The sequence below is a fragment of the Rhizobium sp. LARHSG275 genome (assembly GCF_052871115.1).
The window spans coordinates 168,332-224,512 of the sequence record NZ_JBIXJN010000007.1 but is presented as its reverse complement, the minus strand read 5'-3'; the positions used below and the strand labels follow the sequence as shown (position 1 = coordinate 224,512).

Here is a 56,181-nt window from a genome sequence, read left to right as displayed (position 1 = left end):
AGCTGGGCGGAGAAGGCCTATCCGAAGCTCATCCACTACAACCGGCTGCCGAAGGGCGGTCACTTCGCCGCCTGGGAACAGCCGATGGCTCTCACTGCCGAGCTGAGGGCGGCGTTCCGGCCGCTGCGGCAGTAGAGCCAAGCGGGCTCAGGCGACTGATGCCGCGATCACGATTTCTGCGCTTCGCCCTGCGTTGACCGCAGCAGGTTGTCGCGCAGCGTCGTCACCGATTTCTGCACGACGGGAAAGTCGTCGCCGAGGCCGATGGCACCAAGCAACGCGTTGCCGGGATCGGTTTCAACGAGTTGGCGCCCTGCCGGCGTCAGGCTGACCCGCACCTGCCGTTCGTCGGCGGGATCGCGGTGGCGGGTGATATAGCCATTCGACTCCAGCTTCTTGAGGATGGGCGTCAGCGTGTTGGATTCAAGGAACATCTTTTCCCCCAACGCCCCGACCGTCTGGTCATCCTCTTCGGAGAGAGCCACCATGGTGATATATTGGGTATAGGTCAGGCCAAGCTCGTCCAGGATCGGCTTATAGGCGCGGCCGAAGGCGAGATTTGCCGAATAAACCGCGAAGCACAGAAAAGTGGAAAGTTTGCGACCTTCCTTGCCCGCTGGCGGGGAGGCAGGCGCGGGGCTGCCAGTCTGTCTTGCGGTTTTAGATGCGGGCATGGGTTCATCCTATTAGCCTATGAATGGTAGGACTTATATATATCGTATCCGATTAAATCGCAATTGACTCGACAGGTATTTTTGGACAGCCTATTCGGCCGTCGCCCCCCAACTTCCGGAGCGGCGGCCAGTGTGGGCGCCTTGCCGCCTAGCCGAATTTCTCGGTCGTATCGGCCTTGCCGAACACCCAGTAGCCGGATGCCTTGATCCAGCCGAGCGGGCAACCTCGTTCCAACAGGTAGCCGCGGATATCGCGTGTCACCGAGGCTTCCGCCGCGACCCAGATGAAGGTTTCCGGTTGGATATCGACCCTACTCAACAGCTTCAGCAGCGCTGCGGCATCGGTTGCCTGAGAAAGCGGCCGGTGCGCCCAGCGGACGTGCAGTTCGGCTGATGTCTCGAAGGTCTGCTCTTCCAGCGAGCCGGTGACGGCCGCGATTGTGGTGATGACGGTTCCGGCGCCGCTCTCCTCGATCCGGCGGCCGATCGCCGGCAGCGCGGTTTCGTCGCCGATCAGCAGCCACCGTTTGACTGTCTTCGACACTACGGCAGAGCCCCTTGGTCCGCCGATATCGAGCTTGTCGCCGGCGCGCGCGTCGATCGCCCATTGGGTTACCGGGCCTGCCTCATGCAAGGCGAAGTCGATGGTCAGTTTTCGTTCGGTGTTATCGTAACGGCGCGGCGTGTAGTCACGGCGTTCTTCGCCGCCATCGGCGGCCGGTACGAAAATCTTGATGTGGTCGTCGGGCGCAAGGCTGATGAAATCGGCAAGATCATCGCCGGTCAATGTGATGCGGCGCATGCCGGGGGTGATGTCGACAATGCTTTGGACCGCCAGGGTGCGCCGTCGCGTGTCGTGGCGGACCCGTTCGATGCCGGGAGCCGGTGAAGTCTGATCTTTGAGTTGATTGTTGTCCATGTGTCCTCAGGAGCTCTTAGAACTCGATCCGCAGGACATAGTCGCGCAGATCGAAGCCGCAAAGCCGTTCGATCATACGCGTTGAGTGACGTTAACGCTTACGTGGCCGGGTGACCCGACCATTGAGGGCTGATGTAGCCGACGGCGGCGGCATGTGCAACCGCAAGGGGCCTAGCAATGGCGATGATTGCCAAAGTTTAACTTTCCGGCGGTGTTCCGGTCGGGCAATGATCGGCCGACTAGCGGTTATGGAGAAGACAATGGACAGCAGGATCCAGGACGTGCTCGATAACTATCACACGATGATCGAGACGGAGCATAACAGCCCGCGCGAACTGCCTCCCGGCGGCCGCGACGGAGGACAAGATCAGCGGCTGCGCGCGGTCGGACCTGCGACCGGACATTTCATCAATATCCTCGCCAAGAGCCTCAAGAGCCCGACCATTCTCGAACTCGGCACCTCCTTCGGCTATTCCGGGATCTGGCTGGCAGAGGCTGCGCGCGCTTCCGGCGGGCGGCTGATCACCATGGAATTGCACGATTACAAATCGGCCTACGCGCGCGACATGGCCGTCAAGGCGGGGCTCGCAGACCATATGGAATTCAAGGTCGGCGACGCCGTCCAGATGATCGGCGAGCTTTCCCAGGGCATCGACTTCGTGCTGGTGGATCTCTGGAAGGATCTCTACGTTCCCTGCCTCGAAGCCTTCTACCCCAAGCTCAATCCGGGCGCGATCATCGTTGCCGACAACATGCTGCGCCCGGGAGGCGACGATCTCAAACGCTACGGCGAGGCTGTCCGTGCCAAGCCCGGAATATCAAGCGTGCTGCTGCCGGTCGGCAGCGGGCTTGAGGTCAGCCGCTTCGATCGAGAATGAGGCAAGGGCGGGCGGCGAACTGGTTTTTGGTTGCAGCAAAAAGAGATGACGCGTTTGGAGCTAATTTCCGATACTTTCCCGATCAAAGCTCGGCCATCGCGAGCTTTGGAGATTTGATGTCGGGCCTTCTTATCGCCACCCTGTCGGCAACGGTTTCAGCAACCACCGGACGCACAAGGAACCAGATCATGATGATGAACAGACGGACCTTCTCGGCTGCCCTAGTTGCCGGCGCCGCCGCTTCTCTGCTTGCTACCCGCGGTATGGCCGCGACATCCGCTCCCGTTAAGGCGCGCAACGTCGTGCTGGCGCACGGGTTGTTTGCCGACGGCTCGTGCTGGACCGAGGTGATCGCGCGCCTGCAGGCGTCCGGGCTCAATGCCACGGCGGTGCAGAACCCGCTGACGACGCTGCCCGAGGCCGTCGCTGCCGTGAAGCGGGTGCTCGACCGGCAGGATGGGCCGACGGTTCTGGTCGGGCATTCGTTTTCCGGCATGATGGTCACCGAGGCCGGTGTGCACCCTGATGTTTCGGCGCTCGTCTATGTCGCGGCGCGGGCGCCGGATGCAGGTGAGGATTATACCGCTCTCGCCAAGACCTTTCCGACGCCGCCGGCTTCGGCCGGCATCGTCTTCGACGGCGACGAAGGTCGGCTGAGCGAGGAAGCCTTCTTGCGCGATTTCGCAGGCGACTTGCCGGAGGCGAAGGCGAAAATTCTCTATGCCGTGCAGCAGCCATTCCAAAAGGCGCTGCTGACCGGCAAGACGACACAGGCGGCCTGGCGTTCGAAGCCGAGTTGGTATGCCGTTTCGACCGAGGATCGGACGATAAATCCCGATCTCGAACGCTTCATGGCCAAGCGCATGGGGGCGAAGACGATAGAGGTGAAGGCCAGCCATTTGTCGCTGATCTCCCACCCTGACGAGATCGCCCGGCTGATCATCGAGGCGGCGGGGTAGAACACGAACTGATCTCAGCGGCCGGTGAAGCGGCGATGCCGATCGCCGGCTTGCTTGGCGATGGCCATGATGCCGCGAGGGTCGTATCTCGACCCGTTTCCGTCATTCGGGTTTCAGCAGGTCGACGCTTCTTCGTCTCGCTATAGCCACCGCCTGATGCGAGCCCCGTAGGCGAGATAGCCGTCACCGAATTTCCGCTCGAGATAGGCCTCCTCGCGAGCAACCACGCCATAGCGGATGACAAGGTAGAACGGCACCAGCAGGAGGATGAGCCACAGGCTGTCGAAGGCGACGGCGAGGCCGATGAGGCCGAGGAACATACCGATGTAGATCGGGTTGCGCGTGAAGCGATAGGGGCCTTCGTCGACGATCGTCGTCGTCGGCCGGCTGAGCTGGACCTGTGTCCCCGCCGGGCGGAAGGTTGCTGCCGCCCAGATCAGTAGCGCTAGGCCGGCAAGGAACACGATGCCGCCGAGCACGCCAGCCGGCACGGCCGCCGGCATGAACGGCAGCGCATAGAGCCAGTTAAGCGCGAGCCCGGCGATGACCGTCAGCGCCCAAGCGATCGGCGGCCGCACCGCGGCGCCTGAAGTGTCGCGCAAATTGCCGTTCGCCTCGTTCATGCCGCCACCCATCCGATCTCGTGGTCCCCGGAATTCCAGCGCATGGGGAGCGTGTTTCGTGCCATTTGTCGCGGCTCCTCCACCGATGGAGTTTACCTCGTTTCGAAAGAGATTTGAAGGCGGAGAGGCGCGGTCGAAGTTCGGAACAAGAGGCGGCCGCGGGTGTTAACCGGCAAAGCTTCCATCGAGTTTGCAGCTCCTCATTTGCGAGAAACCACTATGGCCATCCACTTCAATCATACCATCCTGTCGGCTCACGACAGCAAGGCCTCGGCAGATTTCCTGGCCGATATGTTAGGGTTGCCGGCGCCGCGGCGCTGGGGGCCGTTCCACATGGTCACAACCGACAACGACGCCAATCTCGACTACATGGAAACGGAAGGTCAGATCGCTCGCCAACACTACGCTTTCCTCGTCGGCGACGCTGAATTCGAGGCGATATTCAACCGAATTCGCGAGCGGAACCTGCGCTACTGGGCCGACCCCGGCCAGCGGAAGCCTGATGAGATCAATGACCATGACGGTGGGCGCGGTGTCTATTTCGAAGATCCGAACGGCCATCTGCTTGAAATCATCACGCGTCCCTATGGCAGCGGCGGCTGGAATCCGTGAGCGTGTCGCCAAGGGAGCCGCCGCCGATGGGTCTGCTCGCCGCAAGTGCTGCGTCCATCGGTGCCCTTACGCGCGCTAAGGAATCAGGTATTCTTCGGCGACATGGCGGGCCTGCGCTCGCCTTGCTGCCATCCGTGGGCAATGAAACCTGGTATATATCATCGCTTGCTTGTAATGCCGCAACTGGAATAGAGACGTTCCTTGCCCTCTCTCATCAGGAAATCCAAGCTTCTTCGCCGCTCCCGTGTTTTCTGGGGCTCGTTTTCCCTTTGGCGACCGCGGCTGGTGTTCTGGTGCGGGGCGTTGGCGATCGGGGTGATCAGCGTCGGTTTCGCAAAACTCGCCGATCTCGCGCAGAAGGCCTTCGGCAGCCTGACTGCCTCGGGGGAATGGGCATTCGTTCTGCCGCTGATGCTGACGCCGCTCGGCTTCGTTGTGGCGGCCTATCTTGCGGCAACCCTCTTTCCCAATTCGCAAGGCAGCGGCATTCCGCAGGCGATCGCCGCCAGGCACCTGAGGGATGAGGCCGACCGCACGCGGCTGCTGTCGCTGCGGATCGCCTTCGGCAAGATCGTGCTCACAGTGCTTGGGCTGTTTTCCGGCGCCTCGATCGGCCGCGAGGGGCCGACCGTGCAGGTGGGTGCATCGATCATGCTCGCCGTCGCCCGCTTCGGTGGCGTGGCGCAGGCGCGTGGGCTGATCCTTGCCGGATCGGCCGCCGGCATCGCGGCGGCGTTCAACACGCCGCTTGCCGGTATCGTCTTTGCGATCGAGGAGATGAGCCGCACCTATGAATCGCGCGCCAACGGGCTGGTGCTGACGGCCGTCATCCTTTCCGGGCTCGCGGCTCTCGGGCTCTCCGGCAGCTACAATTATTTCGGCTTTGCTTCGGCCGCGCCGACCGTCGCGCGAGATTGGGGACTGGTTCTCGTCTGCGGCGTCGGCGGCGGCGCGCTGGGTGCTGCCTTCAGCGGTTTCGCGCTGCATTTTGGTCAGCGTATCCGGCGCTGGGCGCAGCCGCAGCCGCTGAGACGCATGCTGGCGCTTGCCGGGCTCTGTGGTCTTGCCGTTGCGGTGATTGGCGTTGCATCCGGCGGCGCGACGTTTGGCACCGGTTATGAGGAGGCGAGGGGCGCCGTCGAGGGTCACGCCCTGCCATTGCTTTTCTTTGTCGAGAAACTCGCCGCCAGTTTCCTGTCGATGATTTCAGGCATTCCGGGCGGGATCTTTGCACCCTCGCTTGCGGTCGGCGCCGGTTTCGGCAGCACGGTCGGATCGCTGCTCGGCACGAGCATTGCGCTGGCGGCGATATTGGGGATGGCTGGATATTTCGCCGGCGTGGTGCAGGCGCCGATGACCGCCTTCGTGATCATTCTGGAGATGACCGGCGACCATGAGGCCGTCATTCCGATCATGGCCGTCTCGATGATCGGCTATATCACCTCGCGCGTGCTGTCCCGCGAGCCCCTCTATCACGGCCTCTCGCGCGTCTTCATCGCCGCCGCCATCCGGGCGCGGCGCGCGGCCGACAGAGGCGAGGAGACAATGGTTCTGCGGGGCGAGTGACGGCGTCGGGCGATGGTACGCTTTTGCCGGCTGGCAGAGGCAGAGTCTTGCGCCGCCCGGCTTACTGGTCATGGCCAACGCAGCGCCGCCGTCGCCACCGGCGCGTCCCAGAGTGCGATCTCCTCGTCGGTCAACAAAGCAAGGGTGACGGACAGTCCCTGCATATCGAGCGAAGTGACATAGGTTCCCACAAGCGAGCGCTCGATCGGGATGCCTCGTTCCTCGATGAAGCGGCGGGCGCCGGCATAGGCGAGGTAGAGTTCGGCCGGCGGCGTGCCGCCGAGGCCGTTGACGAAGAGCAGTGCTTTCGCGCCCGGCGTCACTGCGATGTCGCCGGCGATGGTCTCGCAGAGATGGCCGATGATCGCGTCGGCGGCGGCGAAGAGCTGCCTGGCATGGCCGGGTTCCCCATGGATGCCGACGCCCATTTCCATCTCGCCGGGCCCCAGCGAAAATGTCGTGCGCTCGGTCTGCGGCACCGTCACGCCGTTCAGCGCGACACCCATCGAGCGGATGCGTGTGTTCAATCCCTCGCCAAGCTGCTTCAATTCGGCCAGCGACATGCCGCGTTCGGCCGCAGCACCCAGGAGTTTTTCGACGATCAGCGTTCCGGCAACACCGCGCCGGCCATTACCTTCGCCGGACCTTGATGTCTCGATATCGTCGCTGACGACGACCATGTCGAGGTTGTGGCGGTCGCCGGCCATCTCGATCGCCATTTCGAAATTCATCAGATCGCCGTCATAGTTCTTGACGACGAGCAGGCAGCCGGCGCCGGTATCGGCCTCTTCGATCGCGGCGATGATCTGGCTCGGTGTCGGAGAGGTGAAGATATGGCCGACGCAGGCGGCATCCAGCATGCCTTGGCCGACGAAGCCGATATGCATCGGCTCATGGCCGGCACCGCCGCCTGATATAAGCGCCACCTTGCCAGCGGTGAGATGGCGGCGGCGGATGCATCTGCGCTCAGGCCCGAACACCACCAAGGCCTCATGGGCACGCACGAAGCCTTCGATGCTTTCGGCGACCATGGTTTCCGCAGTGTTCATGAACTTCTTCATCAAGCCCCTCCCAAGGCCAAAAGTATTACGCGACGTCAACCTGCGCACTCGTCATTCAGCACCCGATATCGCGACGATCTTCTGCACCAGATCGGAGATCGCCTCTTCCAATAGGCGGTTTTTCCTGTCGTCGCCGAAGTCGGGCACCATTAGCGAAAGGTGCCGCAATTTCTCGGAATGGCCGAGGTCCGGCAGCTTGCCGGGATGGGCGGCCTGATAGGCTTCGAGGAAACGTTCCTCCTCAGTGGCACTGAAATGGCAGACCCGGACGATGGTCGCGAGATGGCGCGCCGGCAGCGGTGTCGCATAGGTCGGGCTGGTGATCTGGGTGACGAAGCTGCGATGTTTTCCAAGCGCCGTCGCCAGGCGCTGGCGCGTGCCGGATGGCCTGTTGTCGATAATCTGCGCCAGAATGGACTTGTAGGCGATAATGGCGTCTTCGGTGTCTTCGCGCGCCATTCTACTCTCCGGCTGCCCTTGTGCCATCGGCGTTGAGCCCGATGATCGCCGATCTTATCGCGGGACGCCGGGCCGGCGCCACGGAAAAATGCCGGAGGCCGGCGGCGAGCAGCCCGGGCAGATGGTGCGGATTGCCGGCCATGTCGCCGCAGATGCTGAGTGGCTTGCCGGAAGTCAGCTTCACCGCCTGGGTAAGCAGCCGGAGCACGGCGGGTGCGGCCTTGCCGGTATCGGCATCGATATCGTCGCGAGAGGAGGCGGCGAGATACTGGGTAAGATCATTGGTGCCGAACGAAAAGAATGCTGCTGACCCGAAAGTATCGAGCATCAACGCTGCGGCCGGCACCTCCACCATCATGCCGATCGGCGGCATCCGGTGGAGCAGGGATCGGCGGCCGAGCTTTTCGGCTTCCTCGCGGAACAATTCGCGCATCCTGTCGATCTCGTCGGGAAAGGTCACCATCGGCAGCATCACCGAAAGCTTGCCGAAGATGGCGGCGCGCAGCAGGGCGCGGGCCTGCACGCGGGCGATTTCCGGCCGGGCAAGCAGCAGTCGGATGCCGCGCAGGCCAGAGGCCGAGAGACTAGGCAGGTCTTCGAACCCGGCGAGCGGCTTGTCGCCCCCGATATCCAGCATTCTTATGGTCACCGGCCTGTCGCCCGCCTGTTCCAGCACGCGGCGATAGATCGCCAGCTGCCGTTCCTCATTGGCGGCCTCGGCGATCGAGGCGACTGAAAATTCAGAGCGCATCAGGCCGACGCCTGCCGTCGCCGGATCGAGCGCGTCGATCTCTGCGGGGTCGTTGATGTTGATGGAGAGCAGGATCGGCACGCCGTCCGCCGTGCGCAGTTCGCCGTATTCGGTTTGCGCGTCGGCGGCAGAAGTTCGTGCGGGCATCGGCGATGGGATCAGTATGCCGCCGGCCTTGAGGACGACCGCGCCGGCATCGCCATCCACTCTGACCGGATCTCCGTCCGCTGCCGAAAAGCGGCCGGTGCCGATCACCATCGGTACCGATTTGGCCCGGGCGAGCAGGGCGACATGGCCGGCGGTGCTGCCTGAAAACAGCGCGATGCCGCCGCCTTTCGACCAGTCATGGGCGAGAAAGCGGCTCGGCTCCATATCCTTACCAACGAAGATCGAACCGGGCGGAAAATCGGCGATCGGGGTGCCGGCGAGCGCCCCAAGCACACGGTTCTTGATGTCGAGAATATCGACGGCGCGTGCCCGCATCTGCTCTTCGTCGGCCGCTTCGAGTTCGCCGATATAGGCGTCGAGGGTGGCGACCCAGGCAAAGACGACGTTCTCGTCGGCTTCCATGCGCGCGCCGGTCGCTTCCGCGATGGTCGGATCGCGCAGCACCTCGATCTGGAAATCGATGATATCCCGGCTTTCGGCATCGGCTCCGTCGGCAAGGCGCTCGAGTTCGCCGATCGAGATGTCGATTGCCTTCTCGAGCGCGCCGTATCCGCCGGCCGTGCTGGGCGCGGGGGCGTCCGGCCGCTCGGCCAGAAAGGCCGGGCCGGATGCGATGCCCGGGGATGCACTCTTTGCTGTCAGCCTAAGCGGTGCGGCCATGTTTCTTTTCCTCATCGAAGTTGCGCTCGATGAGTTCCTTCAGCGCGCGGATCGCCTCTTCGGCGAGAATGCCGTCGGCGCGGATCCGGAGAATCGATCCTTTTCGGATTTTCGCGCCCATGATCTTGATGATGCTCTTGCCGTTCAGCCAGACGTCGCTGCCGTTGACGGCGATCTCGATCGAACAGGGGAAGGACTTGGCAAGCCGCGTGAAGGTAACGGAGGGGCGGGCATGCAGCCCCACGCCGTGCTTGACTTCTATCTCCGTCTGGCAATTCACCTTGAATGGCTCGGGCAATGGCTCGGGCTCCTGTTTTTCACTACGCAATCCGCTGGTCATCAGGGGGACAGTTCCTCGGCTGTGGCGACGACCTTGGCCAGCGACGCGCCCCCCGACGCCTCGGCGGCGGCGATGACGGCGCCTTCGACCAGCGGCGCGTTGCAGATGGAGACGAGGGCCGCGCGGGGAAAGCCCAGCATTTCGATCGCCATCTCGCTGTTGGTTTCGGCGCCGCCGAGATCGACGAAGACGGCGACGCCGGCATCGGACCAAGCGGCTTCGATTGCCCTCAGGATGCCGCCGGCATCGGTGCCGAGTTCACCATGGACATTGCCGCCCGACCAGGCGAGCGGCACGCTGTCGCCCACCATTTGCCGCACCATATCGGCGATCCCCTGTGCCACCAGCGGCGAGTGGGAGACGATCACGATGCCCACATTTGCGGTCTTTCCATTCATTGCGGACGATGCTCCCCGAGATAGCGGCAGATCGCCGTGGTCAGCAGCGCGCAGCTCGACGCGCCGGGATCGACATGACCGATCGAGCGGTCGCCGAGATAGGCGGCGCGCCCGCGCATCGCCTTCATGTCAGCGGTGCGGTTGGCGGAACGCTCGGCCCTGCGGGCGATTGCGCCGAGCGGCGAGCGGCTGGCGAGTGCCGCATGCACGGGATAGAGCACGTCGAGCAGGGTTTTGTCGCCGGCATGCGACCGACCGCGTCTTGCGACGGCATCGATCGCCTGTTTCAGCACCTGCGAGAAATCGGCCTTCTCGTCGTTTTTGCGAAGCTCGCGGCCGATCTCCATCAGCAGCGTGCCGTAGAGCGGCCCGGCCGCACCGCCGACATTCATTACTAGGGTCAGGCCGATCTTTTCCATGGCGTCGGGCAAGGGCAGGCCGGACAGGGTTTCGCCTTCGGCGCTCACCGCCTCGCAGCCGCGCCGCATATTGGTTCCGTGATCGCCATCGCCGATGGCGCGATCGAGCGCACAGAGGTGATCGCTGTTTGCCGCGATCGTCGCGCGGCATACCTCGATCAACCCTGCCACAAGCACCGGTTCCGCCTGCACTGTCATCCTCCCTGTCGCCGCGCCCCCCGCAGGCTCTCAAACTTTACTCCGGTCAGGCGAGGCTTGCCACCACGCCGAACGCGCCGGCAACCGCGACGGCGCCGGGATCTGCAACGCCCGCCAGATCCCTTTCGCCGACATAGGAGGCGCGTCCGGCTCTCGCCTTCATCATCGTCTTCGTCGACTCGGCACCGGCTGCCGCTGCCTTTGCCGCTGCGACGACATCGCCGGATGCAAGCGCCTGCAGGGCAGGTGACAGCGCGTCGACCATCGTCCGGTCGCCGACCGCGGCTCCGCCATAGAACGTCATCCTGTCGAGCCCGGCAAGAAGAGCGGCTGATATATCGGCCTTGTCAGCCATCGCCTTTGCTGCGGCGGTGAAGAAGATCGACAGCAGCACGCCGCTCGATCCGCCCATGCTGGTGCCGAGGATATCGCCGAGCGAGGCAAGCGTTGCCGCCGGCCGGTCGAGTGGCAGCGTGTCGAGGCGGGCCAGCACGCTGCGGGCGCCCGTCGCCACCGTCGAGCCGGTATCGCCATCGCCGACGCGGCCGTCCAGCCAGTTGAGTTCGCTTTCCTGCAAGATCAGATGCTCGCAGAGCGCCGTGATCAGGCGCCGGTTGCGATCATTTTCTCCGGCCGTGCCGTTGGCGCTGTCCAGTCCGCCTGATGTTTTCGGTGCGGCGATGACCTCGATCTCGTGGCGTTCGACGGCCGGCGTCCAGGCATGCGGCTCGACCGCTGCCGTCAGCGCGGCCTCGCGCACGGCGTCCAGCTGGATCAGCGACAGCGAGAAGCCGTTCATGTTGAGCGCGGTCATCATCGGCGAAGGCCCGATGATCAGCCGGATGCGATCGGCAAGTGCGGAGGACAGAACGGCCTTGGCAATGATGGTCATTTCGAGCGGCGGCACTGCGCCGAGATTGTTGATGAGGAGCGCATAATTTGCCCCTTTGTGCAGCGCAGGCGACAGGCGTGCCACCATGGTGGAGACGATATCGACGACCGGCTGCAGCGTGATGCGTTCGACGCCGGGCTCGCCATGGATGCCGAGGCCGAGTTCGCCTTCGTTTTCGCCCAGGCGATCCTCATGTGCCTGGCCGGGCACGCTGCAGGTGGAGAGCGACATGCCGAGCGAGACGATGTCACCGGCGGCTGCCGCGGCATGGCTTGCCACCGTCTTCAGGTCCTCTCCCTTTTCGGCGTGATAGCCCGATATCTTGTGAACGAACAGCGTGCCGGCGACGCCGCGCGGCTGGTTGATGCCGGGAATGGCGATATCGTCGGCGACGATGACCATCTCGACGTCGAAGCCCTCGGCGCGCGCTTTTTCGGCGGCAAGGCCGAAATTCAGCCGGTCGCCGGTGTAGTTCTTGACGATCAGCAGGGCGCCCTTTTCGCCGGTCACGGCGCGGATCGCCGTCAGCACGGCATCGACGCTCGGCGAGGCGAAGATTTCGCCGGATACGGCAGCCGTCAGCATGCCCTTCCCGACGAAGCCGGCATGGGAGGGCTCATGGCCGGCGCCGCCGCCTGAGATGATCGCCACCTTCGACTTGTCCCAGTCCGCACGCAGGATCACCTTGATGTCGGGAAAGCTGTCGAGGCGGGCAAGACGACCCTTGCTGCTCGTCAGAAGCAGACCGTCCAAGGCTTCGGTGACGATGCTTTCCCTGCGGTTGAAGAAGTGTTTCATCGATTGAGACCCGTCTGTTTGTTTTTCATGCCATCATCAAGTCTGTTTGCCGGTCAGGACAGGCGCTGTCCAGCCGCATCGAAATAAAGCGGATCGCGCAGCGTCAGGCTGATCCGGTCGCCCGGCGCGATCGCCAGATATGGATCTGCAAGTGTGACGAGCTTGTGATTGCCGACTCTGATGTGCAGATGGTTCTGGTCACCGAGATGCTCGATCCAGTCGATCTCGGCATTGGCGTCCTTGCCGACAATGATATCGAGATGCTCCGTGCGGGCGCCCACGGTCTTCGTGCCGGGCGGCGGCCCGCCGCCCGGCAAGAGGTCCGCCGGCAGAAGATTGATGTGCGGCTGGCCGAGACGGGCCGCGACATGCAGGTTGGCCGGATTGCCGTAGATCTCGCGCGGCGTTCCCACCTGCATCAGCCGTCCCTCGGCAACGATGCCGATGCGGTCGGCCATGGTCATGGCTTCAACCTGGTCGTGAGTGACATAGAGCAGCGTCGAGCCGAGTTCCTTCTGGATGCGTTTCAGCTCCAGGCGCAGTTCGGCGCGCAGCTTGGCGTCGAGCGAGGAGAGCGGCTCGTCCATCAGGTAGATCGCCGGCTTGCGCACCAACGCCCGGCCGATCGCGACACGCTGCATCTCGCCGCCGGAAAGCCTGGTTGAGCGGTTTTCCAGCTTGTGGTCGATCCGGACCATGCGCGCCACTTCGCGCACGCGCCGGTCGATCTCCTGCGCACTCAGCTTGCGGACCGGCGCCTTCAGCGGGAAGGCGAGATTTTCGTAAACCGTCATGTGCGGATAGAGCGAATATTGCTGGAACACGAAGGCGACGTCGCGCTCGGCGGGTGCCTCAGTGGCGACATTGCGGCCGCCGATCTCGATGCGGCCGCTATCGGGCTTTTCGAGGCCGGCGATCAACCGCAGCGTCGTGGTCTTGCCAGCGCCTGTCGGACCGAGCAGCACGACGAACTCGCCGTCGCGGATCGAAAGATCGAGGTCGGCCAAAGCCTGGGTGTCGCCGAAGCGCTTGGCGAGGTTCCTGAGGACGACATCAGCCATGCCGGGTCTCCTGATAAAGCTGGGATGGGACCGCGCGGCCCGAGGTGCAGTCGAAGAGCGCGAGTTTCGCCGGGTTGAATTCGAGGCCGACCCTTTCGCCAATCTGGAAGCTGCGATTGGCGGGAACGCGGGCCTTGATCATGCCGCCCGGGGTTTCCACAGCCACGACCTGATTGGTGCCGAGATATTCGCTGCCATAGACGGCGCCGCGTAGCGCCGAGGCGTCGCTGAAGCGGATATGCTCCGGCCGCACGCCGAGCGCCAGCTGGCTTTGGGCCATGTCCTGGTGGATCTCGGGAACGGCGACATCGACGCCGTCGAGCAGGATGGAGCGGTCGCCGCTTTTCAGACCGGAGGTGAAGCGCATGAAGTTCATCGGTGGCGAGCCGATAAAATCGGCGACATACATGGTCGCAGGTTTGGCATAAATCTCCTGCGGCGTGCCGAACTGCTCGATGACACCATGGTTCATGACGGCGATCTTGTCGGCCATCGCCATCGCCTCATGCTGGTCATGGGTGACGTAGACGGTGGTCGCGTGGATGCGGTTGTGCAATTCGCGCAGCTCGTGAACCATGATCTCGCGGAATTCGGCGTCGAGCGTGCCGAGCGGCTCGTCCATCAGGAAGCATTTCGGGCGCCGGACGATGGCGCGGCCGAGCGCCACGCGCTGCCGGTCGCCGCCGGCAAGACCGGAGACCGAGCGGTTGAGAATATGGTCGATCTGCAGCAGACGCGCGGTCTCCTCGACACGCTGACGGATTTCGGGCTTGGGCATGCCCTGCGACAGCAGCGGGAAGCCGATATTCCTACGCACGTTCATATGCGGGTAGAGCGCGAAGAGCTGAAAGACGAAGGCGATGTCGCGGGCGCTGGCGCGGTTGAAAGTGACGTCCTCGCCGTCGAGATAGATCTTGCCGCTCGACGGCAGCTCGAGGCCGGCGATCATGCGAAGCGTCGTCGTCTTGCCGCAGCCGGAAGGCCCGAGCAGCGCCAGGAACTCGCCGTCATGGACGGTGAAGCTCGAATCCTGAACGGCGACGAAGCTGCCGAATTCCTTGCGGAGATTTTCGATCCGGATGTCCGCCATGGTTTACTCCGGGAATTTCGAGACGATGATGAACATGACGGTGCCTGCGAGCAGTGTCACCAGCGAATAGGTGTAGAGCACCAGCAGGAAGGGCTGGAACAGCATCAGGAAGCCGAGTCCGATCAGCACGGTGGCAATAGTCTCCATCGGGCCGCGTCGCAGAAAGAACGGCCGTTTCGGGCGAGCAGGAGTGCGTGTTTCGATCAGGTGGGTCATTTGCGGACGGCTCCGAAGGTGATGCCGCGCAGCAGCTGCTTGCGCAATAGAATGGTGAAGACCAGGATCGGGATCAGGAAAATTGTCGTGCCGGCGGCGACGGCCGGCCAGTCCTGCCCGCCTTCGCCGATGATCGTCGGGATGAAGGGCGGCGCGGTCTGGGCCTCGCCTGAGGTCAGAAGGGCGGCGAAGGCATATTCGTTCCAGGCGAAGATCAGGCAGAAGATCGCGGTGGCGGCGATGCCGGTCGTTGCCTGCGGCAGCACGACCTTGCGGAAGGCCTGCAGCCTTGTATAGCCGTCGATCATTGCCGCTTCCTCGTATTCGCGCGGGATTTCGTCGATGAAGCCCTTGAGCAGCCAGACGGCGAGCGAGACATTGACGGCGGTGTAGAGCAGGATCATGCCAAAGGCCGTGTCCGACAGGCCTAGTTCGCGATACATCAGGTAGATCGGGATGGCGACGGCGATCGGCGGCATCATCCGCGTCGACAGGATGAAGAATAGCAAGTCGTCGGCGAGCGGTATCTTGAAGCGGGAAAAACCATAGGCGGCGAGCGTGCCGAGGAAGACCGCGAGGAAGGTGGAGCCGAAGGCGATCACCAGCGAATTGACGAAGCGCGGCAGGAAGTTCGACGGGCCGGCGATCACCATGTTGCGCTTGCGCGTCACTTCATCGCAGGTGCCGACTGGCGCCGGCAGCGAGGCGATATAATCAGGCGCCTGGCGCGTGCGCGTGGTGAACAGGTTGCAATAGCCCTCGAGCGACGGCGTGAAGACGATCTTCGGGGGATAGCTGATCGAATCCGGCGGCGACTTGATGCTGGTCAGGAAGATCCAGACGAGCGGGATGAGGGTGATCAGCGCATAGAGGACGACGATGGTGCCGGCGATGCGCTTGCTGGACAGGCTTGGTTCGACGACCGAATGGGCTGAGTTGGCGGCGCTCATCGTTGCTTCACCTTGTTCAATGCCTTGACGTAGATGTTGGCGAGGCCGAACACCGCGACGAAGAGGATGATGGCGAAGGCCGAGGCCCGGCCGGTCGCCCAGCTTTCGAAGGCGGCGCGTTTCAGCGTGATCGAGGCGACCTCGGTAATCGAGCCCGGCCCGCCGCCGGTGAGCAGCGTCACCATGTCGAACATCTTGAAATTCTCGATGCCGCGGAAAAGCACGGCAAGCATGATGAAAGGCAGGGCCATCGGCACGGTGATCGACCAGAACTGCCGCCAGGGCGAGGCACGGTCGACCTCGGCCGCCTCATAGATATAATCGGGGATCGAGCGCAGGCCAGCGAGGCAGATCAGCATCACATAAGGCGTCCACATCCAGGTATCGACGATGATGATCGCCCAGGGCGCCAGCGTAACGTTGCCGAGCATCTGGATATCCGATGTCGGAATGCCTGTGACCAGCGACACGGCATAGGCGAAGAGGCCGATCTGCGGCTCGTAGAGAAAGCGCCAGAAATTGCCGACGACGGCGGGCGACAGCATCATCGGGATCAGGATGATCGTCGTCCAGAAGGCGTGGCCGCGAAACTTGCGGTCGATCAGATAGGCGAGCGTAAAGCCGATCACCGTCTGCAGTACAATCGTCCAGAAGACGAAATGCGCGGTGGTCTGCATCGCCTGCCAGATATCGGGATCGTTGAGAACGCGCTGGTAGTTTCCGAAGCCGACGCCTACGACCGGCGCATTCGGCCGATTGGCGCGGTAATTAGTGAAGGAGAGATAGACCGCCCAAAGCAGCGGGAAGATGTTGATCGCGAGCAGCAGGGTGATGGCAGGGGCAATGAATAGCCAGGCGATCGCCCTGTCGGAAAGGCCGCGGACGCGCCGGGCGACCGACGAAGGCGTTGCCCTCGCGGTTGCATCGGCCGCCTTCTCGACGATGGAGGAATGGGAAATGGTCAAGTCTTCACCTGGTCTTTTTGGGGTACGGGGTCTTTTGGGGTATGAGAGATCTGGCGGCCCGGCTCGTCTGCCGATCCGGGCCGCCATCCTGTCGAGGATGGCGCGCATCAGGGATGCCACGCGTCAGATCTTGCCGTCGTCCTTGAAGACGTCGCTCCAGTCTTTCACCAGACCGTCGAGCGCTTCCTTGGCGGTGCCGTTGCCGGCGACCACGTAGTTGTGAACGCGCTTCTGCATGGCCTGCAGCAGCGAGGCGTAGCTCGGCTCTGCCCAGAAGTCCTTGACGATCGCCATCGAGTCCAGGAAGGCCTGGGCATAGGGCTGGCTCTTGGCAAAGCCTGGCGCGTTGACGACGGAATTCAAGCAGGAAAAGCCGCCGAGTTCCCACCATTTGGCCTGCACGTCCGGCTGTGCGAACCACTTGATGTATTGCAGGGCGGCATCGCGCTTGTCGGAGTAGGAGACCACCGAGATGCCTTGGCCGCCAAGCTGGGCGAAGTGGGCCTTTTCAGCCGGATTGGGGAAGAAGCCGATCTTCTTGCCGCCGACCTTCTCGTCCTTGTAGAGGCCGGGCCAGGTGAAGGCGAAGTTCATCTGCATGGCGACCTGGCCGGATTTGAAGGCGTCTGCGGATTCGACCATGTAGACGTTGGAGCTGCCGGGCGGGGTGCAGCAATCATAGAGCGACTTGTAGAATTCGAGGCCCTTCACAGCATCGGCCGAGTTGACGAAACCTTCCATGTCATAGGGCTTCTTCGGGTTCTCGTACTGGAAGCCCCAATCGTAGAGCACGTTGGTCACGCCCATGGTGATGCCTTCGGAGCCGCGCTCGGTATAGATCGAGGCGCCGTAGACGGTCTTGCCGTCGATCTGACGCTTCTGGAAGAATTCGGCGACCTGCTTCAGCTCGTCGTAGGTCTTCGGCGCTGCGAGATCGTGGCCGTATTTCTCCTTGAATTCTTTCTGCAGTTCCGGCTTCTCGAACCAGTCCTTGCGGTAGGTCCAGCCGACGACGTCGCCCATGGCGGGCAGCGCCCAGTAGTTCGGGGTGTTTTTCGGCCATTCCGAGTAGCCGACGACCGTCGCCGGCACGAAGTCATCCATCTTGATGCCTTCCTTGTCGAAGAAGTCGTTGAGCTTGACGTAGTGGCCATTCTCGGCCGAGCCGCCGATCCACTGGCTGTCGCCGATGATGAGATCGCAGAGCTTGCCGTGGGAATTCAGCTCGTTGAGGAAGCGATCGGCATAATTCGTCCAGGGAACGAATTCGAACTTCATCTGCGTGCCGGTCTTGGCGGTGAAATCCTTCGACAGCTCGACGAGCGCATTGGCGGGGTCCCATGCGGCCCAGCACAGCGTCAGTTCATCGGCTTTGGCGAGATTGGGCAATGCCGACGACATGACGAATGCCGTGGCCAGCCCGAAAAGGGCTTTCGATGTTTTCTGCATAAGTTCCTCCCAGAACCAAGGGCCGGCTCCCCGCCGGCGTCGCATGTTCACCCACTTCAGAGAATGCTCACATGAACTCCTCAATCATCATGTTTAGCAATATGTTTAGTGATATCTATTTTTATAAACATTGCAAGTGCCAATCGTTGCTGCAATGCGACACGTGTCGCGCCACATGGGCAGGTAGTTTTGGGGCCGATCTTTTTCGGCATGATTGCGAAAAATTCTTTGACGAGCGTACCGATGCAGCGACATCTGGCCTCGCTGCGACATCGATCGCACGGTATGGACTGCACGCCGCTCCTGTTTTTCCCCGGAGCGGTTCAAGCTTGGCCTCGCTTCGGTGGGGCCTTTTTCTTGTATCCTGTCTTGGGTCGATAGCGGTCAGCTATCCAGCCGCATCGGGAATATTCCTGCGCAGTGCGAGATTTAGCCTTTCCGGCCGGATGCAACGGGCGTATTCAGCCAGTGCGCGGCTTTCCATGTCCGCGCTCCCCCGCGCGGCAGATCTCCGATCGGCTTCCTTCCTGTTTCCCTGCCGCGTCATCCGGAATTTTTATTGGCAGATCGATGACCACGGCAGAGACGAGCGAGAATGGGCAAGAGGCCGCGAGCGGCCGCCAGGCGAAGATCGTGGCGCTGGTTGTTGCCGTTTCCTTCTTCATGCAGATCCTCGACGGCACGATCGTCACCACCTCGCTGCCGCAGATGGCGGCAAGCTTTAACGTGCAGCCGGTGTCGATGAGCATCGGCATCACCGTCTACATGCTGACGATGGCCGCCTTCATTCCACTGTCCGGCTGGCTCGGCGATCGGTTCGGCGCGCGCCGCATCTTTCTGATGTCGATCGCCGTCTTCACCGGCGCCTCGCTGTTTTGCGGGCTGTCCGGCAGCCTTGCGGAATTCGTGCTGTGGCGCGCCATCCAGGGCGCAGGCAGTGCACTGATGACGCCGGTCGGGCGCATCATCGTGCTCAAGAACGCCCGCAAGTCGGAACTCGTCCAGGCGATCGCGCTGATCACCTGGCCGGCACTGACGGCGCCGGTGCTCGGCCCGGTGCTCGGCGGCTTCATCACCACCTATGCCAGCTGGCACTGGAACTTCCTGATCAACATCCCGATCGGCATTGTCGGCATGGCGCTGGTGCTGCGCTTCGTGCCGGAGCAGCGCGAGACCAATCCCGGCCGGCTGGATCTCGTGGGCTTTGTGCTGAGCGCTGCGGGGCTGACCTTCCTGCTCGCCGCCCTCGAACTCTCGGTCAAATGGGACGGCGGGCTTTTGCCCGTGATATCAATGCTGGCGGCGGGCATCGTGCTGTCGGTCATGGCGACGCGGCATTTCCTCGCCGTCGACAATCCGCTGCTCGACCTTTCGGCCTTCCGCATCCAGACCTTCTCGATGTCGACATTGTCGGCGGGCACGGCCTGCCGGATGGCGATCAATGCGACGCCGTTTTTGCTGCCTCTGCTCTTCCAACTCGGCTTCGGCCTGAGCTCGATTGCCGCCGGCACCTATCTGCTCGTCTATTTCCTCGGCAATTTCAGCATGAAGGCGGTGACGACGCCGCTGCTGCGCTTCTACGGCTTTCGTACCGTGCTTGGGGTCAACGGGCTGATCGCCGCGCTTTCGATCGTCTCCTGCGGTTTCCTGTCGCCGACGACGCCGCCGTTTTTCATCCATGCGCTGCTTTTTCTCGCCGGTCTCTCACGGTCGATGGAATTCACCGCGCTGAACACACTCGCCTTCGCCGATATCGGCCCCGCGCAGCGAAGCTCGGCCTCGACGCTGTCGAGCATGCTGCAGCAGGTATCGATGCTGCTCGGCGTGGCAGTGGCGGCGGCCGTGCTCAACATCGCCTCTGCTCTCAGGGGCGCCGGCAATCCCGTCCTTGCCGATTTCCGCTGGGCTTTCATCGTAGTCGGCGTGATCGGCGTCGTCTCATCGCTGCGCTTCCTGCATTTGCCGGCGGAGGCTGGAGCCGAAGTATCGGGTCATCGGAAATTCCAGAAAAATTAGCTTATCCACGGAACCAAACGGGTCGCTTGGCGTTGATGCATCTCATTTCAGGTTTTCGTTTTCCCATCTCCTTCAACGGCTTCCATAGGGATGCTCGCCAGCCCAGGGTCATGTTCTGAAAATGCCGGATTCCCGACATCCTCCTTCCGCGCCGCCTGCGACAAGAGCGAGGGACAACCGCTGTTTACCCCAGGCGGCCAATGCAATACGACATTGCTATGCGGACGACTCGGACGCTTGCGGGCGGTCGTCGCTGCGAGAGAACGCCGGGAGACGGAATGAACAATTCTAGCGGCGATGCGGATGCCCTGATCCACATCCTCTATATCGACGACGACGAGGGGCTTGCTCTACTGATGCAGAAAAACCTCCGTCGGCGCGGCTTTTCGGTCGAGTGGGCCGAGAGCGGCGCTGCAGGCCTTGCGAGACTGGGCGAAGGCGGTATCGACGCCGTCGTGCTTGATCATGTCCTGGCTGGCGAGACCGGCCTCGATATCTTGCCCAGCATCGCGGCGATGCCGGATCACCCGCCGGTCATCTATGCGACGGGTTCGGACGATATCAGCATCGCGGTCGCGGCGCTGAAGGCCGGCGCCGACGATTACATGCTCAAAGGGATCTCGGCCGACTATTTCGACCTGCTGGCCGCCGCCCTCGAACAGGCGCTGGAGCGGACGCGTTTTCGCCGCGAGACGGCGCAGGCGCAGGAGATGATCCGACAGCAGCGCGACCTTGCCGAAATGCTGCTCGCCGAAGTCAATCACCGTATCGCCAATAGCCTTGGCCTCGTCGGCGCGCTGATCCGCATGCAATCCTCGATGACCACCGACCAAGTGGCGATCGACGCGCTGCACGAAACCCAGATGCGCATCAACGCCATCGCCAGCGTGCACCGCCGGCTCTATACCAACCGCCAGGTCGGCTCGGTGCAGGTCGACGAATATCTGGACAGCCTGCTCACCGAACTCGAAACCTCGATGCGCGACGACAAGCGGCCGCACCGCATCGTACTTACCGCGCAGCCGGTCAATCTGGCGACCGACAAGGTGATTACGCTCGGGCTGATCGTGAGCGAGCTCGTCACCAATGCCTTCAAATATGCCTATCCGGAGAGCGTGCCGGGCGAGATCCGCGTCATGGTCGACCAGACAGATGGCGCATTACGCGTCATCGTCGAGGATGACGGCGCGGGTTTCGACCCGTCGAGCCCGGCGAAAGGAACGGGCCTCGGCACACGCATTCTGACGGCAATGGCCGCCAGCCTGAAATCGGATTTCGCCTATGACCCCGGCCACGACGGAACCAAGGCGACGCTGGTGTTTTCGTTGGATGAGGGGAAGTAGGGGATTTTCCCCGTCCGGCGCTGAGTTTGCAGCCCCCTCATCCGCCTGCCGGCACCTTCTCCCCGCTGGGTAGAAGGGGGAACGAGGCGCTGCCGCAAGTCTCTTCTCCCCTCGGGGAGAAGGTGGCGGCAGCCGGATGAGGGGGCCTCACGCCACGCCGTTTACCCTATATTTACAACAGCTTGCAGACGGGGAGAGAAAGCATGACGACTATCCGTACGCCACGCGAAGTCTATGATTTCTGGTTCGTCAGATGCGGCCGGGAGCTGTGGTTCCGCGCGACGCCGGACCTCGACGCGGAGATCAGCACGGTCTTTCGCGATACCCATCTGGCCCTTGCAGCGGATGTTGGCGCCGAATGGCGGGCGGATGCGGAGAGCCGGCTGGCGGCTGTGATCGTGCTCGACCAGTTTCCCCGCAATATCTATCGCGGCACGGCGCTTGCCGTTGCAACCGACGGGTTGGCGCTTCGCGAAGCCAAACTCGCACTGGCATCCGGCGCCGATCTGTTGGTAGAAGCCGCGTGCCGCACCTTTTTCTACATGCCTTTCGAACATGCCGAAGACCTTGGCGAACAGGAGCGATCGGTAGCGTTGTTCGCCGCGCTTGGCGATGAAGAATATCTCGATTATGCGATCCGCCACCGCGACGTGATCGCTGCCTTTGGCCGCTTTCCGCACCGCAATGCCATGCTCGGGCGGGAGTCGACGGCGAGGGAACGCGACTATCTCTCCAAGCCCGGCGCCGGTTTCTAAGTCTTTCCAGGGAGCTTCCGCCTTTCTGTCGCCTTTCTTTACTAAGACAAGCTGGCATTCTATTCCGATGACAACCTTTCCCGGAGGCGCTTTTGCGGCTGAGACCGATCCTGCTTCGCACCATTCTTCTGCTGATGCTGGCGGTTGCCGGCGCGCATTTCAACGGTGCTGCGGCTTTCGCGCAGGAGCCGCAGGCACCGGCGTCCGCGCAGGCGCCGCTTGCAGATAGCCCGCTCGACCAGGCGACAAAGGAGATCGACAAGGCGAAGGTCCAACTGACGGCGCTTCAGGACGGCGTCAAGCAGAATGCCGACAATGACGACGCCCTCGTCGGGCTTGCGACCAAGGCCGATGAACTCAGCCGCGCCGTTATCACCATATCGGTCAATCTCAGGCCGCGTTTCGACCAGATCAAGAATCGGCTTGCCGAGATCGGCGATCCGCCGAAGGACGGGCAGCCGCCGGAAGCCGAGATCGTCACCCAGGAGCGCAACGCGCTCGCCGCCGAACGCGCGCAGATCAACGCGCTGACGGGCGATGCCGAAAACCTGTCGATCACGGTGACGAAGCTCGTCAACGAGATCACCGAGATGCGGCGGCGGCTGTTTGCCGATACGCTGCTCAGGCGGACCGAGATTTCGGTCTCGGTGCTCGACGATGCCGCCAGCGCCTTCGTGCACGAGGCCAGAGAATTCTCGCAGGCCCTGTCCAGTTGGGCCACCTTCGTCTGGAAATTCAAGCGTTTCCCGATGTTTGCCGCGATCTTCCTGTCGCTTGCCGCGGCCCTGATCCTTCTCTCCGGCAGCTACCGGCTATTCGGCTCCGACCTGCAGCGCGACGAGGCTGTCGAGAACCCCTCCTATATCGGCCGGCTGTCGATCGCCTTCTGGTCGACGTTGATCCGCACGCTGGCGCTCTCGGTGCTGCTCGTCACCTCGTTCTTCTTCCTCAACGGTTTCAATGTGCTCAGGCCCGACATCGCACCTGTCATCGGCGCGCTCTTCGGGGCGATCGGGCTCGTCTATTTCGTCGGCCGCTTCGTCAATGCCATCTTCGCACCGCACGAACCGCGCTGGCGCCTCGTTCGGCTTTCCAATCTCGGCGCGCGCTCGATCGGCTACTGCTTGCTGGCAATGGCGATCGTCAACGCGCTCGATTATCTGTTCGGCACGATCGGCGAGGCGATGGGCTCGCCGCTGGTGCTGACCGTGGTCAGAAGCCTGATCGCCGCGCTGATCATCGGCCTGATCCTGATCGCGGTCTCGTTCGGAAAACCGATGCTGGCGAAGAACGGCGATCCCGATGCGCCGGGAAGGCATTGGCCGCGCGGCATGGCGATCATCCTGCGGATCGTCGGCACCGGCCTCATCCTCACCGCGCTCACCGGTTATGTCGGGCTCGCGCGCTTCGTCGCCACGCAGCTCATCATTACCGGCGCGGTGGTCGTCACCATGTATGTCGGCCTGCTTTCCGGCAAGGCGATATCAAGGCAGGAAAGCTTCGGCGACACCTTCTTCGCAAGCTTCCTGACGCGCCGTTTCAAGCTCGGGCCGGTGGCGATCGACCAGGCCGGCCTGCTTGTCGGTCTTGCCATCTATGCGGTGGCGCTTCTCGTCGGCATCCCGCTGATCCTGCTGATGTGGGGCTTCCATGTGCAGGACCTGCAGATTCTTGCCTACAGGTTGTTCACCGAGGTCAGGCTCGGCGGCATCAGCATCTCGCTGCTCGGCATCTGCACGGGAATCCTCTTGTTTGCCGGTGTCTATCTGCTGACGCGCTGGCTGCAGCGCTGGCTCGACGGCAATGTCATGGCCAGAAGCCATGTCGATCTCGGCGTGCGCAATTCGGTGAAGACGGGCATCGGCTATCTCGGCGTCGGCATCGCGGCGATCATCGGCGTTTCGGCGGCCGGCATCGATCTGTCGAGCTTCGCGCTCGTCGCCTCCGCACTTTCGGTCGGTATCGGTTTCGGCCTGCAGAACATCGTCTCCAACTTCGTCTCCGGCCTGATCCTGCTCGTCGAACGGCCGTTCAAGGTCGGCGACCATGTCGTTTCCGGCACGGCTGAAGGCATCGTCAAACGCATTTCGGTGCGCGCCACGGAGATCGAGACTTTCCGCAAGCAGTCGATCATCGTGCCGAATTCGGAGCTGATCAACGGCTTGGTCGGTAACTGGACGCACCGCAACAAGATCGGCCGCTCGGAAATTCCCGTTTCCGTCAGCTACGACGCGGATCCGCAGAAGGTGATGGATATCTTGCTGGAACTGACCGCCAAGATACCGCTCGTCATGCGCAATCCCGAGCCGCATGTCGAATTCCTGCGCTTTGGCCCCTATTCGCTGGATTTCGAACTGCGCTTCTTCCTCGCCGACATGGGCGACGGCATGACGGTGCGCAACAATCTGAGGATCGAGATCCTCCAGCGCTTCAGGGCCGAGGGCATCGAGATCCCGCTGCCGCGGAGCGATCTCACTATCCATCGGGACGCTCCTCCCGTCCTTCCCGTTGCAGGCAGGGATCAACCCAACGAGCAGGAAAAATCGGGGGATGTGCTCATGGAGGAGGAAGAGCGGCCGGTGCGGCAATTGCGCAGCAAGACGGCGGACGGCAATCTGAAAGGCTGAACGGGTCATTCAGCCATCATTCACAGCTATCTGTGCATGATCTCCACTATCGGGATCGCTGCCGGGGGCAGCACCGATCGTTCGAGGGGAGGGCGCGCCAGCGCCACCGCACATGATGGCAAGATTTGCCGCCGTTCTGCTTGTCCCGCTGCTTGCCGCACCCGCGGCTCAAGCGGCTTCCATCACCAACACCGATCCAGCCGCCGTCGTGCTCGTCATCACCGAGAGCGGCCAGCGCGTCGAGGTCGTGGTCGATGCCGGCGCTTCGGAAAACCTCTGTGCTTCCGGCTGTTTCATGACGACGCCCGACGGCGACCGCATCGGGCTCGACGGCGGCGAGACGATCGACATCGTCAAGGGCTCCGCCGTCGTCAAGTAGCGCGTGTCGTAATTAATGCGCTCAAGCTTCTCCGGGATTGGGAACAGTTTCCGGCCGGGCAACAACCGGGCGCGTCAGCCGCATGATGGCGAAGAATGCGGCAACGGCGACGGCGCTGAGCAATGCAGCGATCGACAGTGACCACGATGCGCCTAGATTGCCCATCAGGAAGGCAAGCGCGAACGGCGCCATCGAGGAGACGACGAGACGCACAGACATGATTTGTCCTTGCCGCCGGCCGTAGCCATCGCTTCCGAAGAGCGCGAGCGGCAAGGTTCCGTAGACGATGCTGTTAAGACCCGAGCCGAGGCCGAAGGCGACGGCGAAGACCAGCGCACCGGGCACCGAGGGTGCGGTGGCGATGAGGATGACAAGGGCTGTCGGCAGCAGGATGGCGCAGATGATCGCGAGCATCACCTGCGACAAGCTCTCGCCAAAGAACATGTTGATGAGGCGGCTCAGCACCTGTGACGGGCCGAAGAGCGTTCCGACCACCACTGCCATGGCGCCGAGGCCGAGGGCCGACATCACAGGCACCATGTGAACCAGAAGTGCCGAGTTCACGAAGCTTTCCAAAGCAAAGCCCGTCACCATCAGGATAAAGGCCGGCCTGCGCACCGACGGTGGAAGGCTCGGCTCGACGCGTTTTGCAGCCTCCTCTCCGGTCCGTCTCCTGGTTTGCCTGACGCCACGGGAGAGCCAAGCATGAATGGGAAGGCAGACAACGAGATTGAGCGCGGCGAAGATCAGATAGACGTTCTGCCATGAGAGATGCGCATGCAGCGCCGTGGTGATTGGCCAGAATATGGTTGAGGCAAAGCCGGCGATCAGGGTCAGATACGTGATGCTGCGCTGGGCGACCTGCGGCCTGATCTGCACCAGCAGGGCAAAGGCTGCGCCATATTGCACCAGGTTCGAGGCGATCTCGATGCCGATCAATGCCACGACGAAAGCGATTTTTCCCGGCGCGAAGGCGCAGGCGACGAGGGCGGCGGCGGCAATCGCCGAGCCCGACGTCATGATCCTGCCTGCGCCGAAGCGATCGATCCACGTGCCCATGAGAGGTGCGGCCAGACCGCCGATCAGAAGGGCCACAGAGAGCGCGCCGAAGATCCATTCCGATGACCAGCCCAGATCGTGGGCCATGTCGGGGGCGAGGATGCTGAAGCTGTAATAAAGCGATCCATATCCGATGATCTGCGTCAGCCCGAGCGCGGCTATGGCCGCTACCGGCGGTCGTTCGGTGCTGACGATTGTCATAGGGATCTGAGGCTCACGCGCTGTTCGAGCTTTTCGACTTCTTCCTTCCGCTCGCTGTAGCGGTCGGTCAGATAGTTCGAGGCATCACGGGTCAGCAGCGTGAACTTCACCAATTCCTCGCAGACGTCGACGACGCGGTCGTAATAGGACGAGGGTTTCATACGGCCGTCCGCGTCGAATTCTTGGAAAGCTTTGGCAACCGAGGACTGATTGGGAATTGCGATCATCCGCATCCATCGGCCAAGGATGCGGAGCTGGCTTACCGCATTGAAGGACTGGGAGCCGCCGGAGACCTGCATCACCGCCAGCGTCTTGCCTTGCGTCGGCCTGATCGAACCGACCGACAGTGGAATCCAGTCGATCTGCGCTTTCATGATGCCGGTCATCGCGCCATGACGTTCGGGGCTGACCCACACTTGGCCTTCAGACCATGCCGACCATTCGCGCAGCTCCTGAACTTTTGGGTGGCTCGCCGGCGCCGCATCAGGCAGCGGCAGATCTTCCGGGTTGAAAATGCGCACTTCGCAGCCGAAATATTCGAGCAGCCGCGCGGCCTCCTGTGCGAGGAATCGGCTGTAGGACACTGCTCGCAACGAGCCGTAAAGGATCAGGATGCGCGGCTTGTGCGTCGAGAACGCCGGCCTGAGCGCATTCATATCCGGTTGATGCAGATGCATCGGCGATACGGCAGGCAGATCAGACAATGCGTTTGCCTCCGGCGTCGAGCACCTTCTCGCCGTCTTCCTTGGTGAAGGCGCCCTGATGCGTTTCTGGCAGGATTTCGAGGACAAGTTCCGACGGCCGCGACAGGCGCGTGCCGAGAGAGGTGACGACGAAAGGCCGGTTGATCAGGATCGGATCTTTCAGCATCGCGTCGAGCAATTGCTCGTCGGTAAGATCAGGGTTGTCGAGGCCGAGCTCCGCATAGGGCGTGCCCTTTTCGCGGATCGCCTCGCGAACGCTCAAACCTGCATCCGCAATCACCTTGATTAGCTGCTCGCGCGACGGCGGGTTTTTCAGATATTCGATAACGTTGGGCTCAATGCCGGCGTTCTGGATCATCGCAAGCGTGTTGCGCGAGGTGCCGCATTCGGGGTTGTGATAGATCGTAACATCTATGGTCATGAGGCGGATTCCGTCTTGGTGAGGGTCTTGGGATTGCGGGCTTCCATCAGCAGCCATCCCGCAAGCATCAGCGCCAGCAAGGCGCCGAGGACTTCAGCGGCGATAAAGCCCGGTAGATCGATCGGGCGGATGCCGGAAAACGTGTGCGTCAGCGATCGAGCAATCGCGACGGCGGGATTGGCAAAGGACGTGGAAGCGGTGAACCAATAGGCGGCGGTGATATAAAGGCCGACCAGCCATGCCACGGCATCGGCGCGAAAGCGCACACCGGCTAAGATGACGAAGACGAGGCCGAAGGTTGCCGTCACTTCTGAGAGCCATTGCGCGCCGCCGGTGCGCACGGTTTCAGAGACCTGCAGCACGGGAAGGGCGAACATCACATGAGCGAGCGTCGTTCCGGCAATGCCGCCGACGATCTGCGCGGCGATATAGGCGGGAACGCACCAGGCAGGCAGTTCGCGCCGGAGCGCAAACACCAGCGATACGACCGGATTGAAATGAGCCCCGGAAATCGGGCCTAAGATCGTGATCAGGACGACGAGGATTGCCCCCGTTGCCAGCGTATTGCCGAGCAGCGCAAGCGCCGTATCGTCCGTCAGGCTATCCGCCATGATGCCCGAGCCGACGACGGTTGCTACGAGCAGCAGCGTGCCGAGCGCTTCGGCGAACAGTCGTCGAGACAGGGGGAACACCGGCGCGCTCATGCCGGCAGGCTCCGGACCATCAGGGCGGCCGATGCCGGGCAGAGGCTTGCGGCCTGCCGCGTCGTCAGGATCTCGGCCGGCGCTTCATCGCGGCCGATCGGACGAAAGCCGAGCGATTTAAAGAAGGGGGCGGCTGTTTCCGTCAACAGATAGGCGGCGGTTGCGCCTTTCCTTTGGGCCTCATCGAGCAGGCCAAGGGTGATCGCATGGCCGAAGCCAAAGCCTTGCTGATCGGACAGCACGACAATGGAACGCAGGAGCACAGTCTCGCCATAGAGTTCCAGCCCGCCGAAGCCGACCGTCTCGCCGCCACGTGAAAATCGATAGAAGCTTCGGCCGGCGTCTGTGAGGTCATCGACCGGAAGCCTGGCGCCTGCGAGCGCGCCGCGAAGTCTGTCGTCGTGCCCTTCCAAGGCCTGCTGGTTCAAATCGAAATCCATCAGCTCGCCTTGGGCTGTTTAGTGCTGGCGCCTTCCATCGTGCCGATCTGGCGCAGGTGCGATTCCAGGGCGAGCTTGTCGATCGAGGAAAGAGGCAGGCTCAAAAAGGCGCTGATCCGGTTCTTGAGGAATCGGGCGGCCTGTGCGAAAGCGCGGCCTTTGTCGACTTCGCTGCCGTCGACGGCCGCGGGGTCCTCGACGCCCCAATGGGCGGTCATCGGATGACCGATCCAGACGGGACAAGCCTCGCCGGCAGCGCTGTCGCAAACCGTAAAGATGAAGTCCATCTCCGGAGCGCCCGGCTCGGCGAACTCGTCCCAGCTCTTTGAGCGGAAACCGACTGTTGGGTAGCCCTGCGCCGCAAGCTCCTTCAGCGCATAGGGATTGACTTCACCCTTTGGCTGGCTGCCGGCCGAATAAGCCTTGAATCGACCCTTGCCTTCGGTCTCCAGGATGGATTCCGCCAAGATCGAGCGGGCAGAATTGCCCGTGCAGAGAAAGAGCACATTGTAAACGCGATCAGGGGTCATTGCAGTTTCTCCTTCATTTTAGGGGTGCAGCAGGCCGCGACCTCCGCGGCAGGGGCGCAGATTTCCGGATGCCCGGAACAGCAATCTTCCATCAGAAAGCGAACCAAGCCGCCAAGTGCCTCGTAGTTCGCGGTATAAATGATCGACCGGGATTCACGCTGTTGCGCAATCAACCCCGACCGTTCCAGCTCTTTCAAATGGAAGGAGATATTAGAGGGCGAGACCTCCGCCTTCTCAGCGATTGCGCCTGCCGCCATGCCGTCGGGTCCCGAAACCACGAGCATGCGGACGATGTGAAGGCGGGTTTCCTGCGAGAGCGCGCCGAATGCGATGAGGGCTTGACGTTGATCCATATTTCAATAATCCTTGAATCATTGAAACAAGGATTAGCGCAAATGAACGTCATCGACAACAGCAAAATTCAAGAGAACGACATCGATCTCGGCCTGCTGCTCAGTGTGCTTACCGGCGCCAAGGATTCTCCGCTGATTTTCTATTATGACGGCAAGGCGGTGAAGCCTGGCTATCATGTCACCGAGGTCAAGGCGGGCCAATTCTCAGGCCTGGATTGCGGCGCCAATCCAGAAGCGTGGGCGGAAATCTTCATCCAGCTCTGGGATATCGAGGAAGGCGACCGCACGCATATGCCGGCCGGCAAGTTCCATGCAATCATCCGCAAGGTTTCCGATCACGTGCAACTGGATGGTTCGGCGAAGCTGACCTTCGAAGTCAGCGACGGCGTGCGGCCAATGCAGCTTTATTGCGCGGCGACGCCGGTTCTTCGCGCCGGCGCTGTCCATGTTTCGCTTTCGCCGCGGCCGGCAAGCTGCAAGCCGCGCGATCGCTGGCTGGCAGAGGAAAACAGCAAGGCAGCGGCCTGCTGTCGGCCGCAATCGGCAGCGAGCGGCTGCTGCGCGTAAGGACACATAAGATCGCGCGGCAGGGCAGGGTGGCAGCAAGATCGGATTTGACTGACCACCAGTCAGTCATGGGTGCATTTCCTGCGCGTGCTGGGTCTGCCATCAGGCATTGATTGAGGGCTGGGCATCCCACCATCTGAGCACCCGCATCGCCCGGAGCGTCACCCACCGCGAGGGCTTGCCTTGCCCGTCATCGACCTCGAACCACACCCGGCCTGCAGGGCTGTCGTCGAGCGGCCAGGTGCCGTCCTGCAAGCGTCTGGAACGAAGGTGGTCAATTGCGTCGCCGAGGCGCGGATCGGGGTGGGTACCGGTCAGGATTGCGCTGGAGCGGAAATAATCGAGCGCGCGCAAAATGTCATAGCGCCAGCGGTTCGGATGCAGGAGGCGCAGGAAGCGTTCGTCGGCCGGCTCGCCGGTGCCGAGGCGGCGGAAGAGGTTGCGGGCCAGCAGAAACTCCTCGCCCGTCCTGCGCGCCTCTCGAGACCGATGCGTGCCGCCGGTCGCTCCCTCGTATTCCAGCAAGCCTTCCAGCACATTGATGGTGCTGGCGAAAGACGAGCGGACAGAGCCATTGATCCGCTCGCAGTTCCAGCCGCCGTCGTCGAGACGCTCGCCGGCCAGCCTTTCGACGATGGGCGAGACGTCGATCCCGAAATAGGCGCCGTCGGCGACGGTGCGGCCGTTGATGCACTCTTCGACTTCGCCTTCCCAATAGGGTTGGCTGCCTTCTTCCCAACGGGCGTTGGCGCCGATCAATTTGACAGTGCGCCTGGCGCAGCCGCAGGCGGGATCGAGACCGAACTCCCGCAATTGCGACAGCGAGAACGTCGTGGCCGTCCACGGCTGGCCATGCTCCTTCCACTCCCGAGGGTCGAAACCGGCGGGCAGGAAAGCGCCGCCTGCCCATTGCCCGTCCTCGTCCTGACAGGAGAGCAGCCTGGCCCCCCAGCCCTCGGTCTCGACTTTGGCCCGCTCGGCCATCCACTCCCGCTTCGTGGCGTCGAGCAGGTCGCGCATCACCTGCCACCGGATCGACGGGTCGGAGTCGAGAAGCCATGCGATCACCGGGTCGGATTGGATCATGAGGCGAACCTGTCGGCGGGTCGGGGTGAATGGTTTGTTTATAATCGCTTCTGCCAAGCGGTGCCAGCCGAAGGGGCGCGCGGGAAGTTGTCTAAATCCGACGTGGTCGCGGCGGGACGACGCAAGGAAGCAACGAAGCTGAAGATCAAAATCCTCGCATCGACCTACAATGCGACGTTTGTCGGCGAGAGCCAGTTCGATGCCGAGAACGCGGCACTTCGCGCCTGACTTCTTAATCATATCCGCAAAGAAATCGGAGGCGACCCCATCGGCCCGCCTCTTCATTTATATCCAGGCGCGCCGATTAATAATTATTCAAATCAATTGATGTATCAGCTTGATCCGGGGACAGATTTTACATCAAAGGTTTACTATGGCGTTTCTAGGTATTTCGGGGATGCAATATTCCGGGGAAATGTTTGCCGGTGCGCGTATTCTTGTCGCGGAAGATTCCAACGTATTCACATCGATGATCAGCAAACGCCTCAAGGAGCTGTTCGACATCGATGTCGAGATTTGCCGCAGCTTCGAGGATCTGCAGGTTTCCTACGACAAGTCTTCCGATCCGATCACGCTGGCGATCTCGAACATCAACCTGCCCGGCGCCGAAAACGGCGAAGCGCTCGAATATCTGGTCGATCTCTCCATCCCGACCATAGTCTTCACCGGCACCTTCCATGAAAAGATGCGCGACAAGCTGATGGCCAAGGATATCGTCGATTATATCCTCAAAGACAATATCTTCGCCGTCGACCTGCTGGCGGAATCGATCTGCCGCTTCCTCACCAATCATCGCCACCACGTGCTGATCGTCGACGATAGTGCGACTGCGCGCGCCCTGCTGTCGAGCCGGCTGAAGCGCTATAATTTCCGTGTCAGCGTCGCCGAAAGCGGCGGCAAGGCGCTGGAAATCCTGAAGGGCAATCGCGATATCGGCCTTGTCATCACCGACTACAATATGCCCGACATCGACGGCTTCGAGCTGACGCGGCGCATCCGCGCCAATATCGGCTCGCACGAGCTGCGCATCATCGGCGTTTCCTCCTCTTCGAACCGGCTGCTTTCGGCACGATTCCTGAAGGCCGGCGGCAATGATTTCATGCTGCGTCCCTTCATCGACGAGGAGTTCTACTGCCGCGTCAACCAGAACCTCGATACGCTGCTGCAGATTCAATCGATGCGCAAGGAACGGGCGGTTGCCTGACGGCTCTTCCAGTATCGGTATTGCCAGGGGGCCGGATATCACGCTCGGGGACAGTCGCAGAATTTCTGCAATTACAGGTAATGTCGCCGCTATTTATCCCCTTCACGCGCACACGCCTCTCGGTTATCGTCCTCGCCGGGGAAAGGGCCGAGTCGAGCCCGTCGGGGAGTAGGGGCTGTGGCTTTTCAAGCGGATTTCCAGCGAGATGGCATCGGGCTGCGCTCCGGCGGGCTCAAGATACTTCTGGTTGAAGATTCCCGGATGTTTTCCGCCGTGCTCTGTCACCGGTTCCAGACAGAGCTCGGCCTTGCCGTCAAATCCTGCCCGTCGCTGAAAGCTCTTCGCAAGGAACTTGCCGACGACGGTCACGGCTACACCATGGCCGTCGTCGATCTCAACCTGCCGGATTCGCCCTATGGCGAAGCGCTCGACTGCACGATCGAGCACGATATCCCGGCCATCGTCTTCACTGCGACATTCGATCTCAACACGCGCAACAAGATCATGGAGCGCAATGTCATCGATTACGTGCTGAAGGACAATGAGTTCGCGCTCGACAATCTGGTCGCCACCGTCCGGCGGGCGATCTCCAACCGCAAGACGCGCGTGCTCGTCGTCGACGACGTCGTCTCGGCGCGCCAGGTGCTCGTCGACCTGCTGAAGGCACAGCAATATCTCGTCGTCGAGGCAAATTCGGGGCTCGAGGCGCTGGCGGCGCTCGAGGCCTACAGCGATATCGAACTCGTCGTCACCGACCATCATATGCCCGATATGAGCGGCTATGAGCTGACGCGGCGCATCCGCCATCGCTTCGGTTCGGACAGGCTGCGTGTCATCGGCGTTTCCTCCTCCAACGACCGCATGCTTTCGGCGAGTTTCCTGAAGGCCGGCGCCAGCGATTTCGTCTACCGGCCCTTCGTTGCCGAGGAGCTGCAATGCCGCATCGCCAACAACGCCGAAACTCTGGCGCAGATGCGGCAACTCCGGGCAGCGGCGGCCTGCGATTACCTGACTGGTCTCTATAACCGCCGCTATTTCTACGACAACGGCCCGAAGCTGGTGAATGAGTGCCTGCGGCTGAAGGTGCCGAGTTCCGTCGCCATTCTCGATATCGACCATTTCAAACGGCTGAACGACACCTATGGCCACGAGATCGGCGACAAGGTGCTGAAGGCTGTCGCAAACAGGCTGTTTACGATCTTCGAGGGCAGCGACAATCTTCTGTCGCGGCTCGGGGGCGAGGAATTCGCCATCCTCTTTCCTCAGATGGATTCCGCTGCCGCGACCAAGCTCTGCGACGAGATCCGGTCGGACATTTCGCGACTGAAAGTCACGGCCGACGACGAGGAACTCGGCGTCACGATCTCGATCGGCATCGCCGAGATCGCCGGTTACGAGACCTTCGAGAATTACCTCAACGCCGCCGACCAGTTCCTCTACATGGCCAAGCATAGGGGCCGCAACCAGGTATATTCCGACGTCAAGATGACGGAGGAGGCGGCGCAATAGCGCGCACCTCATTTCAGCTCGCCTATCCGAAAACGCGAGCTGAAATGCGTCGGCGGTGCCGGTGGCGTTGCGTTGGGCTTTGTTTCCGAAAACCTGTTGACGATGGCGACGGCGGCATGAGGACCGGTCAGGTTCCTGTTGTGAACCAGACGTTCCAGCCAAATTCCAGCGCGGCGACGTGGAACAAATGCCTGGGCCGCAAGTTTAGTGGAATCAACCGTTAACGGAGGATTCATCATGCAAGTCAGGGAAGCCATGACGCGCGACGTTCTGGTCGCTCGCCCCGACCAGTCAATCCAGGATGCCGCACAAATGATGGCAGACATTGATGCGGGTGTGGTTCCGGTTGGCGATCGGGACCGGCTGGTGGGAATGATCACGGATAGAGACATTGCCGTCCGCGCTGTTGCCCGTGGCAAAGGGCCGGATGCCAAGATTGCGGATGTGATGACTGCCGATGTGAAATACTGCTTCGAAGACGATGATGTTAATGACGTGCTTGAGAACCTCGGCGATCAACAAATTCGTCGCCTGCCGGTTGTCAATCGGAACAAGCGCCTCGTCGGCATCCTGTCGCTTGGAGACATCGCGGTGACGTCCAGTGACGGGGCTGCAGCATCGGCGCTTTCCCACATCTCCAGGCCAGGTGGCGCACACTCCCAGACCGGCGGCGCGAGAGGCTGAAGCGGCGCGGGAAAAGCCAATGCGTATCCAAGCTGCATTGATCTTTGCGATGGTCGCATTTTCAAGTTCAAACGTTATTGGACAGACAAAAGAACAACCGTCGGCCGGCTCGGAACGTTGCACTGCATCGCCTGCAGATCAAAACAATCAGTCGGCAGCGGAGGACGCCGGGAAGGCGGCCAAGGACGGCTCGTTGTCGCAAAAGATGGACGATTGCAACGGTGTACTGAAGCCGCCCCCGACCGGGGACAGCGATTTCAGCAGGCCCGCGCCGGAGGAAGGCAAGACACCGGTCATTCGGCCCGACGATCTACCCGGGCAGCAGCAACCGAAGTGACGGTTTTTGCTGCCGTTAGATCGTTATGTCTCACGCGGCGACCGCCTGCCTTGCCGTCGCCATGGTCATCTTGCGCTCGGCGCGCTCCTGCTGCGGCGAGCGATGGTAGAGTTCGCGATAACACTTGGAGAAATGCGAGGCCGAGACGAAGCCGCAGGCGACGGCAACCTCGACGACGGGCATCGAGGACTGCACCAGGAGGTGGCGCGCACGGTCGAGGCGGATTTCCAGATAGTAGCGGGCCGGCGAGCGGCCCATCTCCTGACGGAACAGCCGCTCGATCTGGCGGCGCGAGAGGCCGGCGCCGTCGGCGATCTCGATCAGTGACAGCGGCTCGGCGAGATTGCCTTCCATCAGTTCGATGATCGATAGTACCTTGGCGTTCTGCACGCCGAGGCGGGCGCGCAGCGGCAGACGCTGGCGGTCGTGCGGGTTGCGCACGCGGTCGGTCAGGTGCTGCTCGCAGATGCGGTTGACGAGGCTTTCGCCGAAATCCTCGCCGACGAGGTTGAGCATCATGTCGAGCGAGGCGGTGCCGCCGGCGCAGGTGTAGAGATTGCCGTCTATCTCGTAGAGATCGGCATAGACCTCCGCCTGTGGGAAGGCTTCCGAAAAGCCCGGCAGGTTTTCCCAGTGGATGGCGCAGCGCTTGCCGTTCAGGAGACCGGCCTGGGCAAGCACATGCGCGCCCGTACAGAGGCTGCCGACGGCGACGCCGCGATTGTAGCATTCACGCAGCCAGGCATTGACCGACTTGTTGTTGAACTGCTCGACATCGATGCCGGAACAGACGAGCACCATGCCCGGCCGGTTTTCGCCGCCGAGATGACGGCGCTCCTCGGCAAGCGAGGAATTTGCCTCGACGCCGATGCCGCAGGAAGAATAGACCTTTTCTCCATCTACGGAGGTCAGCCGCCAGGTATAGGCCTGGTAGCCGAGCATGCGATTGGCGATGCGCAAGGTATCCACGGCCGCCGAAAAGGGCAGCATGGTGAATTGCGGTACCATAAAGAAGACTACCGAACGCTTCTTGATCTGCATCCTGTTCATAGCGAAATCCATGCTCGAGGGGCGATGACACATTCGTTGCGCGGAATGCGTCGCGCCGATGTCCTGAAAGCGACACTGGCATGGAAAAATGCGGCCGGGAAGAGCAAATATGCGACATCGCCCGCGATTTGGCCGGTGAAACGGCCGGAATGGCTGCGGGCAGGGCAAAAGACAGGCTAATAGGCGACTGAAATTCAATGTTGAAAATAGCTTAGGAATGGATGGTGAGGCCACGAAAAAGGCGGCGTTGCATGGTGCAGACGCCGCCCTTATTTTGGAAGGAATGTCGCATTCATTATAGTGACCTGATGTCGTTGCGCTGACGTTGAAATTTCGTCAAAAGGACTGCGGGGAGCATAACTGGCGCTGCATGACGCGCGCCAAGATGGTGCAGTGTCTCCTGAAGAGCATTTTAGTCGCAGCCTCCGCGACGACTCATCACATTTGATCCAAGAGGCAGCAGTGAATGAAGGACCTCGCTTTTCAGGGAAAGTGGCGAAAATATCAGCAGAAGATACTTGATGATCTGACAAATCTCATTGGCGATGACGGGTTGCATATTGTCGCGGCACCCGGCTCCGGTAAAACGGTTTTAGGTCTTGAAGTGATGTGCAGGCTCGGTGAGGCGACTTTGATTCTGGCTCCGAGCAAGACCATTCGGGACCAATGGGCGCATCGGCTGCGCACGATGTTCTTGCCCGCCGACCTTGCCGAACCGGAGTGGATTTCCCACGATGTGAAAGCGCCCGGAACCGTCACGATCATCACCTATCAAGCTCTGCATGCGGCGTTCTCGGGCCATCCGTCCGAAGAAGAAATCCTCGACGGTGAAGAGGAGGGCAGCGACGGGGCGCAATCCGGCGAACTAGGCAAGCAGGAAACGGAGAAGGCGAGAAAGAAAATCATCGCGAAGCTGCGCGAGGAGAAGGTTCGCACCCTTGTGCTCGATGAAGCGCACCATCTTAGAAACGAGTGGTGGAAGGCGCTGACGATGCTCAAGGAAGCACTAGGCCAGCCCACTGTCGTCGCGCTGACAGCTACGCCTCCTTATGATGTAGATCCTCAGGAATGGGACCGCTATCAGGCGCTTTGCGGGCCGATCGACGGCGAAATTTCCGTGCCGGAACTTGTGTTGCAAGGCGATCTTTGCCCACACCAGGATTATGTCCACTTCAGTCTGCCGAGTGCACTGGAAGCACAGAAGCTGACCGAGTTTCGCGCGCAGATCGGAGACTTCATCGAAACGCTGCTTGAGAGTGCAGAATTCAAGGAGGCAATTCTACGTCATCCATGGATTGCGCAGCCGATCGAGAATGTGGAGCATATACTGGACGACGCACGCTTTTTCTCCAGCATGCTGATCTTCCTAAATTCACAATATGTCGACTTGCCGCAGTCGATTCTCGACATTCTCGGCGTCAAGGCGCGTGAAATACCGGATCTGACGCTTGAATGGATAGAGGTAATGTTGAACGGCGTTATCTACACCTATCGCAATGATTTCGAAGAAGCTGAAGAGGCAATCCGCTGCCAGCAAGACAGGTTGAGGGAAATTAGGGCACTGGAGCACAGCAGAGTGCGACTGACTGATCCACGATCGGTTCAGAAGCTGCTGGTATCAAGTGTGAGCAAGCTCAACGCGATCGTCGATATTACCCGGCTCGAAAGCGCGTCGATGGGTGACGAACTCCGTATGGTTATCCTTTCCGACTATATAAGGAAGGATGCGCTGCCCACTGCCCCCACGGACCTTCAGCCCATCGAGAGAATGGGCGTTGTGCCAATCTTCGAGACGCTGCGGCGGTCCGAACTTGATCTCAAGCTTGGAATTCTGACCGGGAGTCTGATTCTCATTCCTGCGGAGTCAAAAGGAATTCTTGACGAGATCGCAGACCGTCTTGGCATCGGTGCCGAACACATCCGTTATCAACAGGCGGCATTCGATGCAGGCTTTCTGAGCGTGGAACTCTGCGGCGAGCGGAGCCGCAATATCGTGCATATAATCACCGAGCTGTTCAGTCGCGGCGGGATCACAGCCCTGGTCGGCACACAGGCTTTGCTGGGTGAAGGATGGGACGCGCCGTCCGTAAACACTTTGATCCTGGCAAGTACGGTGGGATCATACGTACTCTCCAATCAGATGCGCGGTCGTGCCATTCGCATCGATCCTCGAAACCCTCAGAAGGCAGCGAACGTCTGGCATCTGGCGGTCATCGACCCTGAAAAGCTCGAGCAGAGAATATTGCTGCGCTTCGGGAGGAAATCGACCGCTAGAAAAGCGCCCGATCCCTTTGACACTATGACAATAGACCTGGGCAGCGACGTCGATGCGCTGAAGCGCCGATTTTACGCGTTTGAGGGTTTGTCCTTCGGCGAGCCTCCGCTGATCGAAAGCGGTTTTCAACGATTGATGCTGGGTACCGCCAAATGGAATGCGCGCGGTGTTGATGAGATCAACAAAATGATGGAACGGAGGGCTGCAGACCGCAAATCACTGAAATCCCGCTGGCATAGCGCGCTGCACAGCAAACGCGCCGTTGCGAGGATGCAAGAAACATTGGAGAGCAACTATGCCCCTAAGGGGCTGGTTAACTGGAATACGACAAAGTTTCTGTTTGCGCACAGCGCCGCGCTCGCCGGTATGATCTTGAACGGATTCTTGCACAGCTTTCGCGCTACACACATCCGATCGCTCCAACAACTGGAGTTGGTCCTGTTCGTTATGTTCGCATTACTGGCCATCTTCTGCTTGCCGGGCGCACTGAAAGCTAGCCTGTTGCTGCTGCGGAACGGCTCGCTGGAGGGGAGCATGAAGCAGGTGGGAATAACCGTTCTGGAGACGCTGCATCATATGGGCGTCATAAGGACCGAGTTGGGAAAAGTGAGTGTCGAGGCGACGCTCGACCAAAACGGCATCATCTATTGCCGGCTTGAGGGTGCCACGACAATTGAGCGGTCCCGCTTTCTCGACGCTCTACGGGAAGTCCTCGTTCCCCCACAGAATCCCCGTTACATTCTCGTAAGGTCGTCAACATTCTGGCGGATGAATCGGGTGGATTATCATGCAGTCCCTTCGATCATCGGCCGAAAAAGAGAGGATGCCATCTATTTCGCTGAACTTTGGAATCGTTACGTCGGTGATTCGGAACTTGTCTACACGCGCAGTGCCCAGGGTCGCCTGAAACTGCTCCAATTCCGCGCGAAATCATTCGCTTCCGCGTTTACAAAGAAAACCGATAGAATTAGCCGGTGGGAGTAATTGGAAAGCCTGATGGGGCTCCCGCCTGCCGCAGCGCGTTTGCACCTGGCATGCAGTTGCGGCGCCGTCCAGTGCCGGAAAGGCGAGCGACATTCGACAAGCAGATTCGGGCATTCAGAAGATGAAAAAGGCGGCGTTGCACAATGCAGACGCCGCCCCTATTTTGGGAGGAATGTCGCATTCATTACATGGTCCGGTGTTTGCTGTCGTCCGTGCTCGGCCAGCCGATGTCCTTGCGAATGTCGAAGGGCATGGCTTCGATTTCGCGGGCCGTCTGCCAGCGCGTCCAGGCGAGCACGAGCTTACGGGCATAATGTGCCAGATCGAAGCGGCTTTCACTGGAGGTGAGGGACTTACCACCACCGCGATAGGTGAGCGTGGTCATTTTCCGGTTCCTTTCTTGGGTCAGGGACACGGTCGTCATTGGGAGGTTCGTCCATGTCCATGATCCTAATATGGGCGCTGGAAACTCATCATTCAAACGAATAGAACTTATGGATAACATCAGGGATATTGAATGATCGTCGCGCGGCCGCCAGCCATCGGCGACACATTTAGAGTCTGTCGCGGACCTTAATCCCTGGCTTTCCGCGCAAGGAATCGCAGATATGCAGGCGAATATGTGCTGAACAGTACGAGCGGTTCCGGACGACATCACGATCTATTTCGTTGATTTAGAGATTTCATGCCGACCGGGCCTAAATTGGTCGATCTAGTGTGCAGCGGTCGGGGTGATGATCCCGAGATTGCCGAGCCCGACGACGATCAGTTGGACTGCCACTGCGGTCAGCAGAATGCCGAAGACGACCTCCGAGACGATCAGACTGGCAGGCTTCATGCGTTTGGCGAGCTTGTCGATGTTGGTGAACACCAGATAGTCCAACGCGCCGACGATCAGGATCAGGCCGATGACGAGTATCGCGCTGGCGATCGAGACGACTTCGCCAGAGGCGATGATGACGACGGTGATGCCGACAGGATTGAGCAGGTAAGGGACCGCAAGCGGAAAGACGGCGATCTTTTCGGGATCGACGGGCACCGCAATGTCGTCATGCGGCTTCTCTGTTGGTCCTGATGCCATCTTGATCGCGATCAGCGCCAGGATGATGCCGCCGGCGACGGCGACGGCGCCGCCCGTGATATGGAGAAGCCGCATCAGCAGAGCACCGGTGGCAAAAAGGATCAAGGCTGTGACCACTGCGACCAAAACCATCTGGCGGCCGATACGCGCCTTGGTTTCGGTATCGAAGGCATGGGTCTTCTCCAGAAACGGCACCAGGGCGATCTTCGGCCCCAGGCCGATCAGAAGGAGCAGGAGAAGTTTTCCGACGAGTGCGGCATCGATGACTGTGAAATCCATGGAACGTACCCTCTGAGATTTGTGACCTGGAAATCGAGATCCTCCCAACTCAGGGGAGGGCGGGCGACGAAGAGAACAAACGAGCTGTCAGCTTTTCTGACGGATCGCTCAGCGCGGGCACACGTCCCAGAAGCCCGTCGTCTTGGCGGGCGAGGTGTAGTACCAGCATTGACCGGACTGCGGCGGCGTGCCTGCCAGTGAGACGGCGGCAGCTCCGGCGACGAAGCCGATGGCAGCACCTGCGGCGATTGCCGTACCCGGGCGCCAGTAACGGCGAGGGGCGACGACCACGACGCCGCGCCGGACGGGCGGCCGAACGGCAGGACGGGTGCTTCCGACTGCAGCGCATCCGCGCGGTCCGCAGGCCGCAGCACCGCAGCCTCTCGGGCCGCATGCCGCTACGCCGCGACGGGCTTCGGCCGTCGTGGGAACGAGGACGGGTGCGCAGACCGTCATGATGACGGCAAGTGTCGCAAGCATTTGCGTAGGGATAACCAGGATCTTCATTTCATTTCCTCCCATTGCTCTCGTGTGTGTTCGTTTCCTCGAAGATTCCGCCCTCAGGCCGAGTTTGCGGCCGCGGCTGCGTTGTGTGCTGCCAGCGTCTGCTGGGCAGCGGCTGCGACCGCGTCGTCCTTGCCGCCCGAGACCTGAACTGTGGGCACGGCGAGCTTGATGCCGTTTTCGTTGAACGCCTCGTGGATCATCCGCAGAGCTCGACGCTTCAGCGTGAACTGCTGGCCGGGAAGGGTCATGACCTTCATGCGCAGGAGCAGGCCGGAGTCCCCCAGGCTATCGATCCCCTGCATCTTCAGCGGCTCGAGCGTCGTCGGTTTGAACTCCGGATCCTCGAACAGCTCCAGGCCGATCTTCTTGATGATCTTGCGGGCCTTCTCGATGTCGGAATCGTAGGTGATGGTGATCGTCATCTTCTCGATCGCCCAGTCGCGGCTCATGTTCTGGACTGCTCCAAGCTCGCTGAAGGGCACGATGTAGACCGCGCCGCGCTGGTGCCGGAGTTTGATGGATCTTAGGCTGAACGACTCGACGGTGCCCTTGTAGCTGCCGCTCTGGATATACTCTCCCACTCTGAAGGCGTCGTCGAGCAGGTAGAACATCCCGCTGATCACGTCCTTGACGACAGTCTGCGCCCCGAAGCCGATCGCAACGCCAACCACGCCGGCGCCTGCGATCAGCGGACCGATTTCGACCCCCAGCGATGAAAGCGCCATCATGATCGCGATGGCACTGAAGAGGATCATGAGGAAATTGCGAAGGATCGGCAGCAGGGTTCTGAGGCGTGTGCGCCGCCGCTCCCGCTCGCTGCCGATTTCAAGGACGGCTTCGGTGTCGCCGAGCTTGCGATCGATCAGGACTTTCACGACGCTCCAGGCGAGATCGACGACCAGGAGAATGATCCCGGCGCTGAGGAGGCCGCGCACGAGACGTAGAAGCGGCGAATCCTGCATCGTCATCTGCGTCAGCCTGATATCGAGCGCGTCGGCAAGCAGGATGATGGCGCCGACGATCAGCGCCGCTCTGATGCCGCGCTCGACGATCACCGAGACGACGGTGCCTTTCTTGTGGCCGTCCTCTTCGTCCGTGGAAGAGCGCAGAATATTGTTAACCGACGCCTTCGTGAGGGCGATGGCACCGGGCAGCGCGGCGCAAACCACCGCCATCCAGAACAGCCTCATGGCGCCGACCACCCACAGCAGCCAGACGGCAACGAAATAGACCGTCCAGAGCCAATTCCGCGCCCGCAGGCCGATCCGGCCGGCTTGACCGGAAGCCAATTGGGACGGACGCCTCCAGACGGCTTCGATACCGATGACGAGGAGCACGAGGCCGAGAGCATAGGCGACGAGTTGCCGGGCCGGGACGGAAAAGCCGAGCGTGCCGAGCAGTCGGATCGTCACCCAGCCAAAGGCATACCAGCCGACGAGGTAACCGAGGCGTTTTGCCCAATGGCCGGCGGCGTCCCCTGTGATCGGCACGACACGAAACCGACCTTCTTCCTCGGCCCTTGGTGCCAAAAACACCTCGAAAAGAGCGCTCGCCAGACGGAAGATCACGATCGCGAAGAGGTATCCCACGACCATTTCCCTGATAACGGGCGGCCATTGGAACAGCAGGAAGAAGCCGATGCTGCCGAGGCCGAAGGAAAGGACGTAACATGCCGCCCACAGAAGCCTCGCGGCCATTGCGATCATCCTCTCGCGAACCGTCGCAAAGGGCGCGCGCGCCATCCATGAGCGCCAGCCGGCGCTGATCCACCAGAACAGCCATTGCGCGGCCAGCCCGACGGCGACGAAGGCAGCGACCAGGAAGATCGGCCGCGTCCCGCCATTCGCCTGGATGTCCCGTTCGAGTACGGCCCCGCCTCGCATCGTCTCCAGGGGAAAGGACTGGATGGCGTCGAGAAGACTAGAGGCATGGGCACGGAATCGCATCGTGAATTCCGAGAATGAAGGGTCTGCGTTCCGGGTTTCCAAGGGCGGTTCCGCCGCGGTCTTGGCTGCTGCCGATTGCTGCTGCAGGAAGCGCTGGACATCCGGATCCGAGAACATGCCGATAAAGCGCTGAACACTTTCTGGCTGTGGGCTCGCAGGCGTCACGCTCTGCGCCACAGCAATCGAGGCACAAAGGAGAACGGAAGCCAGGGCAAGCGCCGTGAGAAGTGGTTTAAACATGCGGATCTTGGAAAGTAATGGCATTGTTTATCCTGATCTCTATGAACCTCAGTTTGCCGGTTCCTGAACCGTTATTGCCTGCACGACTCCTTCGATCGGCCCGCGGCGGTGCACTCGGAGGCCTTCGGCGGTGTACCCACAGGACCCGCGAGGCCGCTGACCTGGCCGGCATAATTATCTCTGGTGTCGGCGTCGACGACGGCGACCGGGGCGGCAAGGATCAGGCCGGCTGCGCTGCCTGCCGCCGCCGCCGTGCTCGTCGTCGCGGCAAGGATCTTGTCCCCTAGCCCGACCTTGCTGTCGGTCAGCGTCTGTCCGTCGGAAATCCGCGCGCCGATGAGCTGTACGACCTCGGGCGATTCTGCGAATTTTCCGTGGTTCAACCTGTCGCCCGCCTTCACCTTCGTGAGATCAATCACTGTGATCTGGCTGTCGGCTAGTTCCTTCTTGAAGGGAGCCTGCTCGGGATCGATGGCGCCCAGTCTGGCGACGTCGCCCCATACCCTGCGGGATACCGCGAGCGCGCGGTCGTCTCGCGAAACGAACAAGGTGAACTTCGGATGCTGCTTGCCCATGTCGACGATCTGCTGGCGGAAGACATCGACATCCACGTCGGGCGAGGCCAGCATGACATTCTCGAACTTGGCGGGAAGGCGGCCGTTGCGGATCGCCATTTGGCGAAGTGCTTCCAGCGCCAGCCAGTTGCCCATGGAATGCGCCAGGATCGAGACTTCTTTCACCTCAGGATCCCTCGCGAGATATTGGAAGAGGGTCTCCAATGCGTTACGCGTGTAGTTCGTGCTCTCCCTGTCATAGCCATATGCAAGCAGACTGCCGCGCGACGGCCATGTCACCAGCACCGGCGCACTATGGACGCCGGAATCCTTGACGATCTGGGCGAAGCGATAGACGGAGTCTTCGAAACGGTTGTTGAAGCCGTGGATGAACACGAGCACGCTGCGATCGCGGCTCCTCCTGACTGAGGCGCTTAGCCATTTCTTGGCGTCGTCGCGCGTGATCTCATCGGCTTTCAAGGTTGCGAAGTCTGTTGCCGGGTTGGAAGGAAGCCTCATCGGCCAAGCGACTTCGCCGACCTTGCGGACGTTTGCAGGGGGGATGGATACGGTGATGTCGGCAAAGGCCGGGGCGAGTGCGCGCTCGCCGGTGAACATCTCGCCTTTTATCGTGGAGCGGCTGCGCGTCGTGGCCACGAGCATGTCGACTTTGGCGGCGTTCGGCGCGCTGTCGGCAACGGGGATGAGCACGTTCTTCGCGTGGCCTCCACATCCGGATAATGCGCAGAGCAGCAGGAGAGCCGAGATCCATTTCAGACCTGGGGAAGTGCCCGGTTGAATTCGGCCATCGCGACATTTCGCTGTGCTCACTGGCGTTCCTCGTAGCCACATCAAGTTTGAGCCGGCCTCGCCGCCGCGCGCTGTGGCTGTCGAAGTCGGCACTAAGGCGAGACTATGCGAAGATGAGATGCCTTACCCGTATGATCGGGTATGTTACGGTCGGGAAGGCAGCATCAGCGGGGTTGCAGATCCGAGGTGTCGGCGGTCGACGCCATTGCATTCGGATCGGGCACGGTCATTCCCGCCTTGCGAAGTCCTTCGATCAGACGGTCGCGATCTTCAGGCTGCATGTTGCGCATTGCGAGTTCCGTTACAACGTTCGGCAGGAAGTCAGGTCGCATGCTGACGAACACCTGTCCTTCCCGTCGGGCGTCCTCCATCATGCCTGCCTCCGCATAGATGATGGCCGCGACAACATGGAAGAGGGGGAACTTTTGCATGTTCGCCTGTCGGATCTCCAGCACAGCGGTGTGATTGTCGCGGAGCATGTAGGCGGCCAAGGCTCGCGTTCCATGGTAGAAGCCGCCACCTCCTGGGTTCAGAGCAATGGCCTGGTCCAGAAGGTCTGCTCCGCGCTGCCACTGGCCAGCGATTGCAAGCCGGGTTCCGAACTCGCCCATCAGTTCGGTGTCGTTGGGGTTGGTGGCGAGCGCCTGCTCGCCAACGCGAAGTGATTCAGCAAGCTGCCGGTCGAAGAACAGCGCCGTCATCTGCGCTTGAAGTCCGCGCGTATTGTTCGGATCGATCTGCGTTGCGCGCCTGGCGGCATCGAGTGCACGCTGTATGGCTGTATCCTGCCCTGATGTTGGATTGAACTTGTACCGGTCCTCATCGAGATAGACGATCGAAAGCATTGCCCAGGCGGTCGCGTAGTTCGGAAACCGCGCGAGCGCGGCCTCGAGGCAATCCCGGACGCGCGCATGCGCCTCGGCGCTCAGTTCCGAACGATAGGCATAGAAGCGCAAAGTGCACTCATACGCACCGAGGTTATCCGGCGGCGGACTGGCGGCGTCGACCTGTGCCATCACCCCGTAGGGCTGGGCGATGGCGGTCGCGACCTTTCTGGCAACATCCGTCTGGATCGCAAACAGGTCTCCCGATGCGAGATCATTGTCATAGTTCTCCGACCAGAGGATTTCGCCGTCCGACGTATCGAGCAGCCTCGCCGTCACACGAAGGCGCTTGCCGGACGTGCGTACCCCGCCGGCAAGGAGATAGCGTGCGCCGAATTCGGCCCGGATCTCCGATGCGCCCACATCCGCTGGGAGGGACTTGGACGTTTCGCGGCCGAAAACCTTGATCTCCTTGAACCGTGGCAGGATAGTCATCAGTTCCTCGGTCAGGCCGGCTGTGTAGAGCTGCGCCTCCGGCCCTTCGCCGAGATTGGCAAACGGAGCCACCACGAGGGCCGGGCGATCGGGCGACAGGCTTGCAACGCGTGCCAGCGACGGAGCGGGAGACCGCTCCGCGATCCAAAATAGCGAAATAGCCACTGCAGCGAGCGCAGCAGCACCCGGCAACAAGACCCGCCTTGCGCGCCACCAGCCTCCGCGGCGGACCTCAGAGGGCGATGTTTCGCCAGCGTCCTCGTCTCCAGTGTCGACTGATGCCGGACAGGACCAGGCGAAGGTTGGAACATATCCGCCTTTGGGAATGTCGATCCTGACGGGGTCATGCTGCCCGGCGACGAGATAATAGCGCTCAAGCGACCGCCGGAGCCGTCCGGCCTCGATCCTGACCACAGGATCGTCCTGGGTGAAGCCGGGATCCCGGCCGAACACCTCGATCGCGATCGAATAGGCTTTGATCCGGTTGCCCCGGCCCTCGAGGGTTTCCGAGACGACATAGCGGAGAAACGTGGCGGCGCGACCGACGCCGGGAAATTCAGGGCTGGAGACGACACGTTCCAGTTGTTCCCGGATGTCGTCGGCGTGAGGCGCCGGCCTTGAAGAAATGGGTGCCGCAGACCCCTCTGCTGGTATCGACGTCTGCATGTCTGTCCCCAATCCCCCATGGAGTCATATCACTGCCAGACCGTATGTTACGGTAACATACTCCACGAACCGATCGCCGTCCATGTAGATCGGGATCTGGCACACGTTGCAGTGGCAGCATTCGAAATGCCGGTAAGGAGTGAACCATGGACGAAGGCGTGACCGCAGTCCGTCGGCAGTTTCCAGCCAGGATCAAGGCGATCGACGATCTCTCTTCCCGCAGTGAAGACTTTCGGGAAATCTGCAGGGACTTTGCCGACGCCCAATCGGCGCTGCAGAAATGGAACGTCTCAACCGATCCGAAGCGCGACGAGCGTGTCGCCGAATACCGAGAGCTGATCGCAGAACTCTCCAAGGAGATAGAGGGCGCACTTGACGCCTCGGTACCGCCAACCGCTCGCTGACGAGGCGAGACCAAGCACGCGGAGCCATCGAGGGGCGTATGTTACGGTTACCTACTTGCGTTCCATCGCCCGGTAACGACCATCGCGACAAATGTCCGGCGCTGAAATTTTGCGCTTGCACGAAACGAAATGCCTCCGAAGGATATTGCCGTGGTTTCCGAAAACTTGGACGAGCCTGCCATTTCCCCAACGCCTCGGAATCCACTCCGCAGGATAGCCCTCATCGTCCTCCTGCTGGCGCTCGCCCTGTTCGCCCTCTCTGTCTTCATGGAGCGGCGGACGCCGTCAACATCGCAGGCTCAGGTTCAGGCCTATATCGTCGGCATCGCGCCCGAAGTCACCGGCCGGGTGGTGGAAGTGGGCGTTGCCGACAATTCGCGGGTCGAGGCCGACCAGATTCTCTTTCGCATCGATCCCGAGCGCTACGAACTCGCGGTCAGTGAGGCCGAGGCGAGCCTTGCAAGTGTCGGCCAGTCAATGGGCGCGTCAACGGCTGCTGTCGATGCGGCGCAGGCAAAGCTCGTAACGGCCCAAGTCGATCGGGACAATCTTCGCGAACAAGCCGCGCGCGCCGCAGAGCTGCAAAAGAGGGGCGTATATTCCAAAGCGCGGGCTGATTCAACCAAATCGGCTTTCGGTCAGTCAGAGGCGGCCGTCACTGGTGCTGAGGCTGAGTTGGCCAAGGCCAAGGAGCAACTCGGGCCGAGCGGAAATGACAATCCGCAGCTCCGGGCGGCCCTGGCGGCGCTCGAAAAGGCACGACTCGATCTGCTGCGGACCACCGTTCAGGCACCTTCGGCCGGGGTCGTGACCAACCTCCAACTTACAACCGGTAAGGTCGTGTCGGCTGGGCAGTCGGCCATGACCTTTATCGATGTCGGAACGATCTGGATCGCCGCCGCCTTCAAGGAGAACAGCCTCGAGAACGTCGCAGTCGGCAACCGAGCGGAAGTCCTTTTCGACGCACTTCCCGGTCGGGTGTTTCCGGCGCAAGTCGAGAGCGTTGGTTTCGGCGTATCGCAAGGCAGCACGGACCCGAACACCGGATTGCCGACGATCCGGAGCGATAGCGGCTGGGTCCAGGAGCCGCAGCGGTTTCCAGTCCGGCTCATTATCGAGGAGGCGCAGAGGCCCAAGGGCGGCGTCCGCTACGGATCGCAGGCGACCGTCGTCATCTACACCGGCGACAACCCGGTCACCAATGCCTGGGGATCGCTCTGGATCCGCATCATGTCGGTGCTGACCTATGTCCGCTGAGAGGAGCCCCGCGATCGAGGAGCAGAAACGCAAGGGGCTGCGGGTTGCGTTCGCGGTCTCGATCGGCTTCACGCTCGCAGTCTATGCGGGGGCCATTGTGCCCTTCCTCGGTCCGCTCTTTGCCGCCCAGTTTCTGCTCGGTAGTTCGCGGCCGATGCCGCTCGGCAAGACTATCGGGGCGGCGATGGTCGTCCTGATCGCAGGGATGGCGATGATGGTTCTGACCGACGTTCTCGGCGACCGTCCGGCACCCCTTCTCCTGATCCTGGGGCTGACCTATTTTGCGTGCTTCGCCGCGCAGTCGACGGGAAAGGGAGGAGCGGCCGTCTTTCTCGTGCTCGTCGTTTCGATCATCGTGCCTCTGCTCGGCATCCTGAACAAGGAACTCGCCAATTCCATCCTGTCCATCCTGGTCGCCGGGGTGTTGTCCGGCACGGCTCTGATGTGGTTCGCCCATGCAATCTTTCCCGAGCCGTTCGCCGCGGAGGTTGAGGCGGTGGCGATCTCCGAGCGGCCGCCGGCCTTGGGTCGGGCGCTGGCAAACACGGTTATCCTTCTGGGCTCTGTCGTGATCTGCCTGACGAGCGACAACCTGACCGCTGCGGCGGTCATTCCGATAACCGTGGCGTCGCTGCTCGGGCAGCTCGACGTTGCCGCGAGCGCGCGGGCGGCGATCGGGCTCGTGCTCGTCAACCTCTTCGGCGGCGTGCTCGCCTCCGTTGCGTATGCCGCGCTATCACTGCGCCCCAATCTTTTCTCGATCTTCCTCATCGTTCTCATCGTGGTCCTCCTCATCGGAGGGCGCGCGGCCGCCCGCTCGAAGGACGCACCGATATTTGCCGGCGCTCTGACCACCTTCCTCATTCTATTCGGCCTCGGGGTCTCGCCTCTGCCGGGGAGCGCTGCAGAATCCTTCGCCACCCGCATCGTCTATGTCGCAGCAGCCTTGATCTACGCGCTGCTGTTTGCCGTCATCCTGTGGCCGCGGACGGGGGAAACGAAGAGGATATCGGCATGACTCAGGCGTTCTCTGAGAGCAGCCTATCTTGAAGACGTCGGCTGCTTTGAGTTCCGCGATGTTCTTGGCGCTAGCCGCTTCGGCGGCTTCAGTTGACGCCACCGAGAGCAGAAGACTTCATCAATGTTCGCAAGCACTGCGAACTCGCCCATCTTTGGAAGGATCCACCCGACCCCAAGGGCTTCAGCGAATGCATGAAACAAAGGCGCTATCGCCTCCATTTCTCGCCGACCTGCCAGACCGGGAGCCGCAGGGCGCAGTGCTACGACCTGCAGCGGTGACTGCCGATGCGTTAGCATCAGGTCTTTGTTTTCAACCCGGCACGGTCTCGGCGGTCATCTTTGCCTCCCTTTGTCGTTCCGAACCACGACGAGCCTCAATGACAGTGCTTGACGGACTTCCCGACCAGGCCCCCGCTGTCCGAACTTTAAAATTGAGTATGCAGGTGCAGCCTCCCTCCTGCCGGATCGGGCCGTCGATTGCGGCATGCGGATCCAGGACATCCGGAAGGGAAGGTTGCTAGGGCTTGAGATCGCGGGCTTGTCCGGATGCCCTGAGCTCCTTAAGTGTTTTGCCCAAACAACTTCCGCCGATTGGTTCACCTAACGCTTTAGCGGTCCCGCCGATCGATATCGTTCCCGCAACCTTGCTCGGATTGATGTAGGTGGCCATACCATCTGCATCCAATCTCGTGAAGTAGAAGGCTTGGTGCAGGCCTTTATATTCGCAGGTTATGACCATCGGAAATTGTTCGAGCGGCTCGGCCGCCTGCGCTTTCGAAACGGATATGCCGGCCAAGGGAAGAATGCAGGCAATAGCGACGGACAGCACACGGATCGACGGATAGATCATCACACACTCCTGTTGATTGAAAACATCAGCGCGCCGGACAGCCAGCGCTGTTCCGGTGCGGTGTCGTCTCACGCGGCCCCGATCATCGCATGTCCTCGGCGATCACATCCGGGACTACGTGCCGGATGCTGTTGTCTTCGACGTAGCCGCCGGGCCGCTTCTGACGCTTCCCGAGGTCCGGCGCATCGAACTTCACCTTTTCATACGGAATCGATTTCAGGATGTGGGAGATGCAGTTGATGCGCGCGCGCTTCTTGTCGTCTGACGGCACAATCCACCATGGGGCGTGCTGGCGGTCCGTCGCCCGGATCATTTCGTCGTAAGCAGCCGAGTAGTCCCACCACCGCTGGTACGACTCGACATCCATCGGGCTGAGCTTCCACTGCCGCAGCGGATCGTCGATCCGCCGTCTGAAGCGGCGATCCTGTTCCTCCTCGCCGACCGTCAGGAAGTACTTCAGCAGGGTGATGCCGCTTTCGACTATCGAGGCTTCGAAACCCGGAGCCAGCTCGAGGAAACGCCTTGCCTTTTTCTCCGAGCAGAATCCCATCACCCGGTCCACGCCGGGGCGATTGTACCAACTGCGATCGAATATGACGATTTCGCCCGCGGCCGGCAGATGTGCGATGTAGCGTTGCATATACATTTGCGTCTTTTCGCGATCGGTCGGGGCCGGCAGCGCGATCACGCGAAAAACCCGTGGACTGACGCGCTCGGTAATTCGCTTGATCATCCCGCCTTTGCCGGCAGCATCCCGGCCCTCGAAGATGATCACGATGCGAGCGCCCGATTTCTTCACCCAGGCCTGCAGATGCGCGAGTTCGACCTGAAGTCTTACGATTTCCTTGTCGTAGTTCCAGGACTTCTTGCGCTTCTTTTCGTCCACTTCGGTGTCGTCGTCCTGCCGTTTGTTCATCACTTCCTCCATGACCCCTTATTGATGACCTCCGGCCAAAGGCCGGTCGCTTCCTTCCCCCAGGCGCGCGGCACGCAGCGCGTCTTCCGTGTCGTCAAAGAACTTTCCGGCTCCGATGCCGCCGACGACGCCGGCGCGGCCCAGCAGCTCCGTGGCCTCAGCGTTTAGGTGAGCCACGCCGAAGGCGATGCCCCGCCCGGAGAGGTTTGCCTGCACGGCATCGAGTGCGGCGGCTCCGGTGCTATCGATATGCGCAATGGCGCTGGCGTCGAGGATGAGCCAGCGTGTTTCGGCCGGCAGGCCGTCAGCGATGGCGCGCAACCGGATGCGGACATAATCGGCGTTGTAAAACAGCAGATTGCCCTGGACGAGACATATGGAGATGCCTGGAACGCCCCGGGCGTCCGGAAAGCGCTGCATGTCGTAGAAGCCATCGCGCCCGGCAATGCGGCCGAGAAGCGTGTCTTTCGGGAACATCGTCTTGCGCAGGAGATAGATCAGGGTTGCGGCGATCGCGACGACGACGCCGTTCAGGACTCCGAAGCTGATGGCTCCGAACATGGCGATGAGGGCGAAGACGAACTCCGCGCGGCTGATGTGCCATATCTTTCTCAACTCGCTGACGTCGATCAGGCTGATTGCGGCTGCCGCCAGGATCGCCGCCAGGGCAGGGATCGGCAGGATGCGCAGGGCGCCATTCAAGAACAGCAGCGCCGCCATCAGGGTCACGGCGGAAACGAGACCGGCTGCCTGCGATCTGCCGCCGATTGCAAGATTGATCGCTGTACGCGAGTCGGAGACGGCGATGGGAAATGAACCAAACAGGCCGGGGGCGATGTTCGCCGCGCCCAGCCCGATCAGTTCCTGGTTGGCGTCGACCTCCTCGCCGGAGCGCGCCCCGAAGCTTCGTGCGGCGACGATACTCGAGCCAAAACTGATCAGAAAGACGGCTGCCGACCCAAGGACGATCCTGTCCATGGGCATTTGAGAGAATGCATGGAGGGAGAATGACGGCAGCCCGGTGGGGAGATCGCCAACGACGCGGATGCCTGCGGCTTCAAAGTTGAAGATGGCGGAGAGAATGACGGAAACGACGACAACGACGACGGGTCCCGGTACAGGCAGCCGCGTGGCTTTCACGATCCACAACAGTGCGAACATGGCGAGCCCGAACAGCAATGTCGGCCAATGGATCAAGGCACTCTTGCGAATGATCTCGGCAATCGGCGGCAGGAGACCGTCGGACTCGATACGCACCCCGGTAAAGCGGCCGATCTGCCCGACAAGGATGGAGATCGATACGCCGGCAAAGAAGCCGACCAGAATCGGGCGGGATAGAAAGCTTGCGAGGACGCCCAGCCGCAGCAGCCGTGCTGCAAAATAGAAGGCTCCGACGCCGAGCGCCAGGGCAGACGCGATCGCAACCGGATCGGCTGATGTGCCGGCAGGTTGGGCGGCGATGACAGTTGCCATGACTGCCGCAAGAACCGCCATGGTCCCGGCGTCAGGCCCGACCACCAATAACCGCGATGGCCCGAACAGGGCGTAGGCGACGGGCGCGACGATACTCGCATATATCCCGGTTTCCGGGGGGAGGCCGGCGATGGCGGGATAAGCGATCGCACTCGGCAGGCCGACAGCTGCAATCGACAGCCCCGCGGGAATATCGCTTCGCAGCCAGTCCGCGCGAAATCCCTCCAGGCCCCTGAATATCGGCATATGAAAACTTTGAAGCATGCCACTCCCCCCGGAATTCATTCATCTGCTGAAGCGAACTCAGGCTAGCAGTGGGGTAGCCTCCGATCGCTCCATCAGCCGAAGGGTTGGCCGCGGGCGCTGATGTGCCGGCCGAACCCATGGCTGACGAACCGCATAGGTGCGCAGCGGCCTAGCCGACTGGTGCCTCCCAATTCAGGAAGAAGCCGATGTCGCCCGGCATGCCGCCCGGAAAACCGATGACCATCGCCTTCAGCTTGTAGCCGTGAGGCCGGGCGACTTCGATGAAAAGATCATATATTTCCTTGGCTTTTCCTTGAAGCGTCGTCGGCCACTCTGGCCGGGCACAGTTGATCGCGCGGCCGCTATCCGTGCAGAAGCTCGACGGAAAGCTATAGACCATGGCCTCGGATTTGCCGTCGGCGGCTGCCTTCATGACGACGCGCCTGATAATGTCACGTTCCTTGTCGCCGACGTGTTTGCGGAAGAAGTCATCGACGAACTCCGCGTGCTTTTTTGCTTCACGCGCTTTGATTTTGTCCTCACGCTCCATTTCTATCAGCTGCAGTTCCAGAGCTTTCTGTCTCAATTCTTCCGCGCTAAGCATCTGAGGATTTGACTTTTCACTTTCAGCCATAACGTTGCCTCCCAATGGCCGACGGCCAATACCGAAAACTACAGCATCGATAAGTCAAACTAGACCGTATGATACTGTAGGTTCTGGTTACCTACAGCCTGCCGATATTTTAGCTGTCAACACCCTCCAACTGGGATGAGTATGCGGCATGAGCGAAATGCATGAAGCAGGAGTGTGTCGGCTCTATCTCTCATTGACGTGCCAAACGGGGGCGGCAGCGCACCGCGCCGAGATGGAACGTTAGGCATCGGTTTCGAAACCGGGGTACAGCGTTATTCCGCCGTCGATATAGATCGTCGCTGCGACGATGTAGTCGGTGAAATCAGGCGCAAGCCGCACCGCTGTCCGGCCGATCTCCTCCGTCGCGCCGATGCGTGTACGGAATGAGCTTCATCAAGTCGGCACAGTTTCCGAGGTTCGCCACGCGCAGGTCTTGGTCGGCGTGCGAATGGCGCCCAGGGCGATGCTGTTGGCGGATGCGTTTTTTCGGCGTGCCAATGACTTCGTGATCAAGCGGCCCGCCGTCGATTTTAGTTTGCGCGCTGAACTCCGCTTTTGCAAGTGTGTTACTGTAACATACGTCCTAGCGACTACGCCTGGGGCTGTCTTTGCTATAAATTTGGAGCAAAAGACTGCTTGGCCGATGTTTAGCTATCAATACTCCTCCACTCGGAGGAGTATGCGGCACCAGCGAAAATACAATAGTCGACAGCCTACACACCATGTCTGACCGCAAGGAGGATTTGAGATGGCTAGACCTTACGCATTGTTGCTCGCTGCGGGCCTGTTTCTGCCTTTGGGTTTCCTGTTTTCGCCACATCTGACGCTGACAGCCGCCGCGCAGCAACCGGCCACTGCCGGTCCCGTCGCAGCGGACGATGACGCGCCAGCGCCGCTGAGCGACGACGAACTCGAGATCCTGGTGGCGCGGATTGCACTTTATCCGGACGAACTGGTCGCGCTCGTGACATCGGCGTCGCTCTATCCGCTGCAGGTCGTGGAAGCAGCCCGGTTTCTCGAAACCTTGAAGAAGCAGCCCGAGCTCAAGCCGAAGACGACGTGGGACGGCAGCATCGTATCGCTGCTGAACTATCCCCAGATCGTCACGATGATGAGCGACGATCTGGACTGGACGCAGTCGCTCGGAGAGGCGCTCTCCGTCCAGCAGAAGGACGTTCTGATCGCCATACAGCAACTGCGCGACAAAGCGGTCGCCGACGGCATCATCAAGACTGACGACAAGATCAAGGTCAGCCAGGAGAACGACAACGTCGTGATCGTCTCCGCCAGTCCCGACAAGATCTACGTTCCGCAGTACGCGCCGGAGATGCTGTATGAACCGAACTATGCGGCTGAGCCTATCGGCTACTATTCAGAGCCGTATCCGAACTACTACTATCCGACCGCCACATTTTTCGCGGGCGTGGTGACGGGAGCGGTTTGGGCCGCTGCCGTCGACTGGAACCGCTGGGGCGTATGGGGCGGGCGCTGGAACGGCAACGTCGATATCGACTGCAACAATTGCCTCAACAACATCAATGGCAAAGTGAATATCAACGACGTCGACTGGAAGAATGTCGATCGCAGCAAGATCGGGTTCGACGGCGGGCAGCTCAACAAGATGGACCGCAACTCCTTCCGGAGCAGTATCGAGGCGAATCCCGGCAACAGGGTCGGAGCTAGAGGCAACGACCGTGCGAACACGATCCGCGACCAGCCAGGCAAGATCAGTGTCAACGATGTCCGCAAGAGCAAGATCGATGCGGACAGGATCAATGCTGCCCGCAACAAGGCAGGCAATATGGGGACGGCTCCTGGAGGCGGGAAGGCCGCGCAGGCCGCGCAGAACCGCAGGCCCGACGCGAAGACGACGAACAGAGCTGGCGAAAAAGCAAGGTCCGGGGGCAACGCCAAACGTCCGGTCGCAAAGCCGAAGCCAGCGGCCCGGGTCGACAACCGCCCCAGAAAGCCATCAGCCCTCGGTCAGGTCGACAGCGGCAGGCGCGCTGAGATGCAGTCCAACCGCGGCAGACAGGCCATGGCCGGGAGCAATCGCGGCGGCGGTAGAGTAATGCACGGCGGTGGCGGCGGCCGCGGTGGCGGTGGTGGTGGCCGCGGTGGTGGCCGCGGCGGCGGTCGTCGGTGACCGAAAGAAGGAGGAAAGTGATGACCAAGTCAGTCAGAAACATGCTTCTGGGTTCTGTGTTCGCTCTTGCGGCTCTCGCCACCAATCCGGTTTCGACATCTGCGGCAGAGCCATCCGATGCGACCGTCATCTCGGGCTTCGCTTCGCAGAGCGATCCCCCGGTATTCGAGACGCCGGAACAAGCCGTCGAGGCCTTCAAGGCGGCCTTGTCGGCTGATGATTTCGACAAGGTTACGGCGCTGCTGGGAATTGATGCGGCGAAAGCGAAGGCAGACGAAGGCGTGATGGACACCTACGCACAGATCCGGGACGGCACAAGCAAGAAAATCGTCGTGAAGGACGTCGATGGCCGCAAGATCATCGAGATCGGCGACAAATTATGGCCTCTGCCATTTCCGATCGCGAAGGGCGACGATGGCAAATGGGGTTTCGACACCTATGCCGGGTTCGAGGAGATCATCGATCGTCGCGTCGGCGAGAACGAATTGCAGACCATCGA

The 56,181-nt window shown here is 61.3% G+C and carries 57 protein-coding genes (2 of these 57 only partly in view); 22 read left to right on the top strand and 35 right to left on the bottom strand.

What is annotated here, in order from left to right:
• Nucleotides 1–135: the 3' end of an epoxide hydrolase gene (locus ACIPSK_RS11520; protein WP_162117336.1), read on the top strand. Its footprint begins 1,167 nt before the window's first position; only the last 135 of its 1,302 coding nucleotides appear in the window; the start codon falls outside the window, past its left edge; its stop codon occupies nt 133–135.
• Between the two features lie 32 nt (nt 136–167).
• On the opposite strand, the gene ACIPSK_RS11515 is transcribed toward ACIPSK_RS11520, so the two are convergent.
• Together ACIPSK_RS11515 and ACIPSK_RS11510 are read right to left on the bottom strand one after the other, a co-directional pair.
• The gene (locus tag ACIPSK_RS11515; RefSeq protein WP_162117335.1) at nt 168–674 is read right to left on the bottom strand and encodes a MarR family winged helix-turn-helix transcriptional regulator; all 507 of its coding nucleotides are present in this window, start codon (nt 672–674) and stop codon (nt 168–170) included.
• Between the two features lie 148 nt (nt 675–822).
• Entirely contained in the window at nt 823–1,593 is a 771-nt protein-coding gene (locus ACIPSK_RS11510; protein WP_162117334.1) for a siderophore-interacting protein, read from the bottom strand.
• 260 nt (nt 1,594–1,853) lie between these two features.
• On the opposite strand from ACIPSK_RS11510, the gene ACIPSK_RS11505 reads away from it, so the two are divergent.
• Nucleotides 1,854–2,471 carry an O-methyltransferase gene (locus tag ACIPSK_RS11505; RefSeq protein WP_162117333.1) on the top strand — a complete coding sequence of 206 codons (618 nt, stop codon included), beginning with the start codon at nt 1,854–1,856 and terminating at the stop codon, nt 2,469–2,471.
• Between the two features lie 188 nt (nt 2,472–2,659).
• Nucleotides 2,660–3,430, top strand: coding sequence for an alpha/beta fold hydrolase (locus ACIPSK_RS11500; RefSeq protein WP_162117414.1), 771 nt, complete (start codon nt 2,660–2,662; stop codon nt 3,428–3,430).
• 140 nt (nt 3,431–3,570) lie between these two features.
• On the opposite strand, the gene ACIPSK_RS11495 is transcribed toward ACIPSK_RS11500, so the two are convergent.
• Nucleotides 3,571–4,053 (bottom strand): methyltransferase family protein, encoded by a 483-nt coding sequence (locus tag ACIPSK_RS11495; protein ID WP_210254189.1) that lies wholly within the window; start codon nt 4,051–4,053, stop codon nt 3,571–3,573.
• A gap of 219 nt (nt 4,054–4,272) precedes the next feature.
• On the opposite strand from ACIPSK_RS11495, the gene ACIPSK_RS11490 reads away from it, so the two are divergent.
• Together ACIPSK_RS11490 and ACIPSK_RS11485 are read left to right on the top strand one after the other, a co-directional pair.
• Nucleotides 4,273–4,665, top strand: coding sequence for a VOC family protein (locus tag ACIPSK_RS11490; protein WP_162117331.1), 393 nt, complete (start codon nt 4,273–4,275; stop codon nt 4,663–4,665).
• Nucleotides 4,666–4,866: 201 nt separating this feature from the next.
• Complete coding sequence (locus ACIPSK_RS11485) at nt 4,867–6,231, top strand: chloride channel protein (protein ID WP_162117330.1); 1,365 nt, start codon at nt 4,867–4,869, stop codon at nt 6,229–6,231.
• A 68-nt stretch (nt 6,232–6,299) separates the two neighbouring features.
• Here ACIPSK_RS11485 and ACIPSK_RS11480 read toward each other — a convergent pair whose 3' ends face one another.
• The 13 genes from ACIPSK_RS11480 to ACIPSK_RS11420 form a co-directional block, all read right to left on the bottom strand.
• A complete protein-coding gene (locus ACIPSK_RS11480; protein WP_162117329.1) occupies nt 6,300–7,292 on the bottom strand; it encodes a dihydroxyacetone kinase subunit DhaK in 993 nt (330 codons plus the stop codon).
• Nucleotides 7,293–7,343: 51 nt separating this feature from the next.
• Nucleotides 7,344–7,751 (bottom strand): hypothetical protein, encoded by a 408-nt coding sequence (locus tag ACIPSK_RS11475; protein ID WP_010001912.1) that lies wholly within the window; start codon nt 7,749–7,751, stop codon nt 7,344–7,346.
• Between the two features lies 1 nt (nt 7,752).
• Nucleotides 7,753–9,330 carry a putative PEP-binding protein gene (locus ACIPSK_RS11470; RefSeq protein WP_017964738.1) on the bottom strand — a complete coding sequence of 526 codons (1,578 nt, stop codon included), beginning with the start codon at nt 9,328–9,330 and terminating at the stop codon, nt 7,753–7,755.
• Complete coding sequence (locus ACIPSK_RS11465; protein ID WP_017964737.1) at nt 9,314–9,670, bottom strand: HPr family phosphocarrier protein; 357 nt, start codon at nt 9,668–9,670, stop codon at nt 9,314–9,316. Before ACIPSK_RS11465 ends, ACIPSK_RS11470 begins: the two co-directional genes overlap by 17 nt.
• Complete coding sequence (dhaM, locus tag ACIPSK_RS11460) at nt 9,670–10,068, bottom strand: dihydroxyacetone kinase phosphoryl donor subunit DhaM (protein ID WP_017964736.1); 399 nt, start codon at nt 10,066–10,068, stop codon at nt 9,670–9,672. Before dhaM ends, ACIPSK_RS11465 begins: the two co-directional genes overlap by 1 nt.
• Nucleotides 10,065–10,685, bottom strand: coding sequence for a dihydroxyacetone kinase subunit DhaL (gene dhaL, locus ACIPSK_RS11455; protein ID WP_162117328.1), 621 nt, complete (start codon nt 10,683–10,685; stop codon nt 10,065–10,067). Before dhaL ends, dhaM begins: the two co-directional genes overlap by 4 nt.
• Nucleotides 10,686–10,731: 46 nt before the next feature.
• The gene (locus tag ACIPSK_RS11450; protein ID WP_162117327.1) at nt 10,732–12,375 is read right to left on the bottom strand and encodes a dihydroxyacetone kinase subunit DhaK; all 1,644 of its coding nucleotides are present in this window, start codon (nt 12,373–12,375) and stop codon (nt 10,732–10,734) included.
• A gap of 53 nt (nt 12,376–12,428) precedes the next feature.
• Nucleotides 12,429–13,436: an ABC transporter ATP-binding protein gene (locus ACIPSK_RS11445; RefSeq protein ID WP_162117326.1), complete on the bottom strand. Its 1,008-nt coding sequence runs from the start codon at nt 13,434–13,436 to the stop codon at nt 12,429–12,431.
• Nucleotides 13,429–14,526 (bottom strand): ABC transporter ATP-binding protein, encoded by a 1,098-nt coding sequence (locus ACIPSK_RS11440; RefSeq protein WP_162117325.1) that lies wholly within the window; start codon nt 14,524–14,526, stop codon nt 13,429–13,431. Before ACIPSK_RS11440 ends, ACIPSK_RS11445 begins: the two co-directional genes overlap by 8 nt.
• A gap of 3 nt (nt 14,527–14,529) precedes the next feature.
• Nucleotides 14,530–14,742, bottom strand: coding sequence for a hypothetical protein (locus ACIPSK_RS11435; RefSeq protein ID WP_162117324.1), 213 nt, complete (start codon nt 14,740–14,742; stop codon nt 14,530–14,532).
• On the bottom strand, nt 14,739–15,692 hold the full coding sequence (locus ACIPSK_RS11430) for a carbohydrate ABC transporter permease (RefSeq protein WP_162117323.1): 954 nt from the start codon (nt 15,690–15,692) through the stop codon (nt 14,739–14,741). Before ACIPSK_RS11430 ends, ACIPSK_RS11435 begins: the two co-directional genes overlap by 4 nt.
• Nucleotides 15,689–16,657: a carbohydrate ABC transporter permease gene (locus ACIPSK_RS11425; RefSeq protein WP_017964729.1), complete on the bottom strand. Its 969-nt coding sequence runs from the start codon at nt 16,655–16,657 to the stop codon at nt 15,689–15,691. Before ACIPSK_RS11425 ends, ACIPSK_RS11430 begins: the two co-directional genes overlap by 4 nt.
• A 123-nt stretch (nt 16,658–16,780) precedes the next feature.
• Complete coding sequence (locus ACIPSK_RS11420) at nt 16,781–18,106, bottom strand: ABC transporter substrate-binding protein (protein ID WP_162117321.1); 1,326 nt, start codon at nt 18,104–18,106, stop codon at nt 16,781–16,783.
• A gap of 570 nt (nt 18,107–18,676) precedes the next feature.
• Here ACIPSK_RS11420 and ACIPSK_RS11415 point away from each other — a divergent pair.
• From ACIPSK_RS11415 to ACIPSK_RS11395, 5 genes are all read left to right on the top strand, one after another.
• A complete protein-coding gene (locus ACIPSK_RS11415) occupies nt 18,677–20,122 on the top strand; it encodes an MFS transporter (protein WP_162117320.1) in 1,446 nt (481 codons plus the stop codon).
• Between the two features lie 278 nt (nt 20,123–20,400).
• Complete coding sequence (locus ACIPSK_RS11410) at nt 20,401–21,465, top strand: sensor histidine kinase (RefSeq protein WP_017964726.1); 1,065 nt, start codon at nt 20,401–20,403, stop codon at nt 21,463–21,465.
• A 203-nt stretch (nt 21,466–21,668) separates the two neighbouring features.
• Complete coding sequence (locus ACIPSK_RS11405; RefSeq protein WP_017964725.1) at nt 21,669–22,220, top strand: DUF924 family protein; 552 nt, start codon at nt 21,669–21,671, stop codon at nt 22,218–22,220.
• A gap of 92 nt (nt 22,221–22,312) precedes the next feature.
• Nucleotides 22,313–24,847: a mechanosensitive ion channel domain-containing protein gene (locus ACIPSK_RS11400; RefSeq protein WP_446532928.1), complete on the top strand. Its 2,535-nt coding sequence runs from the start codon at nt 22,313–22,315 to the stop codon at nt 24,845–24,847.
• 112 nt (nt 24,848–24,959) lie between these two features.
• On the top strand, nt 24,960–25,226 hold the full coding sequence (locus ACIPSK_RS11395; protein WP_162117318.1) for a hypothetical protein: 267 nt from the start codon (nt 24,960–24,962) through the stop codon (nt 25,224–25,226).
• A gap of 21 nt (nt 25,227–25,247) precedes the next feature.
• Here the strand turns inward: ACIPSK_RS11395 and arsK are convergent, their stop codons facing one another.
• Genes arsK through ACIPSK_RS11360 form a run of 7 tightly spaced genes read right to left on the bottom strand, consistent with a single transcriptional unit; the run spans nt 25,248 to nt 29,638 of the window.
• Nucleotides 25,248–26,486, bottom strand: coding sequence for an arsenite efflux MFS transporter ArsK (arsK, locus tag ACIPSK_RS11390; protein ID WP_162117317.1), 1,239 nt, complete (start codon nt 26,484–26,486; stop codon nt 25,248–25,250).
• The gene (arsH, locus tag ACIPSK_RS11385) at nt 26,483–27,190 is read right to left on the bottom strand and encodes an arsenical resistance protein ArsH (protein WP_162117316.1); all 708 of its coding nucleotides are present in this window, start codon (nt 27,188–27,190) and stop codon (nt 26,483–26,485) included. Before arsH ends, arsK begins: the two co-directional genes overlap by 4 nt.
• Entirely contained in the window at nt 27,183–27,611 is a 429-nt protein-coding gene (gene arsC, locus ACIPSK_RS11380) for an arsenate reductase (glutaredoxin) (protein ID WP_162117315.1), read from the bottom strand. Before arsC ends, arsH begins: the two co-directional genes overlap by 8 nt.
• Entirely contained in the window at nt 27,608–28,315 is a 708-nt protein-coding gene (locus ACIPSK_RS11375; RefSeq protein ID WP_162117314.1) for an aquaporin, read from the bottom strand. The genes arsC and ACIPSK_RS11375 overlap by 4 nt, the downstream gene beginning before the upstream one ends.
• On the bottom strand, nt 28,312–28,755 hold the full coding sequence (gene arsN2 / locus ACIPSK_RS11370) for an arsenic resistance N-acetyltransferase ArsN2 (RefSeq protein WP_162117313.1): 444 nt from the start codon (nt 28,753–28,755) through the stop codon (nt 28,312–28,314). The genes ACIPSK_RS11375 and arsN2 overlap by 4 nt, the downstream gene beginning before the upstream one ends.
• Nucleotides 28,755–29,285, bottom strand: coding sequence for an arsenate reductase ArsC (locus ACIPSK_RS11365; RefSeq protein ID WP_162117312.1), 531 nt, complete (start codon nt 29,283–29,285; stop codon nt 28,755–28,757). The genes arsN2 and ACIPSK_RS11365 overlap by 1 nt, the downstream gene beginning before the upstream one ends.
• Nucleotides 29,282–29,638, bottom strand: a complete 357-nt coding sequence (locus ACIPSK_RS11360; protein ID WP_003540616.1) for an ArsR/SmtB family transcription factor — start codon at nt 29,636–29,638, stop codon at nt 29,282–29,284. Before ACIPSK_RS11360 ends, ACIPSK_RS11365 begins: the two co-directional genes overlap by 4 nt.
• A 42-nt stretch (nt 29,639–29,680) precedes the next feature.
• Between ACIPSK_RS11360 and ACIPSK_RS11355 the strand changes: the two genes are divergently transcribed.
• A complete protein-coding gene (locus ACIPSK_RS11355; RefSeq protein WP_162117311.1) occupies nt 29,681–30,205 on the top strand; it encodes a DUF6428 family protein in 525 nt (174 codons plus the stop codon).
• 102 nt (nt 30,206–30,307) lie between these two features.
• Here ACIPSK_RS11355 and ACIPSK_RS11350 read toward each other — a convergent pair whose 3' ends face one another.
• Entirely contained in the window at nt 30,308–31,291 is a 984-nt protein-coding gene (locus ACIPSK_RS11350) for a squalene cyclase (protein WP_162117310.1), read from the bottom strand.
• A gap of 87 nt (nt 31,292–31,378) precedes the next feature.
• On the opposite strand from ACIPSK_RS11350, the gene ACIPSK_RS11345 reads away from it, so the two are divergent.
• From ACIPSK_RS11345 to ACIPSK_RS11325, 5 genes are all read left to right on the top strand, one after another.
• The gene (locus ACIPSK_RS11345; RefSeq protein WP_162117309.1) at nt 31,379–31,519 is read left to right on the top strand and encodes a hypothetical protein; all 141 of its coding nucleotides are present in this window, start codon (nt 31,379–31,381) and stop codon (nt 31,517–31,519) included.
• A 145-nt stretch (nt 31,520–31,664) separates the two neighbouring features.
• Complete coding sequence (locus tag ACIPSK_RS11340) at nt 31,665–32,495, top strand: response regulator (protein WP_032985103.1); 831 nt, start codon at nt 31,665–31,667, stop codon at nt 32,493–32,495.
• Nucleotides 32,496–32,672: 177 nt separating this feature from the next.
• On the top strand, nt 32,673–34,004 hold the full coding sequence (locus ACIPSK_RS11335; RefSeq protein ID WP_162117308.1) for a diguanylate cyclase: 1,332 nt from the start codon (nt 32,673–32,675) through the stop codon (nt 34,002–34,004).
• Between the two features lie 237 nt (nt 34,005–34,241).
• Nucleotides 34,242–34,688, top strand: a complete 447-nt coding sequence (locus ACIPSK_RS11330) for a CBS domain-containing protein (protein WP_017964713.1) — start codon at nt 34,242–34,244, stop codon at nt 34,686–34,688.
• Nucleotides 34,689–34,707: 19 nt separating this feature from the next.
• Nucleotides 34,708–35,025, top strand: coding sequence for a hypothetical protein (locus tag ACIPSK_RS11325; protein ID WP_162117307.1), 318 nt, complete (start codon nt 34,708–34,710; stop codon nt 35,023–35,025).
• A gap of 30 nt (nt 35,026–35,055) precedes the next feature.
• Here the strand turns inward: ACIPSK_RS11325 and ACIPSK_RS11320 are convergent, their stop codons facing one another.
• Nucleotides 35,056–36,075: a GlxA family transcriptional regulator gene (locus tag ACIPSK_RS11320; RefSeq protein ID WP_003540607.1), complete on the bottom strand. Its 1,020-nt coding sequence runs from the start codon at nt 36,073–36,075 to the stop codon at nt 35,056–35,058.
• Nucleotides 36,076–36,541: 466 nt separating this feature from the next.
• Here ACIPSK_RS11320 and ACIPSK_RS11315 point away from each other — a divergent pair, with 466 nt between their 5' ends.
• Nucleotides 36,542–39,334, top strand: coding sequence for a DEAD/DEAH box helicase family protein (locus tag ACIPSK_RS11315; protein WP_017964710.1), 2,793 nt, complete (start codon nt 36,542–36,544; stop codon nt 39,332–39,334).
• Nucleotides 39,335–39,518: 184 nt separating this feature from the next.
• On the opposite strand, the gene ACIPSK_RS11310 is transcribed toward ACIPSK_RS11315, so the two are convergent.
• The 6 genes from ACIPSK_RS11310 to ACIPSK_RS11285 form a co-directional block, all read right to left on the bottom strand.
• Nucleotides 39,519–39,719 (bottom strand): hypothetical protein, encoded by a 201-nt coding sequence (locus ACIPSK_RS11310; protein ID WP_024322122.1) that lies wholly within the window; start codon nt 39,717–39,719, stop codon nt 39,519–39,521.
• A gap of 327 nt (nt 39,720–40,046) precedes the next feature.
• A complete protein-coding gene (locus ACIPSK_RS11305; protein WP_162117306.1) occupies nt 40,047–40,694 on the bottom strand; it encodes a MarC family protein in 648 nt (215 codons plus the stop codon).
• 108 nt (nt 40,695–40,802) lie between these two features.
• A complete protein-coding gene (locus ACIPSK_RS11300) occupies nt 40,803–41,201 on the bottom strand; it encodes a hypothetical protein (protein WP_162117305.1) in 399 nt (132 codons plus the stop codon).
• A 53-nt stretch (nt 41,202–41,254) separates the two neighbouring features.
• The gene (locus tag ACIPSK_RS11295; protein WP_162117304.1) at nt 41,255–43,411 is read right to left on the bottom strand and encodes a mechanosensitive ion channel family protein; all 2,157 of its coding nucleotides are present in this window, start codon (nt 43,409–43,411) and stop codon (nt 41,255–41,257) included.
• Between the two features lie 47 nt (nt 43,412–43,458).
• Nucleotides 43,459–44,772 carry an alpha/beta hydrolase gene (locus tag ACIPSK_RS11290; protein ID WP_162117303.1) on the bottom strand — a complete coding sequence of 438 codons (1,314 nt, stop codon included), beginning with the start codon at nt 44,770–44,772 and terminating at the stop codon, nt 43,459–43,461.
• A gap of 143 nt (nt 44,773–44,915) precedes the next feature.
• Nucleotides 44,916–46,736, bottom strand: coding sequence for an adenylate cyclase (locus ACIPSK_RS11285; RefSeq protein WP_162117302.1), 1,821 nt, complete (start codon nt 46,734–46,736; stop codon nt 44,916–44,918).
• Nucleotides 46,737–46,882: 146 nt separating this feature from the next.
• Between ACIPSK_RS11285 and ACIPSK_RS11280 the strand changes: the two genes are divergently transcribed.
• The 3 genes from ACIPSK_RS11280 (at nt 46,883) to ACIPSK_RS11270 (ending at nt 49,415) form a co-directional block, all read left to right on the top strand.
• Nucleotides 46,883–47,140, top strand: a complete 258-nt coding sequence (locus ACIPSK_RS11280) for a hypothetical protein (RefSeq protein ID WP_162117301.1) — start codon at nt 46,883–46,885, stop codon at nt 47,138–47,140.
• Nucleotides 47,141–47,290: 150 nt separating this feature from the next.
• Entirely contained in the window at nt 47,291–48,397 is a 1,107-nt protein-coding gene (locus ACIPSK_RS11275) for an HlyD family secretion protein (RefSeq protein ID WP_162117300.1), read from the top strand.
• Nucleotides 48,387–49,415, top strand: a complete 1,029-nt coding sequence (locus ACIPSK_RS11270) for a DUF2955 domain-containing protein (RefSeq protein ID WP_162117299.1) — start codon at nt 48,387–48,389, stop codon at nt 49,413–49,415. The genes ACIPSK_RS11275 and ACIPSK_RS11270 overlap by 11 nt, the downstream gene beginning before the upstream one ends.
• A 519-nt stretch (nt 49,416–49,934) precedes the next feature.
• Here the strand turns inward: ACIPSK_RS11270 and ACIPSK_RS11265 are convergent.
• From ACIPSK_RS11265 to ACIPSK_RS11250, 4 genes are all read right to left on the bottom strand, one after another.
• The gene (locus tag ACIPSK_RS11265) at nt 49,935–50,267 is read right to left on the bottom strand and encodes a hypothetical protein (protein WP_017964700.1); all 333 of its coding nucleotides are present in this window, start codon (nt 50,265–50,267) and stop codon (nt 49,935–49,937) included.
• Between the two features lie 82 nt (nt 50,268–50,349).
• Nucleotides 50,350–51,195 carry a polyphosphate kinase 2 gene (gene ppk2, locus ACIPSK_RS11260; protein ID WP_162117298.1) on the bottom strand — a complete coding sequence of 282 codons (846 nt, stop codon included), beginning with the start codon at nt 51,193–51,195 and terminating at the stop codon, nt 50,350–50,352.
• Between the two features lie 6 nt (nt 51,196–51,201).
• Nucleotides 51,202–52,920 carry a SulP family inorganic anion transporter gene (locus tag ACIPSK_RS11255; protein WP_162117297.1) on the bottom strand — a complete coding sequence of 573 codons (1,719 nt, stop codon included), beginning with the start codon at nt 52,918–52,920 and terminating at the stop codon, nt 51,202–51,204.
• Between the two features lie 151 nt (nt 52,921–53,071).
• Entirely contained in the window at nt 53,072–53,536 is a 465-nt protein-coding gene (locus ACIPSK_RS11250; protein ID WP_162117296.1) for a hypothetical protein, read from the bottom strand.
• A 748-nt stretch (nt 53,537–54,284) separates the two neighbouring features.
• Here ACIPSK_RS11250 and ACIPSK_RS11245 point away from each other — a divergent pair.
• Nucleotides 54,285–55,682: a DUF3300 domain-containing protein gene (locus ACIPSK_RS11245; RefSeq protein WP_162117295.1), complete on the top strand. Its 1,398-nt coding sequence runs from the start codon at nt 54,285–54,287 to the stop codon at nt 55,680–55,682.
• Between the two features lie 20 nt (nt 55,683–55,702).
• A protein-coding gene (locus ACIPSK_RS11240) for a DUF2950 domain-containing protein (protein WP_162117294.1) crosses the window boundary here: on the top strand, nt 55,703–56,181 show its 5' portion. The gene runs 478 nt beyond the window's last position; 479 of the gene's 957 nt are visible here — the first part of the coding sequence; the start codon lies at nt 55,703–55,705; its stop codon lies off the right edge, out of view.

Bases quoted from the DNA above. Each gene is read 5' to 3' on its own strand.
- ACIPSK_RS11515 (WP_162117335.1), bottom strand. From the start codon at position 674: ATGCCCGCATCTAAAACCGCAAGACAGACTGGCAGCCCCGCGCCTGCC.
- ACIPSK_RS11510 (WP_162117334.1), bottom strand. From the start codon at position 1,593: ATGGACAACAATCAACTCAAAGATCAGACTTCACCGGCTCCCGGCATC.
- ACIPSK_RS11505 (WP_162117333.1), top strand. From the start codon at position 1,854: ATGGACAGCAGGATCCAGGACGTGCTCGATAACTATCACACGATGATC.
- ACIPSK_RS11500 (WP_162117414.1), top strand. From the start codon at position 2,660: ATGATGATGAACAGACGGACCTTCTCGGCTGCCCTAGTTGCCGGCGCC.
- ACIPSK_RS11495 (WP_210254189.1), bottom strand. From the start codon at position 4,053: ATGAACGAGGCGAACGGCAATTTGCGCGACACTTCAGGCGCCGCGGTG.
- ACIPSK_RS11490 (WP_162117331.1), top strand. From the start codon at position 4,273: ATGGCCATCCACTTCAATCATACCATCCTGTCGGCTCACGACAGCAAG.
- ACIPSK_RS11480 (WP_162117329.1), bottom strand. From the start codon at position 7,292: ATGAAGAAGTTCATGAACACTGCGGAAACCATGGTCGCCGAAAGCATC.
- ACIPSK_RS11475 (WP_010001912.1), bottom strand. From the start codon at position 7,751: ATGGCGCGCGAAGACACCGAAGACGCCATTATCGCCTACAAGTCCATT.
- ACIPSK_RS11470 (WP_017964738.1), bottom strand. From the start codon at position 9,330: ATGGCCGCACCGCTTAGGCTGACAGCAAAGAGTGCATCCCCGGGCATC.
- ACIPSK_RS11465 (WP_017964737.1), bottom strand. From the start codon at position 9,670: ATGACCAGCGGATTGCGTAGTGAAAAACAGGAGCCCGAGCCATTGCCC.
- dhaM (WP_017964736.1), bottom strand. From the start codon at position 10,068: ATGAATGGAAAGACCGCAAATGTGGGCATCGTGATCGTCTCCCACTCG.
- dhaL (WP_162117328.1), bottom strand. From the start codon at position 10,685: ATGACAGTGCAGGCGGAACCGGTGCTTGTGGCAGGGTTGATCGAGGTA.
- ACIPSK_RS11450 (WP_162117327.1), bottom strand. From the start codon at position 12,375: ATGAAACACTTCTTCAACCGCAGGGAAAGCATCGTCACCGAAGCCTTG.
- ACIPSK_RS11445 (WP_162117326.1), bottom strand. From the start codon at position 13,436: ATGGCTGATGTCGTCCTCAGGAACCTCGCCAAGCGCTTCGGCGACACC.
- ACIPSK_RS11440 (WP_162117325.1), bottom strand. From the start codon at position 14,526: ATGGCGGACATCCGGATCGAAAATCTCCGCAAGGAATTCGGCAGCTTC.
- ACIPSK_RS11435 (WP_162117324.1), bottom strand. From the start codon at position 14,742: ATGACCCACCTGATCGAAACACGCACTCCTGCTCGCCCGAAACGGCCG.
- ACIPSK_RS11430 (WP_162117323.1), bottom strand. From the start codon at position 15,692: ATGAGCGCCGCCAACTCAGCCCATTCGGTCGTCGAACCAAGCCTGTCC.
- ACIPSK_RS11420 (WP_162117321.1), bottom strand. From the start codon at position 18,106: ATGCAGAAAACATCGAAAGCCCTTTTCGGGCTGGCCACGGCATTCGTC.
- ACIPSK_RS11415 (WP_162117320.1), top strand. From the start codon at position 18,677: ATGACCACGGCAGAGACGAGCGAGAATGGGCAAGAGGCCGCGAGCGGC.
- ACIPSK_RS11410 (WP_017964726.1), top strand. From the start codon at position 20,401: ATGAACAATTCTAGCGGCGATGCGGATGCCCTGATCCACATCCTCTAT.
- ACIPSK_RS11405 (WP_017964725.1), top strand. From the start codon at position 21,669: ATGACGACTATCCGTACGCCACGCGAAGTCTATGATTTCTGGTTCGTC.
- ACIPSK_RS11395 (WP_162117318.1), top strand. From the start codon at position 24,960: ATGATGGCAAGATTTGCCGCCGTTCTGCTTGTCCCGCTGCTTGCCGCA.
- arsK (WP_162117317.1), bottom strand. From the start codon at position 26,486: ATGACAATCGTCAGCACCGAACGACCGCCGGTAGCGGCCATAGCCGCG.
- arsC (WP_162117315.1), bottom strand. From the start codon at position 27,611: ATGACCATAGATGTTACGATCTATCACAACCCCGAATGCGGCACCTCG.
- ACIPSK_RS11375 (WP_162117314.1), bottom strand. From the start codon at position 28,315: ATGAGCGCGCCGGTGTTCCCCCTGTCTCGACGACTGTTCGCCGAAGCG.
- arsN2 (WP_162117313.1), bottom strand. From the start codon at position 28,755: ATGGATTTCGATTTGAACCAGCAGGCCTTGGAAGGGCACGACGACAGA.
- ACIPSK_RS11365 (WP_162117312.1), bottom strand. From the start codon at position 29,285: ATGACCCCTGATCGCGTTTACAATGTGCTCTTTCTCTGCACGGGCAAT.
- ACIPSK_RS11360 (WP_003540616.1), bottom strand. From the start codon at position 29,638: ATGGATCAACGTCAAGCCCTCATCGCATTCGGCGCGCTCTCGCAGGAA.
- ACIPSK_RS11355 (WP_162117311.1), top strand. From the start codon at position 29,681: ATGAACGTCATCGACAACAGCAAAATTCAAGAGAACGACATCGATCTC.
- ACIPSK_RS11350 (WP_162117310.1), bottom strand. From the start codon at position 31,291: ATGATCCAATCCGACCCGGTGATCGCATGGCTTCTCGACTCCGACCCG.
- ACIPSK_RS11340 (WP_032985103.1), top strand. From the start codon at position 31,665: ATGGCGTTTCTAGGTATTTCGGGGATGCAATATTCCGGGGAAATGTTT.
- ACIPSK_RS11330 (WP_017964713.1), top strand. From the start codon at position 34,242: ATGCAAGTCAGGGAAGCCATGACGCGCGACGTTCTGGTCGCTCGCCCC.
- ACIPSK_RS11325 (WP_162117307.1), top strand. From the start codon at position 34,708: ATGCGTATCCAAGCTGCATTGATCTTTGCGATGGTCGCATTTTCAAGT.
- ACIPSK_RS11320 (WP_003540607.1), bottom strand. From the start codon at position 36,075: ATGAACAGGATGCAGATCAAGAAGCGTTCGGTAGTCTTCTTTATGGTA.
- ACIPSK_RS11315 (WP_017964710.1), top strand. From the start codon at position 36,542: ATGAAGGACCTCGCTTTTCAGGGAAAGTGGCGAAAATATCAGCAGAAG.
- ACIPSK_RS11310 (WP_024322122.1), bottom strand. From the start codon at position 39,719: ATGACCACGCTCACCTATCGCGGTGGTGGTAAGTCCCTCACCTCCAGT.
- ACIPSK_RS11305 (WP_162117306.1), bottom strand. From the start codon at position 40,694: ATGGATTTCACAGTCATCGATGCCGCACTCGTCGGAAAACTTCTCCTG.
- ACIPSK_RS11300 (WP_162117305.1), bottom strand. From the start codon at position 41,201: ATGAAGATCCTGGTTATCCCTACGCAAATGCTTGCGACACTTGCCGTC.
- ACIPSK_RS11295 (WP_162117304.1), bottom strand. From the start codon at position 43,411: ATGCCATTACTTTCCAAGATCCGCATGTTTAAACCACTTCTCACGGCG.
- ACIPSK_RS11285 (WP_162117302.1), bottom strand. From the start codon at position 46,736: ATGCAGACGTCGATACCAGCAGAGGGGTCTGCGGCACCCATTTCTTCA.
- ACIPSK_RS11280 (WP_162117301.1), top strand. From the start codon at position 46,883: ATGGACGAAGGCGTGACCGCAGTCCGTCGGCAGTTTCCAGCCAGGATC.
- ACIPSK_RS11270 (WP_162117299.1), top strand. From the start codon at position 48,387: ATGTCCGCTGAGAGGAGCCCCGCGATCGAGGAGCAGAAACGCAAGGGG.
- ACIPSK_RS11265 (WP_017964700.1), bottom strand. From the start codon at position 50,267: ATGATCTATCCGTCGATCCGTGTGCTGTCCGTCGCTATTGCCTGCATT.
- ppk2 (WP_162117298.1), bottom strand. From the start codon at position 51,195: ATGGAGGAAGTGATGAACAAACGGCAGGACGACGACACCGAAGTGGAC.
- ACIPSK_RS11255 (WP_162117297.1), bottom strand. From the start codon at position 52,920: ATGCTTCAAAGTTTTCATATGCCGATATTCAGGGGCCTGGAGGGATTT.
- ACIPSK_RS11250 (WP_162117296.1), bottom strand. From the start codon at position 53,536: ATGGCTGAAAGTGAAAAGTCAAATCCTCAGATGCTTAGCGCGGAAGAA.
- ACIPSK_RS11245 (WP_162117295.1), top strand. From the start codon at position 54,285: ATGGCTAGACCTTACGCATTGTTGCTCGCTGCGGGCCTGTTTCTGCCT.